Origin of the sequence: Clostridium sp. AF27-5AA (genome assembly GCF_003478415.1) — a bacterium.
Taxonomy (GTDB): Bacteria; Bacillota; Clostridia; order Lachnospirales; family Lachnospiraceae; genus Otoolea; species Otoolea fessa.
In genome coordinates this window covers 230,687-288,357 of sequence record NZ_QUFH01000002.1, presented here as the reverse complement: position 1 = coordinate 288,357, position 57,671 = coordinate 230,687, and the positions used below count along the sequence as shown (strand labels likewise).

The following is a 57,671-nucleotide window of genomic DNA, read 5'->3' as shown; positions in this document are numbered from 1 at the left end:
GCGCCATACTGGATCGCCGGGGTTACCGTCGTCGGGAAACCTGCCGCAACCGTGATGATCTCATCGCCGCGGCGCACCCGGCGTTCTCCCAACAATGGGGAAGTCAGCGCCATAAATGCGATCAGGTTCGCAGAGGATCCGGAGTTTACAAGGGAACAGTATTTGACGCCCAGGTACTTCGCAAGCCCCGCCTCAAACTGATCGGTGTAACGTCCGGAGGTCAGCCAGAACTCCAGCGCACTGTCTACCAGATTGACCATCTCATGGTTATCGTAAACGCGGGACGCATACGGAATCCGCTGTCCCTCGGTAAATTCTTTTTTCTGATTATGATATTTATCGCAATACTCTGCCACCAGATCGAGAATCTGCTGACGCGCAGCCTCTTTTCCGTCCGACAGGGTTACTTTTTCTTCTGACATGTTTCTCCTCCTGCTTTTGCTACTGCTCTCTGCCGCACCCGTTCTGCCTGCTGCCAGACACACCTTTCGTGCAGCCGCCTGCATCTATTTATTTTTCTTCAAACCGAGCCGCATACGCCCGGATCTGCTCATCCGTCACCTCGCGCATATCCGCTCCGGCAAGCCACTTCTTCGACCATTCCACCGTCGCAGCCATCGCTTCTTCTACATGGAAGTGCGGCTTCCAGCCAAATACCTTTTTCACTTTGGAACAATCCAGTTTCAGAAAATTCGCCTCATGCGGACCTCCGTCATAGCGGTTGATCCAATGCATCCCGCCGCCCCATGTTTCACAGAACAGATCCGCCAGACGTCCTGTATTGACGCAGTCACAGTCATCCGGTCCGACGTTGTAGCAGCCCGCCAGCTCCGCATTTTCCCACTGCGCCTTTGCCACCGTCAGATACAAAAACAGCGGCTCTAACACATGCTGGAACGGGCGCGTCGAATGCGGATTCCGCACGATAATCGGCTCTTTCTTTTCCGCTGCACGCACGCAATCCGGCACGATCCGGTCCGCCGCAAAATCACCGCCGCCGATCACATTGCCAGCACGACAGGTTGAGACGGCGCAGCGGCCGTCCGTGAAGAACGACTGCTTATAGCTGTGTGTCACCAGCTCCGAACAGGATTTGCTATTGGAATACGGATCATAGCCGTCCAGCGGGTCATTTTCGCGGTAACCGTACTCCCATTCCTTATTTTCATAAACCTTGTCCGTCGTCACATTGACGAGAGAGCGGACGGATTCACACTGTCTGGCGCATTCCAGCACATGAACCGTACCCATGACATTCGCCGCATACGTGCCGACCGGATCCCGGTACGACTCGCGCACGATCGGCTGCGCTGCCAGGTGGAGTACAATCTCCGGCTTCGTCTCATCAAACACCTGTTTTAAATGGGCAAAATCGCGCACATCCCCATCCACATGGTGAATCGTCTCCCCCAGATGCAGGATCTCAAACATCGACGGCTCGGTCGGCGCTTTCAGCGCATAGCCGGTCACCTCCGCCCCCGCCAGATGGAGAATGCGGACCAGCCAGCTTCCCTTAAAGCCTGTGTCACCGGTCACAAGGACCCGCTTTCCTTTATAAAAATCAAGAAGTTCCATAGTTTTCCTCTTTTTAATTAATTTCGTGATTTCATCACTCCATTATCTTTGCTGAGTGCTCTTATTATATTTCTCACCCGTCCACTCACGAACCCGCGCTATCGCGCTCTACCGCCCTACTTCGCATGGCTGTTCGTTCGTTAATGGCGCAAGAAAAGAATATGTCTGCTTCGCAGCCGCATTCTTTCCTTTTGCGCTCATTATATCACGATTCGCATCTTCGATGCTTACCGCTGCTGACGCAGCTATCGTGATCGCCATTCTCCGTTCGCCATAAATCTGCAAGCAGCTTTCTGGCTCACTTGCGCTCATTATATCATACTTTCTTACAGGATTTGTGTATATTCCTTGAATTTTCCCTTACAGTATATTATTTCCACAGCTTCCAGGGCGCATTGCCTTCCTGCCACATCTGTTCCAGCTGCATCTTGTCACGCTGGGTATCCATACATTTCCAGAAACCGTCGTGGCGGTATACCATCAGCTGTCCGTCCTTGGCAAGCTGCTCCAACGGCGCTTTCTCAAAGACGGTATCATCGCCCTCGATATAGTCAAAGACGCCCGGTTCGAGTACCATGAAGCCGCCGTTGACGATCTTGCCGTCATCATCGTTCTTCTCACGGAACTCGCGGATGTGTCCGTCGCTGTCAACATCCATGACACCGAAACGCTGCCCGATGTTGACGCCGGTCAGGGTCGCGATCTTGCCGTGCTGCTTGTGGAATGCCACCAGCGCGTCCAGATCCACGTTGGAAACGCCGTCGCCGTAGGTCAGCATGAACGTCTCATCCCCAATGTAATCGCGGATACGTTTGATACGACCGCCCGTCATCGTGTGCAGTCCGGTATCGACCAGCGTCACGCGCCACGGCTCGGAATAATTGTTATGCACCTGCATCTCGTTTTTCGCCAGATCGAAGGTCACATCCGACGTATGCAGGAAATAATCGGCAAAATACTCTTTTACTACATACTGTTTGTAGCCCAGGCAGATCACAAAATCATTGAACCCATACTGGGAATAGTGCTTCATGATATGCCAGAGAATCGGCTGTTCTCCGATCTCGATCATTGGCTTTGGTTTTAAATGGCTTTCCTCGCTGATTCGTGTGCCGAATCCACCCGCTAATATTACAACTTTCATTGCACTTCTCCTTCCGTCCATCGTTTTTATCGAAATATGTTCAAATGGTTTTCTTCCAAAATTCTCATCGCATCCCGCACTGCATCCGGGTCGTTATGCAGGTAGGTTTCCAGATCCTCATCGCTCGCCGTCCGGTAATTCCGTCCCAGCTCCCTTGATACCTGTAAATATGCTTTCCGGTACGGCGCTGTCCGGATTTCTGCCCGGGTTGTCCATGCATTTCCAAAGACCGTCAGCACGGTAAATGCCAGCATACAGACCTTTAAAAGTGTGCGGGCTGCCCGTTTCTCCGGCACGCGTGTTTTCGCCTTATCTGCCTCTGTTTCCTGCGCCTTTTCCCGGCACATACTCCAGACGAGTGCAAACGTAAGCAGAATTCCTACAATTCCCATCTGATACTGTATCTCGTACCGCGAGGACATCCCGTACTCGTCCTTCAGGAAAATCCACCGCGCCGCCAGCACCAGCAGATGGTTACAGCCGCCGCTGAGAACCAGCAGAAGCGGAAAAATAGTCTTTTTATAAAGCTGAAACCGCACATTCAGATACAGTGCCAGCAGATACGAAACAAACACTGCCAGCCCCAGCAGATACACCAGATGCAGCCGGACAAACCAGGGGCTTCCTGCCTCCAGCTCCTGAATCTGCGCCACGCCGATCACCGACGATGCCACCGCTTTCAGCAGAAACCGCAGGAAAAAGAGCGGCTGGGCGGCAAATTCCTGAGCGATTGAAACATCCGTCACTGCTCCACGGTGTACGTAAACTGCCTGTGAATTGCTCCAAAGATATAATACCATCGCAAGAACCGTTGTCAATGCCCCGATGCACCAGGTTCTCCGGCACTTTCGGCTCCAGGAGCGGCTGCTTGTTTCAGCACCCCCGCGCCGATCCGCCAGCCACAGTGCGCCGTATGCCAGCACCAGAATCACCGCATAGCCGCCGCTGTACGGTCCTGCCACCAGCACGACCAGCAGGATCGGCAGAATTGCCAGAAGCACCCGGTCAGACATATTCCGGCACCGGGTCGCCGCTGCATGGTCGAGGACTGCAAAATGGAATAAAAATCCGGAGATCGACAGAGTGCAGACCCAGCCGGTCCCGTTCGTCATCATTTCCCATTTATTCAGGCTGAAATATACAAACTGAATCAACAGGAAGGAAAGATAGCCGACCGAGCGGTTCCGCTCTGCGTAGAGCGCCAGCACCGCCGCGCCCGCACCCAGGCTCAAAACACCCAGAATCATGTCAAAATACGCATTATAGCCAAATAGTTTCACATTGATGATGCGCCCCAGATACGTGATCGGAACGCGCGTCAGGATATCCGGTACAAAGAATTTCGCCGGATTTGTCACATCCGGCAGATATGAATTGATCAGCCGGATATAATCCGAATACGCCACATTGTCTGAGGCATGAAATATATACCAGATATAAAATAAAATCCCCAAAATAACCGGAAGCCCTAAAAACACACGGCGTTTCATCCGTCTCTCCTCTTTAAAATGCTCAGCTGGTTCAAGTAAAGTTCAAATAACTGACGGTGTTTCTTCGTGATAACCTCCAGAATCACACCGCTGATCCACAGCAGGAACGAAATCACATAAAGCCCGGAACACGCGATCAGGGTCGGGAACTTCGGCACCATGCCGGTTGCCAGATAGCCGCTGAGCACCGGCGCGAAAAATGCCGTTGCAATCGCAAAACAAATGAGTCCCAGCCATCCAAAGAACGCAAATGGCTTGTAATCCCGGAAGAGTCTCGCGATCGTGCGGAGCACCTTAAATCCATCCGAAAACGTATTTAACTTTGACACACTTCCCTCCGGGCGGTCACGGTATCCAACCGGGATCTCCACCAGCTTAAAGTTCTTGTCCAGCGCATGAATGCTCATCTCCGTCTCAATCTCAAATCCGGTTGAAAGAATCGGGAAGCTCTTGACAAATTCATAGTTAAATGCGCGCGCGCCTGTCATGATATCCTTGATATTGCTCTTGAAAATCAGGTTGATAAGCCCACGCACCAGACGATTTCCCGTATTGTGGAACGGACGCTTATTTTCGGTAAAATACGTCGAAGAAAGGCGGTCGCCGATGACCATATCCGCTTTTCCCTGTAAAATCTGGTCTGCCAGCTTTCTCGCGTCCTCCGCCGGGTAGGTGTCATCGCCGTCCGTCATGACATAGCACTCCGCGTCAATGTCGCGGAACATGCTGCGGATGACATTTCCCTTGCCCTGCTGGTATTCATAGCGCACAACCGCGCCTGCCTCCCTGGCAATCTCATCCGTGTGATCCGATGAATTATTGTCATATACATAGATCGTTGCCTCCGGCAATGCCTCGCGGTAGTCCTTGACCACCTTGGCAATCGTCTGGCCTTCATTATAACACGGAATTAATACCGCTATCTTGTCCATTTTTCTCCTCCCGTTTTCACTCTTCCACCGTTCCGGCGGACCATTCCGGATTGATCACAACAGCCCGTTTTGTCTCAGCTGTACTTACCAATTCCAATTTTATCTCTCTCTGAAGCCCTGTCAGATCAAGCTGTACTTCCATCGGTTCATATTCCTTCTGTCCCGCCTGGATCACAGCAGCCGTCCGGCTGTTTGTCCCATCCGAGGCGATGATTTCCACTTCAAATGGCTGCTTCAGCACCCAGTAGTCCGGATCACACAGAACCGCCCGAATAGTCGGATGATCGTCCCCGCTGGTATTCTCCCAGCGCCATTCTGGTACTTCTTTTTCCGATTCCTGTGCATCCATGAAAATCTCCTGTGTGCGGTACCAGCAGTTTTCGCGTCCATGCGCCATCTCAAGCCCTGCCAGCGTAAAGGACTGGCTGCCCTGCAGGATTGTTTCCTGATACTCCATATCATGCACGTACCATCCCGCCTCATTCATCCATTCCAGATAGCTTTCCAACGTCTCAAGTCCCTGCGGGATCATGTCATAGACGCCCTCGCCTGCCTCCATCGCCGCCTCGATTTCATCGATATAGGCGTCTTTCTGCTCCGAAAGCTCATTGACGATCGAATACCGGTTCCAGACCGGCACATCTTCGCCCGCAAGCCGCGCATAACTTCCCACATCCGACCAGGTCAGGAAAATGCGGTCAATCTTGGAACGTTCTTCCGGTGTAAACAGCTGATGATCGTGAAATACGTAAGGCAGGTTGCTGCGGATACTCTCACGGCTCACCGCCCGCATCGCCCATTCCCCGCCGTTCCAGACACAGGTATAAGCATCGTAAGCGCGCCCGGCGTAAACAACTATAAACATAATCGCAAATACAACGCCGCCTGTCAGCCTGGGAGAAATGGAAGCCATTCCCTGCAGCACCAGGCACCCGCAAAGCATTCCGGCAAATAAGATTCCGCCCATAAAATAGCGGCTGTGTCCCGTCGTTGCCGCCCAGAGAATAAAGGATGCGGCATACAGCAGAAATAGGGTTCCCGTCCTGCTGCTGACCCGCTTCCAAATCCAGCAGAGCCCGGCTCCCGCCGCTCCCAGATACATCAGCGCCAGATCCAGGTTGTATTTCGCCGGGAGCTCACTCAGGCGGTAATCTGGATGCCGGATCATCGAATATGCCCACAAAAGGAACTCTTTTATGTTGCTGGGTCCCCATCTCGGATCCTTAAAGTCCATTTCCCCAAAATATGGCGAATGAAACAGGCTGTTGTAATAAGGATAAACCGGATTTTTCATCGCTATCCCATTGTAAATCAGGTACACACTGACGGGAATCATCCCCGTCACCAGGCATCCCAGAAACAGCTTCGGCGTCAGATACTTCCGGATTTTCCACAGATACAGAAGCACCAGCGGTACCAGATACACGATATTCGTCATCTTGAGGCAGAACAGGATTCCGCCAAACAGGCAGAATAAAACCGCCTCGCGCTCCCACTTCGCCTCATCCAGACCGCGCAGAAGCAGAAATACCATTTCCAGCAGAAACGGCAGTGCCAGAAGCTCGACCATGTAGCTGCCGCTCTCCTGAATCAGCTCCAGACGGCTGACAATCAGAAATGCAAGTACCGGCGCAAGATGCTTCAACCAGCTGCATGTTCTTTCCAGCCGGTCTGCCTCCATGCTCAGGAACACCGTTACCTGACGATAAATCACAAGCATCGCCAGTGCGTTTAACATTGTCCCCATCCGAAGCCCAAAAAGCGCCCTGAATGGATAAAACATCCGGTCGCCCAGCCGGAAACCGAACATCTGGAACCGTCCCGGTATCACATGATAATGAAGGTTGTCCACAAATCCGGGAATCTGCGACAGCAGGTGATAGTTCTGCGTATCATAGCTCTGATCCGGGGCAAATCCCTTGACCGAAAAAAATGCCAGGATGAACAAACTTCCCGCTATAAAAAACGGACTCACTCCCGCATGGTCCCGTTCAAATCTTCCGATTGCCGCCATGACTGCACCGCATAAAACGAGCGCTGCCGCCCGCGACAAAATCGTTCCCTGTGGTACATGTAAAAGCCATGCCAGAAGATCCAGCACTTCCAGCCACCAGATAAAAAGCGTATAGGCAAGCAGCACTGCAAAACTGCGGGTACTGACTCTCCATTTTGCCGTTTTGTCCGCCGGCCTGTTTCCAAATAACATACTTTTCCCTTGTAATCATCCAGTTTTCTTCATGAACCTGCTGAATCATTACTTCCTTTCCATGAAACAAAATATATCTTAAAAGAAATATTCTTCCAGCATCAGGCACAGTGCATGGTACACCGGAAGATGCAGCTCCTGAATCTTAAATGTCTCCTGCTCCGGCACGACAATCGCAGTGTCGCTGTACCCACGGATCCGCCCGCCGTCGCGTCCCAGAAGCCCGATAACCTTAAGCCCCTTTGCCTTTGCCGTCACGGCTGCATACAGGACATTTTTTGAATTGCCCGAGGTTGAGATTCCGAGGAACACATCCCCATCTTTTCCATATCCAAGCACCTGTTCCGCATAAGTCATGCTGCCGTCCACATCATTCATAAATGCGGTGGTCAGTCCTGCATGACCAGTCAGCGCGATCGCCGGAAGTCCCTGCTGCAGCTTTTCAGAAAGTTCCGCTCCCATCTGCGGGTCTACCGTTTTAAGCGCCGCCTCTATCTCCGCCGAAACCAGGCGTTTCTTCACAAACCCCTTCATCAGCTCGCCCACGATGTGCTCCGAATCCGCACAGCTTCCGCCATTTCCGGCAATCAGAAGTTTTCCGCCGCGCTCATAGCACTCTTTCATCGTCTCATACGCAGTGCGAATATCCGCTTTCACCGGTGCAAGAACCGGATAGCGGCTGATCAGCTCGTCTAGGTACTCGTATTCCTTCATGATTTCTATTTCCTCCTGTCAGTTTTTTCGATGTCTATTGAGCTTCTGCATCATAAAATAAATACTCCTGCTCAAACATTTCCAGATTGTTCTGCGCTTCTTCCTCCGGCACCGCTGTGTCGGATACCCGCGCAAGCATATTTCCATTTTCAAAAAACAGATCGGTCAGGCTGCCTCTGCGGATCAGCTCCCGCAGAAGATCCAGACTCCACTCCCAGCTTCCCGGTCCCAGATAGCCTGCTTCCGCGTAGACATAATCTGTCTTCGCATACGCCATATAGGTTTCAAACGCCTCCGGCGAGTTGACGAGTTCGACGTTGCCCCACGGCGATGTAATATCCTTATACGACTCCACATTGCACGGAAACTGCAAACAGTACGGATGCGTTCCAAATGCGATCACCCGGTTTTCCGGATCCTGCGATACTTCCTGCCAGATCAGCGTGTTTCCCTTTTCCTCCATCCGCGCCTGTTCCTGCGCCCGGTGATTGACACGCCCTTTATTCAGAAGATGAATCTCCGAAAATCCAGCCGTCCACGCCCAGCTGCTGATCGCCGTGACAATCAGATTTAATACCAGCAACGGCGTCAGGCACTTCGACGCGAGCGGATAAAAGCCGATTTTCTTAAAATACACCATCGCCCGGCATGCCCCCAGAATCAGCATAGAATACAGAAGCATGAAATAATTTCCGTCGATCTGGTAAAGCATCGACAGGCTGATCAGGCTGACGATCACAAATGGGAAGAAAATCACCAATGCCGCGTTCCAGATATGGGACTGCTCATCTCCCTTTTTGGAGAAAATCCCATAAAGCACCAGCATCACAATCAGCACCGCCATCAGCGAGGTTCCCCACGCCAGAATTACATGCCCCATATCTTCACCCTGCGGCTGCATCAGAATCTGCCAGATGCGCCGCGCCAGCACATGAAGCGTTGATTCCTCCTGATAATTCTGCGGCAGCTCCGAGGTAGCAAATGGGTATTTCATTTTAAAACCAAACAATGCAAAAATCGAAGTAAACACCGAAGTGACCGGCATTCCCGTGATCTTCATCGTCCGCGCCCAGATACCGGCCAATGCCCCAAACGGCAGACATAATGAGACAATCAGGCGGACCATATGGTGAAACAGGTCAGCCGCCGCCCCGCGCTCATGAAACCAGAACCATAGAAGGTACAGCCCCATCATGCCAAATACGGCAGTGGAAAAGACCAGGGAGGTCGGCTTCATCGTGAGGGACAGGAAATAGGAACCGGCTGCCCCGGAGAGGAATATCCAATGATTTTCATACACATGAATATACTGAAAGAAACATCCCAGCATAATAAGCTGCAGCAGCCACGTAATCAAATCCGCCTTGGCTGTGAGCGCCATATTCATGATGCCCGGCACCGAAACCGTCAAAACAGCTGCCATAATTCCCGGCAAGACGCTGTGATACGTTAGTTTCTTTTCTGTCTCCTGCTTTCGATTGCCCGTCAGCAGCACCGCATTCCAGACCATCGCCCCGATTCCCAGAACTGCCAGCCAGAGGTTAAAGAACGTCAGGTAGCTGTGACTCGCCAGATCGCAGAGCGGCAGAGTCAGCACCTCAAAGCCCTTCGAATACACATAGACCATGCCGACCAGCCCCGGATTCTCATACAGCCCGGTTCCGCCTGCCACAATGTACTGGGAGCGAACGCCATACCAAAGTGTATCAAAATCGAGTGCGATATTCAGGCGTCCCACCTGAATCAGGAACATCAGGGCACACCAGCCAGCCGCCAGCGTCCATGCCCGGCGCACCCGGCGCGGTATTTCCCTCGATCCCCCGCTGTCAGCCGGTTTGTTACTGTTCACGCATACGTGCCCAGTAACGGAATTTGCCGTGGCTTCGCATTTAAATACGGCAAATTCCTGCTGCCACCACGTTTTCTTACGGCACTTTCGGTTCCAAAAGTGCCTACCTGTGAACAGTAACGCCTGTTTCCCTGTCTCAATCACCTGAACCGACACCTTGTCCCTGCCATCCAGCATCCAGGAAAGCGTCTGCCATCCCATGATGCACTGGCAGGAAATCGAGGAAAAATCAAAGCCCAGCGCCGCCACACCCAGAGCATAGACGCTCAGACGCATCCAGGCGATTTTTCCAAGGCCAAGGGCAGAAAGTAGGCAATACACAACGATTGCAAAGGAGGCGCCAAAAAGGAAGTCCATATAAAAAGAAAAATAAGGCCGCTCCCAGACCGTTCCCCTGAAAAACACCCGTTTTCTCAAAAACCGCCCGATCGCCAACAGGCTAATCAGATACACCGCCGACACCACCATCGGCAGAAATACCACATGAATCCAGGAAAACACCAGCACAACCGCCGTCAGCCAGTACATCCGGCTGCGTCCGCGCTTCAAAAGCGCCAGCCCCCCAAAGATCAAGACTGCCAGAATCGCAATCTCCACATACATCCGTTTCGATTCCGTAAAATGAATGTAATCTGCAAAAAAACCATTTCCCGTAAACAGCGTTTTCGCCGGAATCAGAACCGCCGCCACACAGAACAGCGCCAGAAAAAGACCAGCCATGCGCACGGCTGCGTCTGGTCGTCCGTTTTGTCTCTGATTCTGCATGTCGATGGTTCCTCTCTTTCTAGTTTATGTACTCCCGGAATCTTTTTGTGAGCCGCATTCTATATACGCCCGCCTAAAATCCCTCGCACCGCATCCAGCAGCGTCTCCGCATACGCATCATAACCGCCCGCCGGACAGCTTCCGTCCTCTTTTATAAGTCCAGCCGCCCTATCTTCCGCGTGTTCTTTTGCCCCATAGCCAGTTCCGACAAGGACTCCGGTCACGCCAAAGTTTTTTCCTGCCTGCGCGTCGATGCGCTTGTCCCCGATCATATAGGAATGCACCTTATCAATGCCCTCCGGCAGATCGCGCTCTGCCATCTCAAACATTCCCGTCTCCGGCTTGCGGCAATGGCATTTTTTCTTATAAAGTCCAATCCCATGCTCCGGGTGGTGCGGGCAATAGTAGAACGCATCTACGTGTGCTCCGTCACGCTCCAGCACCTCATTCATATAATCATGAAGGATTTTTACATCCGCCTCGGTATAGTAACCTCTCGCCACGCCCGCCTGGTTGGTAATGACGATCACCTTATATCCGGCCTCGTTCAGGAGACGGACCGCCTCTGCGGTACCGTCAATCAGCTTCAAATCTTCTTTTCGGTGAAGATAATTGACCTCCACGTTCATCGTGCCATCACGGTCGAGGAATACTACTTTACAGCTATTTTTACACATGGAATGTATACTCCTTATCCGGCATCTGCACCTGAATATCGCGGTAGTCCCAGCGGTCCTCATCGCAGATCCAGCTCTGAGCGCCGCGCAGTTCGAAATTCCAATCCATCAGCTGTCCGCCTGCCGCTTCCAGGCGGCGCGCCACCTGATGTTTGACGTTGTATGGGCAGTACACAAGAAGGAAGCCGCCGCCGCCAGCACCTAAAAGCTTTCCGCCGAGAGCACCCGCTTTTTTCGCCTCGTCATAGAGCATATCAATCTGCGGATTTGTGATCTTACTGCTCATCCGCTTCTTGCTCTCCCAGCCATAATCCAGGAGGCGGCCGAAATTGTGGAGATTTCCCTTTAAAAGCTCATCCTTCATCGCATAGGAAAGTGCCTTTACCTCGCACATCGCCTGAAATGCATCCGGTTTCTTATAGTTGCTTACCTGATCCTTGATAATATTCGCGGATACATGGATATTGCCCGTGTAGCATAACAACAGGTTATACTGCAGCTCATTGATAATATCGCGGCGGATGCGGAGCGGGTTTACCACGACGTTGTTGCGTCCGTGAAATTCGATAAAGTTAAAGCCGCCGAAGGTCGCCGCATACTGATCCTGATAACCGCCGGAAATCCCCAGATCGATCCGCTCCACGCCGTAAGCCAGATCCGCCATCGCATAATTATCCAGCGTGATTCCTTTCCAGCGCGCCATCGCGGTCAGAAGACTTACCATGACGGTCGAGGAGGTTCCAAGTCCCGAACCAGCCGGAGCATCACACTGTAAATAAACCTCGCATCCCTGCTTGATATCCATCGCCCGCAGCGCTGCCGTGACAAGATCCAGCCGTCCATCGCAGACGTAATTTTCCTTCGCATTGTACTTGACTGTCATATCAAAATCCAGGGAATGAACCGTGATCTGGTCATCATCCCTCGGAATGATCGAACAATATGCATATTTATTGATGGTGCTTCCGATAATGGCACCGCCCTGTTCTACACAGAATGGTTCTACATCCGTACCGCCGCCGCCAAAGCTCACGCGCAGCGGCGCTCTTCCTCTGATTACCATGTAATGTCTCCTTTTCTTACGTCCTCCTGAAACCGGAAATAATCCTCCGGCACACCGATATCAATAAAATAGCCGTCATTTACGATGCCGCCGAGACGTCTTCCCTCCTGCATCCACCTGGGGATGCACTCATTTTCCAGCGAAACTTTTCCCTCCGGAATCTCGTCCAGCAGCGCCCGCTTCATCAGGTACACACCGCCGTTGATCGTGCCCGCCCCAGTATTGCCGTTTTTCTCATTAAAAGCGGTCAGCAGCCCGTCGGTCAGGCGCGCCGCCCCATAACGGGAAATATCCGGCACACCGCGCAGAACCAGCGCCATCTCCAGATTTTTTTCCTGCTGGATCCGGCTCAAATCACCGAAATCCATCTGATAAAATGTATCGCCATTCAGGACAAAAAACTGCTCGTCCGTCACATATTTCCCGGCATTCTTGATCGCGCCCGCCGTGCCGAGCAGCTCTTCCTCATACGCATACCGCGCCCGGATGCCAAACCGCGATCCGTCTCCAAAATATTCTTCCACCATGCCGCCCTTATAACCGACGGCAAAAATAATATCATCAATTCCGCTTTTTTTCAGCCCCTGAAGCACATACTCCAGAAACGGCTTACCTTCAACCAGCGCCATCGGTTTCGGACGATCGCTTACCACACTGCGAAGCCGCGTCCCCAGTCCGCCAGCCAGAATGATTGCCTGCATACTGTACTTCCTTTCTGTCTGTTGTTTCCAACTCAATTTTTACTGTTTTGTAACTGTTCAGTTCCTTCACAGTTACGAAAGATCCATTTTTTACTCTTGTCAATCTGTCAAATGCTATTAAGTCCAGTTTAACTTATATATCTTACCACATTTCCCTAGTGATTTCCACTAGATAGGGCGGTTTTATGCTGTTACCACTTTCCCATCGGATTTGCAGCGCTTCCTTGCGGAAATTGCAACAATTTGTTGATTTTTTTGCATGATTCGACAGATTTTTTTATTTGGCAGACACTCTGTTCCGTGTTACAATCTTAGTTATAAATTGGGATTTGGAGGAAATGCGTATGGCTCGTGATATGACAAAAGGGAATATAACCGGGCACCTGATTGCCTACGCGGTTCCGCTGGTGTTCGGCAACCTCTTCCAGCAGCTCTACCACACGGTGGATTCGGTAGTCGTCGGACAGTTTTACGGAAAAGAGGCGCTGGCGGCAGTCGGTGCGGCGGGTCCGATCATGAATATCCTGACTTTTCTGATTGTGGGACTGTCACTCGGCGCATCGATTTTGATGGCAAGCTACTTTGGAGCAAAAGATTACCAGAATTTGAAAGATGAATTTGCGACCTCTGTACTCTCCGGACTGCTTTTGACCATCGTGCTCTCCGGAATCTCACTGGCAGGAAGCCGCCTGTTTATCCGCCTGACGCAGACGCCGGAAGAGATATCGGCGCAGGCGTCCTTGTATTTGCAGATTATCTCGCTGGGTCTTATTTTTACCTTTTTTTACAATATTTTCTCCGCCGCTCTGCGCGCGATCGGAGATTCCAGAGCGCCGCTCTATGTCCTGATCCTGACGACCGTTGTCAATGTATTCCTGGATGTATTCCTGGTTGGCATCTGCCGCCTCGGTGTTTCCGGTGCGGCAATCGCTACGATCATCTCGCAAGCGGTCTCTGCGCTCGCCCTCTTCGTCTATATCTGGGCGAAAGTGCCCCTCTTACGCCTCGGCATCCGGGATCTGAAACTGAAAACCTCGATGCTCAAAAAAACGATCGATTTCAGCTCCATTTCCGCCGTCCAGCAGACGATTCTCTACGTCGGCCGCCTGCTCGTCCAGTCCGGCGTCAATGCACTCGGTGTCGATGCAGTTGCCGCTTTTAATGCCGTCTCCATCATCGACAGCTACGTGCTCGCCCCGGGCGACAGTCTCGCGGCATCTATCACGACGTTCTCCGCACAGAACCTCGGCGCGAAAGAGTATGACCGGATTCCGAAAGGGCTTCGGAAAATGCTGGTGATTGCAGAAATTTATATTATTTTGACAGCGGTGGTCGTGCTGTTCTGCCGTCACCCGCTGCTCGGCATTTTCTTGAAGCCGAATGAAACGGAGGCGCTGCGTCAAGGCATGTCCTATCTGGTGCCGATGGCTGGTTTTTACTTCATCAGTGGTATCACCAATACTTTTCAGGGATATTACCGTGGAATCGGGCACCTGATGATCACCCTGTTCGCGACTCTGGTGCAGATTCCAATCCGCGTTGTGATCAGTTATGCGCTGTTTGGACGGCTGGGAATTCAGGCTGTGGCGATTGGTACGACGATTGGATGGGCTTGTATGGTAATATTTGAGCTTTTAATGTATCGGAGATATGGACGGGTAGAGGCGCTGCGGAAGAACGATCGGTAATATAGAGTGCTCTACCCGGTAGTACAGGAAAGAGCCTGCAGCATACCGGCGTAGCTGGCTCTTTCCTTCCTTGGATAACTTTAAATTACCCTTACGCAAGAAAACGATCAGAAGCACATTCCCCTGATCGTTTTCTTTATTATATATAATTTTCTATCTTTTACTATTTTTTATTCAAAATCTTCCTTAATCACATCCCAAGCCGCATCAATACTGAAATGCTCGCGGATATAAACCTGCGTTTTCTCTGCCAGGTCTTCCAGGCGTTTTTCGTCTTTGTAGAGTTCTACGACTGTCTCGGCAAATTCGTCCGGCTGATCCTTGACGAGGAGAACTTTTTCTACATCCGGGATTCCCTCGCTGCCGACGGAGGTGGTGACGATGGGGGCACCGTTATAGATAGCTTCTACCACCTTGCCCTTAACCCCTGCGCCGTAGCGGAGCGGTACCACTACAATCCGGCAGTTCCGGTACAGGTCTGCCAGTTCTTCTTCACTTACAAAGCCTTTGACGATGATGCCATTTCCAGGCTGTTCCAGCGCTTTGATCTCGTCGGTCACTTTGGAACCGACGATGTAGAAGTTGACCTTGATCTGTTCCCGGATCTTCGGGAATACTTCTTTCGCGAACCAGAGCACCGCGTCTGCGTTCGGCGGATGCGCAAAGCCGCCGACAAACAGAAGTCCTTCCCGTTTGGCGAAGTCTTTGTTCAGATTCTGTAAAAACTCCTCATAGACATATGCCGTGATCGCCTTGACCGGAATCGTCTCATCAACGGCGTGGATCGCCTCTTCCTCAACGTAGGACGGATAGTAGGACACCGCCACTTTGTGGAAGAGTGAAAACTCGATCGATTTCCAATATTCGGATTCCTGACGCTTCTTCACATCGCCGGTCAGCTCATACTCGCGGAACTCACGCATAAAATGAAGGTCGTGACCGTAATAAATCATCTTGATATCCGTGTGTTCTTTGATAAAATCCACATATTTTGTCGCGATATGCGGACGGTTCAGATATGCCACGTGGATATCTTTTCCATTTTTCACCAGCCAGTCCCAGATACCGGTCAGGTATTCCTGTCCGTAGAGGACCTCGATTCCCATCTGCTGCAGCGTAGACGTATACGGTTCCTCATGGAGGTAATTATCTCCGATAAATTTAACAACATACCCCTTTTTCAGGAACATTTTCAGGTACTGGAACGTTGTCTTGGAACCGGCGTCTTTGTCAAAGGTCGGCACATAGTGATCGATCACGACAATGATCTTTTTGCCCATGCTGCGCTCGCGTGCGCGGAATGGATTCGGATTGCCGTTGTTGACGCACTGATTCTTGAACTCTTCTTTCCATTTTTCTTTGAGTTTCTCGCTGTTTTCCACCTGATACCGTTTCAGACCGGTTCCGTTGACATCCGTTCCGTTGGAAATGCCTTCGAAATGGATGACCTTGGATTTTGGCTGGTAAACGACGCGGTAGCCCGCTTTCCGCACCTCAAATGCCAGATCCGAATCTTCGCAGTACGCCGGGGCAAACCGCTCGTCGAAACCGCCGATCTGCTTCCAGAGTGCGGTGGATAAAAGGATCGCTGCGCCGGAAATATAGTCTACATCCTTGACGTAGTTATATTCTGCCTTGTCCGGATCGTCGAGGCGGCCGTAATTCCAGCCGGAACCATCGCTCCAGATGATGCCGCCTGCCTCCTGTAAACGTCCATCCGGATATACCAGCTTAGATCCTACCATACCGATGGTGGAGTCAGATTCAATGAGATTTACCAGGGAGCTGAGCCAGCCTTCTGTTACCTGGGTATCGTTGTTTAAAAACATCACATATTTGCCGCGCGCCGCCTTCGCCGCCTGGTTGCAGTTGCGCAAGAATCCCTGATTGGTCTGATTGCGGCAGATCACCAGGTTATCGGCAAACTCCGCCAGATGCTCGGTGGCATCGGTTGAAACGTCATCTGCGATGATAACCTCATAGCTCACATCCTTCGTATGCTCCAGAATCGACTGCAGGCACAGATAGGTATAGTGAATCTGGTTGTATACCGGAATTACGATGGAAACCGTCGGATTTTCTTCCTTCGGAAGGTGGATTTTTCCGTAGGTCAGATACTCCTCACCGATCTCAAAATCACCTTTGATAAGGTTCTTTCCTTCCTCGGTGGTGTACATCTTCATCATTTTACCCGGATGAAGAATCGTCCGTTTCCAGTAGCCGAGCTTCTTGCGGCGTACCGTGCCCTTTGGATAGCACCGGTTAAATGCCTGTCCGAGCTTGCGGCGCACCTTGAAAATGACCGCCTCATGACCATTTAAGTAGGTCAGCGTCTTGCCAAGCTCTGCATTTTCATGGCGCAGATCAGAAATGATAACGTCCAGATTCGCCACGTGGTTATTCGTCAGGCGCTGTACCTCCTGCACTTTGCGGAGTGCCGTATCTTTTTCCGAATTTTCTGCCCGGAGCGCATCCAGACGTTCGTTTGCCCTTGCAAGTTCTCCGTCCACATGGGAAAGATCGGCTAATGTCTTCGTCTTTACCATGTAATCTTCCTGGTAGGTGCGCTGGTTTTCCCCGTGCACGTACTCCTGGAAGCCACGTTCCATCGCCTCGTAAAGCGAAAGCAGCTTCTCATCCGCCTTCACATACTCCGGGAACTGTCCGATAAATTCCCGCTCGGTCTGACCGCCCAACAGACTCTTATAACGGCGGTAGAAATAAACCAGTGTCCTGTATTTCACAAAGCCAGCCGGAACCGGGAATAAGAAGACCCACTCATAGTCGATCGCATAGGTTCCGTCCGCCGTCACCAGCATATTTTCAAAAAGGGCGTCAATGTTGGAGGCGCTGTAGCTCTCGTCCGCAAGAACTGCCCCTAAAGAAGCCCATCCGCCGCCATTTTCTGTCTCTTTATCCCGATAGGAATCCAGCTCGCCCAGCGCATTAAATACCTTGATAAATTCCGGTGTCACCGCAAATGGTTTGCGTTCCTCCGGGCGGATGCTGTAGATCTCATCCATCGCAGCCCGGATCGCGGAAACCTCCGCATCCACGCCCTGGGCAGTCAGAATTTCTCCCAAAAGTTCCGCCCGCGTTTTTCCCTCTAAATACGGAAAGACCGCTGTCATTCCCTCGTCCTGAAGCTCCGGTTTTACCAGTTTCAGGGACGGATTCTGACGGTCAAGCACCTGATATTTTTCTTCGAAGGACTGGATGTGCGCCTTTCCCTCCGGATAGAGCGCCGTCTTCCAGACCTCGCGGATTCCATTCTTTTCACGGATCTCTGTCCGGATCTGGAAGCAGTCTTCGCGGGTGCGGTTGTATTTCACATAGATAACGTCCTGTGAAGCATTCTCAGCTTCCGGCGCAGCCTGTCTCTGCCAAAAAACCAGAAATGCATTCGCAAATTCCGGGAACCGTCCGTCCTCGCAGGCTGCATCGAGCGCCGCCCCCATATCCATCAGCATATACTGCGGACAGTCATAGACCGGTAACACACCGGTCAGATCGCCTTTTTTCGGCAGATAGGCATCTGAAAAAATCTCTCCCGCCGTCCGGTAATCCGGCATCGGATAGTAAAATTCCCCGCCCGGAAGCAGCTGCTTCATTTCGTTCCAGGAAAGTGCGCCCGTCTCCCGCTCTGCGCCTGCCATGTATTTCACGCCAAACCAGTTGGAAGCCGCCGCAATCAAGGTTCCATGAGCAGAAAGAAGCTGTTTTGCGGCTGTCATCTGCGCCGCGCGTCCAGCCCTATCTGCCGCCGTCAAATCCCCGATCAGCACTACATATCCATATGTCCCGCCGCACTTTTCCGCTTCCCTCGCATACGTCTCCACATCCGCACAGACATAGCGGATCTTCGCCGCCAGCTCCGGCTCTGTCTTGAAACGACGGCGTACTACCTCCAGATTTTCTTCGGAAACATCCAGCACCGTTACCGATGATAAACGTCTGGCAAGCAACCCTGTCAGCGCGCCCGCGTCCGCCCCGATCTGCAGCGCCTGCTGTTCCGGGTCAAATTGACACCAGTCCAACAGGTTTTCCCGCAGATCTGCCAGTGCGTACAGATAGGAAAGCTTCTTATTTTCCCGCAGCGCCCGGCGCCGGTCACTGCCGTATTTATCAAACAGAGCAATCAACTCCTGATTGATTTTTTTCATCTTAATCTCCTTTTATCATGCCTGCAGATCTTCCTGTGCCGCCTCATCCGCGCTGAGCGACTCCGCCTGCTTTGCCGCCTCCCCGGCTGGCGATAACCTGACTGCTACATCCGGCTCCATGTCGTAGACACCGACCGTATTTTTATTGGAAATAACGGTAATATTGGCCACATCATAGAGACGGTGGTACACCACGTGCTCGCCGCCCTCAAATCCGGTACAGCTCATGGACAGCAGGTATTCGCCGCCCTGCAGGGTCATCTTCTGCGTAAACGCGACATCGTAAATATCGCCCTCCTTGACCGGATGGACATCCGTTCCCTCAAACAGGGTGTTCGTGCCGGTCAGGTCGGTTCCTTTCTTATCCTTGATCGTATAAGTAAAGATCGGTGCCTGAATCGGTGCATTGAAACGGATGCGCTCGCGGATGGTAAACTCTTCGCCTTTTAAGAGCAGGTTAGTGATATTGCCGCGCGCGTCCACCAGTCCCAGATCGAAGATCTGCGCCCTGCCGTCGCCGTACTCCTCGCGGTTTGCGTTGATCGTCAGCTTGTCGCGCATTAAGCCCGGCTTTTTCGCCGTTTCTCCGTTCAAAGCAGTCGGATTTCCGGTGCCGTCCGATGCTGAACCAACTCCATTTTCTGCGGTGCCATCCACTGCCTCGGAGCCGTTTACATTTCCGGCATCGTTATTTCCAACCTCATTTTCAGATGCACCGTTCTCCGCACTTCCGGCTCCTGATTTCTCCGCTTTTATTACCTTGTCCCCGGAAAAATCGTTCATTACCTCCAGCTCGGCGCGCAGCGCGTCCATCTGTCCTGCCAGAATCTTTTTGTAGAGATCGACCATCTTGCCCGCCGAACCCTGTGCGATAAATTCGCCCTTATTGAGCAGCACTACCTTATCGCAGTATTTGATGATACTTCCCATATCGTGGGTTACCATGATGATAGTCGTGCCGTTTTTGCGGATCTCCTCCATGCGGCGGTAGCACTTGGACTGGAAAAAGACGTCCCCGACCGAGAGCGCCTCATCAACGATCAGGATCTCCGGCTCGACGTTGATCGCAAGCGCAAATGCCAGACGCACGAACATACCGCTCGAGTACGTCTTGACCGGCTGATAGACGAAATCGCCAATCTCGGCAAAATCGAGAATCTCCGGCAGCTTTGCATCCATCTCTTTTTTGGTATATCCCATCATCGTACCGTTCATATAGATATTTTCGATACCGGTGTAGTCCTGGTTAAATCCGGCTCCCAGCTCCAGCAGCGCCGAAATTTTGCCGCGCACCGTCACCTCGCCGGTCGTCGGCGTGAGAACGCCGGTAATGATCTTAAGGATCGTCGATTTACCCGAACCATTCGTACCGATGATGCCGACCGTCTGACCTTTTTCAACCGTAAAGGAAAGATCGCTCAACGCGTAGAAATCCTTGTGGTATTCTTTATGGCTGACGCTCAGAGATTCTTTCAGCCGATCGATCGGTTTATCATACAGCCTGTATATCTTGGTCACATTTTTCACTTCGACCGCGTACTTCTCTGCGTTCTCCGCCTCTTGTGCCCCTGTGTTTGTTGTATTTTCAGCAGACATATATCTTTTTCGTTCCTCCTGTTCCACTATTCTCGTAGTATAGCATGTTTTCTATGTTTCTTGCAATTCCTGTACGCAGAAAAACACACCTCTTTCTATGTACTCACGAAAAACATTCGTATTTTTTTGTGAAATGTTTTGTATTTTCTTGACAATATCCAGATGCTATGCAAAAATCATGGCAAAGGAGGATGATTCTATGGATTTTTTAACAATGACAATTCGAAAACAAAAAAATATTGCACTCATCGCACACGACAATAAAAAACGTGAACTCATCGACTGGTGTGAGGCGAACAAAGAGATCCTCAAAAAACATTTCTTATGCGGAACCGGCACAACCGCCCGCATGATTACGGAATATACCGGGCTTCCGGTCAAGGGCTATAACAGCGGTCCTCTGGGCGGCGACCAGCAGATCGGTGCAAAAGTCGTCGAGGGACAGGTTGATTTTATCATCTTCTTCTCTGATCCCCTGACCGCCCAGCCGCACGATCCGGATGTCAAGGCGCTTCTTCGAATCGCCCAGGTTTACGATATCCCGATCGCCAACAATAAAGCGACTGCCGATTTTATGATTACCTCGCCGCTGATGGATGAGGAGTATGAGCATGACATCATCAACTTCCACCAGAATATTAAAGAGCGGGCCAAGACGCTGTAAAAAACACATTCTCCCTTGTATTTATTCTCATTCTTCGGTACAATGGTCGTTACCGTTTATGAGAACAGATACAAGGGAGATTTTTTATGTTGCAGAAATTTTTTAAATACATTTTCCAAAGCATGGCGGGCATGCTGGGAATTTCCGTCTACATCCTCGCAGACACCTATTTTATCTCGGTCTACTCCGGTGCAGATGGTCTGGCGGTCTTAAATCTGATTTTACCGGTTTACGGACTGATCTATGCGATTGGAGCAATGATCGGGATCGGATCGGCGACCCGTTATGCCATCGACCGTGCGCAGGGCAAAAGCGCCAGCTTCTATTTTCTCTCCGCCGTAACCTGGGATATTCTCATCAGCATTCCGCTGGTGCTGGCAGGCATTTTCATCCCGGATAAAATCTTGCAGCTTCTCGGCGCAGACGCGGGGCTGACCGCGCTCGGAAAGCAGTATCTCCGCATTATTCTGGCTGCCTCGCCGTTTTTTATGTCCAACTACGCATTCACGGCGTTTGCGCGCAATGACAGCGCTCCGGCGATCGCGATGCTCGGCTCCATCGCCGGAAGTATGTTCAACATCGTGTTTGACTACATCTTCATGTTTCCGGCAGGTCTGGGACTGACCGGCGCGGCGTTAGCGACGGCATTCTGCCCGCTTGTGACGATGAGCATCTGCGGCACGCACTACCTGGGAAAACACAATCAGGTCGGATTCCGTTTTCGCGCTCCATCCCTGCGCCACCTGATCGCCTGCTGCCAGCTCGGCGTATCCGCCTTTGTCGGCGAAATATCCTCCGCCGTGATCGCGATCGTCTTTAATTTCCTGCTTCTGGGACTCGCCGGAAATGTCGGTGTCGCCGCTTACGGCGTCACTGCCAATCTCTCCGTCGTTGCCATGTGCCTGTTCAACGGACTCGCGCAGGGCACGCAGCCGCTCATCAGCGAAAGCTACGGAAAAGGCGATCACACGCAGAGCCGCCAGTTCCTGACCTGGGGCGTCATCGCCTGCCTGATCGTGGAAGCGATCATTCTGGTGCTGACCTGGAGCATGACCGATCCACTGATCCAGATCTTCAACCAGGAGCAGAACGCCGAACTTCTGCATTACGCCCACAGCGGGCTCCGGCTGTATTTCCTGGGCTTTCTCTTTGCTGGCATCAACATCCTGCTGGTTGCCTATTTTTCCGCCGTCGCGCAGCCAAAACCAGCCATCGCCGGTTCTCTGCTGCGCGGGGCCGTCGCTATCATCCCCTGCGCTGTCACACTGGCGCGCCTGTTTGGGCTGAACGGCGTCTGGCTGTCTTTCCTGGCATCGGAAATGATCACTTTCTTCGCTATTTTGCTGCTGGCAAAGCTGGGACATTCTTCCAAAGAATTACATAATTTTAAAATAATTTGATTTTGCCCCAAAAAATATTTGACATTTTATATCATTCGTAGTATATTGATGAAAAATCGAACACACCAAAACCGTTGAAGCGGAGATCAAAGCAGCATATGCGCGCACAGAGAGTCCGGGAGGCTGAGAACCGGGTCGAGATGCAGGTTGCCAAATGGACCGCTGAGGGCGCAGCCAAAAGCCGGATATATTTTCAGCCTAGTACTCTGCGACGTAGGGCATACGTTAGTTGCCGGAGATATGCAGGTATCTCGCAAAGCGCATGGAATCACTCCATGAATCAAGGTGGCACCGCGGGCTTAAAAGCGAACGATGGATCCGAAGGGGATCCAGATTCTTTTGATAGTTACCCGTCCTTGACAGATTCTTAAAAGATCTGTCATGGGCGGGTTTTTTGTTGTTCTGAAATCCATCTTTCATTCAAACAAATTTCCCTGCACCTCCCGCCCGGACAGAAAACAGGGTTGCTGTCCTATCCAGAATTTCCACATTCAGAAATTTATCACTGGAAAACAGCCCCACATTTCAACAACAGGAGGATTTGCTATGTATCCAACACTTGACGAAGTCCGGAAAATCGCTGCATCCGGCGATTACCGGCGCATCCCTGTTTCCCGTGAACTCTACGCAGACGCTTTTACCCCGGTGGAGGTGCTGCGGACGCTGCGCGCTGCCAGCCATCACTGCTATCTGCTTGAAAGCGCCGAGGAAAACCAGAAATGGGGACGCTACTCCTTTTTAGGCTACTCCCCGGCGATGGAGCTGACCTGCCAAAACGGCGTCTTAAAAATCCGCACCGGCGAGGAGGACGAGCTGGCAGCCGAAGAAAACCGCGCCGTCTCCCATCCGGGCGAGACTATCCGTGAGATCCTGGCTGCCTACAAAAGCCCGAAGCTGCCGGATATGCCGCCTTTTACCGGCGGTCTGGTCGGCTATTTCTCTTACGACTACATCCATTACGCTGAGCCGACACTCGACTTTTCCAAACTGAAAAACGATGATTTCTGCGATGTTGACCTGATGCTGTTTGACCGCGTTATCGTATTTGACCATTACCGACAGAAATTGATTCTCATCGCCGGTGTCCGGACGGATTCCTTAGAAAAATCGTATCGGCAGGCAGAAGAGAGCTTAAACGAGATTGTCTCCTTGCTGCAAAGCGGCGCCAAAGCGGTTTTCCGGCCATTAAAGCTCAAAGAAGAGCTGGCTCCTGCTTTTTCGAAAGAGGAATACGGGGCAATGGTTGAGAAAGCCAGACATTACATCCATGAGGGCGATATTTTCCAGGTGGTTCTCTCCAATCCGATGACCGCCGCCGCAGAGGGCAGTCTCTTCGACACATACCGGGTTCTGCGGACACTCAATCCATCCCCGTATATGTTCTATTTTACCAGCGATGATGTGGAAATCGCCGGTGCATCGCCAGAGACACTGACACGCTTAACCGACGGCACTCTCTACACCTTCCCGCTCGCCGGAACCAGACCGCGCGGGAAAGATAAAGAAGAGGACGAGGCGCTGGAACGGGAGCTTCTCGCCGATGAAAAGGAGCTGTCCGAGCACAACATGCTGGTTGACCTCGGTCGAAATGACTTAGGACGCGTCAGCCGCCTCGGTTCCGTCCAGGTAGAAACCTACGCTTCTGTCGTGCGATTCTCCCATGTCATGCACATCGGTTCCACAGTACGCGGCGAAATCCACCCGGATCGCGATGCGGTCGATGCCATCGACTCCATTCTCCCAGCCGGAACACTCTCCGGTGCGCCGAAGGTGCGGGCGTGCGAGATCATCGCAGAGCTGGAGGGAAGAAAACGCGGTATCTACGGAGGCGCCATCGGTTATCTGGATTTCACCGGAAATATGGACACCTGCATCGCCATCCGGCTGGCTTACAAGAAACACGGCCGCATCTGCGTCCAGTCCGGCGCCGGAATCGTCGCGGACAGTGTCCAGGAAAAAGAATTTATAGAATGCTGCAATAAGGCCAAAGCCGTGGTAAACGCCATCCAGACAGCAGAAGGAGGTCTCTTATGATTTTACTGATTGATAATTACGACAGCTTTGTCTACAACCTCTACCAGCTTGTCGGAACGATTCGCCCGGACACGGTTGTCATCCGAAACGACCAGCTGACAATTGCGGATATTGAAAAAATGGCGCCGGATGCTATCATCATTTCCCCGGGTCCCGGAAAACCGGAGGACACCGGTATCTGCCTGGAAGCCATCCGCCATTTTGCCGGAAAAATCCCTATATTCGGCGTCTGCATCGGATTGCAGTCCATCTGTACCGCATTCGGCGGAGTCGTTACTTATGCCTCCCGGCTGATGCACGGAAAAACCTCCCCGGTCACCTATGAAGCGGGCAGCCGCCTCTTTCAGGGTATGCCGAATCCATTTCCGGCAGCCAGATACCACTCCCTGTCCGCCTCCCGTAAGGACCTGCCGCCAGAGCTTCGCGTGACTGCCATCTCCGATGATGGGGAAATCATGGCACTCGAACATACGACGATGCCGGTTTACGGAGTGCAGTTTCACCCGGAATCCATTTTAACGCCGGATGGACGGAAGATTCTGGAAAACTTTTTGGCATCCATCCAATAAATTACACACCTCAGAAAGGAGTCTTCACCATGATAAAAGAAGCCATTATCCGTCTCTCAAAAAAAGAGGACTTATCCTACACCGAAGCCGAGGAAGTCATGAATGAAATTATGGAAGGAAAAGCAAGCCCGATTCAGATTTCCTCTTACTTAACCGCACTCTCCCTAAAAGGCGAGACGATCAGCGAGATCACCGCTTCCGCGGCAGGCATGCGGGCACACTGCATTAAACTGCTGCACGATATGGATGTGCTGGAGATCGTCGGAACCGGCGGTGACGGGGCTAATTCCTTTAATATCTCCACCACTTCCTCCCTTGTGATTGCCGCAGCCGGTGTCCCGGTCGCAAAACACGGAAACCGCGCCGCTTCCTCCAAATCCGGCGCCGCCGATGTTTTAGAGGCGCTGGGCGTCAAGATTGACCTGCCGCCGGAGCGGAGCGCCAAACTGCTTAAAACGATCAACATCTGTTTCCTGTTCGCGCAGAATTACCACATTGCCATGAAATACGTCGCGCCGATCCGGAAAGAGCTCGGCATCCGCACCGTATTCAATATCTTAGGTCCGCTCTCCAACCCGGCGGGTGCCAACATGGAACTGATGGGCGTCTTTGACGATTCCCTTGTCGAACCACTCGCACAGGTTATGGCAAACTTAGGCGTCAAACGCGGCATGGTTGTATACGGACAGGATAAGCTCGATGAGATTTCCATGAGCGCCCCGACCTCCGTCTGTGAAATCCGCGACGGCTGGTTCCAGTCCTACACGCTAACGCCAGAGCAGTTCGGCTATGAACGCTGCAGCAAAGAAGAACTCGTCGGCGGTACCCCGGAAGAAAATGCCGAAATCACCCGCGCCATCGTAGAAGGACGCGAGCGCGGCGCCAAGCGCCAGGCGGTGTGCCTGAATGCGGGGGCTGCGTTGTACATCGTCGGAAAAGCCGAAACCATCGAGGATGGTGTGCGGATGGCAGAGAAGCTGCTCGACAGCGGGGAGGCGGCGAAAAAGCTGCAGCAGTTTATCACAGAGAGCACACGAGAATAGGAGTTTTACACATGAACGCAAGCAACAACATTCTGGATCGGATCTCCGCTAAAACGAGGGAACGGATCTCCGTGGAAATGCGGCAGGTTCCGCTTTCCGAAATCCGCAGGCAGGCGGAACGAGTTTTGCAGGATTCCCGCGATTTTAGCAGCCATGGCGGTTCCTTCCGCCGCGCCCTCGCCAGACCGGGTATTTCTTTCATCTGCGAGGTCAAGAAAGCTTCGCCTTCCAAGGGCGTGATTGCCGAACATTTCCCGTATTTGGATATCGCCAGAGAATACGAGGCGGCAGGCGCGGCGGCAATCTCCTGCCTGACGGAGCCGCACTGGTTCCTGGGTTCAGATCAATATCTGAAGGAAATTGCCTCACAGGTATCGATTCCGGTTCTGCGGAAGGACTTCACCATTAGTCCTTATATGATATATCAGGCAAAGGCTTACGGCGCGTCAGCGATCCTTCTCATCTGCTCCATTCTGGATGATGCCGAGCTTCACGATTATATGCAGCTTGCAGATGAACTACATCTGGACGTGCTGACGGAAACACACTCCGCCGGGGAGATCGAGCGTGCCGTCAATGCTGGGGCGCGGATCATCGGCGTCAACAACCGGAATTTAAAAACCTTCGAGGTGGATGTGGAAAACAGCCGGCGCCTGCGCGAACTGGCGCCGCGCGATGCGCTTTTTGTATCAGAAAGCGGCATCCGCACCGCCGAAGACATCCGGGCGCTGTATGAAAATGGCACTGACGCCGTTCTCATCGGTGAAACCCTGATGCGGGCGAACGATAAGCGCGCCATATTAAATGAATTGACACACCTGCTGCCAAAAGAACCACTTGAGGAAAAGAATCATGAGCAAGATTAAAATCTGCGGCCTGACGCGCCCCTGCGACATTGATTTTGTCAATGAGGCAAAACCGGATTTCTGCGGCTTTATCCTGGGTTTTCCCAAAAGCCGCCGCTGCATCTCCATTTCCACACTCTATACCCTGCGGGAACGGCTGGATGCATCGGTAAAACCCGTCGGTGTGTTCGTCGATGCCCCGATGGAGATGATTCTTCCGCTCGCGGCGGACGGAACGCTTGCAGCCATCCAGCTTCACGGGCATGAAACGGAGGAGTATGTCCGGCAGTTAAAGGAAGGGACTTCTGTTCCCATTTTTCAGGCATTCCGCGTAACTGACCGCAAAAGCCTGCTTCCGGCACTTCAAAGTCCTGCCGATCTCATTTTACTGGATCATGGGGCTGGAGGAACGGGCAAAACCTTTGACTGGTCTGTCTTAGAAGGCATTACCCGCCCCTACATCCTCGCCGGAGGATTGGGACCGGACAATCTGGAATCCGCCATTTCCACGCTGCATCCGTGGGGTGTCGATATGAGCAGCGGAGTGGAGACGGACGGGGTCAAGGATCGGGAAAAAATCTGGAAAGCGGTTCAGATCGCCCACAAATATGCTGCCATTCATGACTAGCAAATACATCTGAGCCTATATCTGCAACCTGAAATTGTCTTAATGAAATTGTCTTAAATAAAATAAACACTTTATAAATAAGGAGAAAATCTATGTCAAAAGGAAGATTTGGCGTTCACGGCGGTCAGTATATACCGGAAACCCTGATGAACGCAGTCATCGAATTAGAAGAAGCTTACAACCTCTACAAGAATGACCCTGAATTTAACCGGGAATTGCAGGAACTTTTAAATGAATATGCCGGACGCCCGTCCCGCCTCTATTTTGCGAAGCGCATGACCGAGGATCTGGGCGGCGCCAAGATTTATCTAAAACGGGAAGATTTAAACCACACCGGCGCGCACAAAATCAACAACGTGCTCGGACAGGTTCTTCTCGCGAAACGGATGGGAAAAACACGTGTCATCGCCGAGACCGGAGCCGGTCAGCACGGCGTCGCAACCGCTACCGCTGCCGCCCTGATGGGGATGGAATGCGAAATTTTCATGGGAAAAGAAGATACCGAGCGCCAGGCGCTCAATGTATACCGGATGCGGCTTCTTGGCGCGAAAGTCCATGCCGTTACTTCTGGAACCGCCACCTTAAAGGATGCCGTTTCAGAAACCATGCGCGAATGGACCAACCGCATCGATGATACGCACTATGTCCTCGGTTCCTGCATGGGACCGCACCCATTCCCGACGATCGTCCGCGATTTCCAGGCAGTCATTTCCAAGGAAATCAAGGAGCAGATCCTCGAAAAAGAGGGACGGCTCCCGGATGCCGTTCTTGCCTGTGTCGGCGGCGGTTCCAACGCGATCGGCACCTTTTACAATTTTATCAGCGATCCGGATGTCAAACTGATCGGCTGCGAGGCAGCTGGACGCGGCATTGATACCGCTGAAACGGCAGCAACCATCGCCACCGGGCGTCTCGGAATTTTCCATGGCATGAAATCGTATTTCTGCCAGGATGAGTACGGACAGATCGCCCCGGTTTACTCCATCTCCGCCGGTCTGGACTATCCGGGCGTCGGACCGGAGCACGCGCACCTCTACGACACCGGGCGCGCACAGTACGTCGCAATCACCGATGACGAGGCGGTCGATGCGTTCGAATACCTGTCGCGCACAGAAGGTATTATTCCGGCGATCGAGAGTGCCCATGCGGTTGCCTACGCAAGAAAGCTGGCACCCGCCATGCGAAAAGACCAGATTATCGTGATCACCCTGTCTGGGCGGGGCGACAAGGACTGCGCTGCCATCGCGCGTTACAGAGGGGAGGATCTTCATGAGTAATATAAAAAAAGCATTTGAACACGGAAAGGCATTTATCGCCTTTGTAACCTGCGGCGATCCGTCGCTTGAGACGACGGAAGAACTGGTTCTTGCCATGGAACATGCAGGCGCCGATCTGATTGAGCTGGGAATCCCGTTTTCCGACCCGACCGCCGAGGGACCGGTCATCCAGGGTGCAAACTTGCGCGCCCTTTCCGGCGGCGTGACCACCGACAAAATTTTCGATATGGTCGCCAGACTGCGCCAGAAAACACAGATTCCAATGGTGTTCATGACCTACGCCAACGTCGTATTTTCCTACGGCACCGAGCGCTTCATCAAACGCGCTGCCGACCTCGGCATGGACGGGCTCATTCTCCCGGATGTTCCATTTGAGGAAAAAGAGGAATTTGACACCGTATGCCAGAAGTACGGGCTGGATCTCGTCTCCCTCATCGCCCCGACCTCCCATGACCGCATCCGCATGATTGCAAAGGAGGCAAACGGCTTCGTCTACTGCGTCTCCTCCCTCGGTGTCACCGGCGTCCGGAGTGAGATCACGACCGATATCGGCGCGATGGTAAATCTGGTAAAAGAAGAAAGCGATATCCCGTGTGCCGTCGGCTTTGGCATCTCCACCCCTGAGCAGGCTGCCAGAATGGCAGAAAAATGCGACGGTGTCATCGTTGGAAGCGCGATTGTGAAGCTCTGTGGGCAGTATGGAAAAGACTGTGTGCCGTATGTGGCAGAATACGTGAAATCCATGAAAGACGCGATTCGGTAAAAAAAGAAAACCGTCTGTAAAAGAATCTTTCATTCTTTCTCAGACGGTTTTCTTTTTCTGGCTTCAGAAGCCTTGTTCTGTCGTAAATGCTTTAGGTTGGTGGTAACTCATCCAGTTCTGCCGGATGGTTATAAGCTTGCGAGCAGATTATCCATTACATTTCGCACAGAAACTCTTTTTCTACTTCTGCCTCAGACTCGGTATAACCTAACTGCGCAGCTAAACGATGTACCAGTACCGGCATTGCTTCCTGCTCTAAGGACTCGGAAACTACATGCTTTTCTGCTGGTGTGTTGTAATATGCCTGATATAAATTCTCCTGATATAAACCGTTATTGAATGTTCTTGTTGCTTTCATCATGATAATTACCTCCATCAAATAAAATTATATTTTTTCATATGATAGGCGGAAATCCATTGCAATATTCTTATGATACTATTACGATATCCGTCTGTGAAAATCTCTTGTTTCTTTCGATGGCAATAATATAACACTGTCAAACAAAAAGTACCATCCCCGGAAGTGGTATAAACTTATAAGTCATTTGCAATTATATAAACATAAGTTAATATATGTAATAAGTACCAATTTTGACGCCCTGACTATGTACAAAAGTTACAAAAACAGCCATACTTGAAATATAAACAAAAACGTCCGGCGGCGATTTGCGGATTTGTGCATCCCGCCTAAAAAAGAATGTACCTTGGCTCATTCAGGCGTCTCGCGCGGTCGCCTGCGAACGGTTCTGGCAGGGCTACGCGGATGGGTGCTGCCTACACAATGCGTGAACGGTGGCTTAACGGGATTCGCGGATTACCTCCTCAATATTTTTGTACGGAACCCGCGTAAAAAGCCCCCGCAGCTCTTCCGCCAAATCCAGTGCCATCGCGATTTTTGTGAGTGACAAAAGGGAAATCTGCCCCGTCGCCTCAAATCGCTTAATTGAGCCATAACTCACCCCACTCATGTCCGCCAGTCTCTGCTGTGAAATAGCGCGGCGTTTCCGGATGTTACGCAGCCGTGATGCCAGTTTCTGATCCAGTTCATCTGCAGTTTCCCAGATAAGTGCTTCCATATTGCTCTCCTGCCTCTCTAAAGATAATGACCTAACATGTCCTGCACACATGTACGAATCTGTTTTATCATTTCCATGCATCTCGTTTTTTTCATTCCGGCTGCAAGCCCAACTGCAAGCAGCTCCTTCTCACCCGGATTTCGTCCATTGCCATCTACGCTGGTCGTATGTTCCCCATAATATGTGTTGCTGTACGTCAGATCATACGCTGGTCCCAGGCGCCATTGCTCTTCCTCCTCCCGATATATATAAGTAAAATTCTTTGAATGATCATCCCGGTTGTGGGCAAACACATTAAAACACATACGGCGGAACATGTTTTCTATATCTTCTGCCTTCCCGTTCGTCAATATTTTCGTTAATTTCATCAATTGATGGTAATCCAGACTTGGCTGTTCAAAATCCAGTTCTAATAACGCCGCTGCCGTCAGCATATGAACCCGCTTTACCATCCCATTTTCTATTTCCCGATCAAATCGTCTGGTTCCAAAATATCCTTTGCATCGCCTTGAGGGAAACAATCTCGATTCACTCATGACAATTCCGCACTGTTTTGCACAGCACGCATAGTCATACTCCATCTTCCCTGCATCTTTTCCATCTATATGTGCCGGAAATTTAATCAGCCAGTCCTCTCCCTGAATCTGCGTCATGATTTTTGGGCGCGCACCTCCGCTTGTACCGCCCAGCCGGTACAGTTCATCCAATTTGTCCGAGTATTCGGTATTTAATATTTTCTGGCAGGCCTCCGCAAGTTCGTCCAGATTATCATTTTTCTCCTCAACCGAAAGTTCCCGCTGCGGACGATAGGTCAACGCCCCCATCCCAGATCTTCCCACAACCGCCAGCCGGTCTAACACTGTCCAATCGTCTGGCTGCTGCTTATGCGCCAGCAAAAGACGCCGCAAAAGCAGGCGCCCCCACGCATCTGGCAGGCTATCCGCAAACACCCCAAACAAACCTTCAAAATAATCCTTATTTGGAATAAACACCTGCTTTTTCAAAGGCAGTGAAAACGGACTGATCGAAAATCCCTCTTCCAGCCATGCATCATCATACTCAAATGCCACCTTGTGATTCGCTGTTAATGCAAGAGTTCCTACCAGTCTGTCTTCATACATAACCTGAAGTTTCTTTCCTGTCTCCATCCGCCCCATCCTTTCTCCTTTATTATCCCATAAACACAAACTTTGGGGAAATTCTATTTTAATTTTTTCCATTTAAATCACGGATAATATATTATCTATTAATGCTATATTTTATTTGTTTTGTATAATATATTATCCATTTATTTTAATCTATCCACCCCTGATTTTCAAGCCTTCTACCTTCGCTTTTCAAAATTTCCCTCTTTACATCCTCTTCCATTTTTTTATAATAACCCTCGCGCAACAAAATATGGAATCAAGAGGCATAAAAAAAGAATCACCCGAACTAGCACTTTACGAGTGATTCTTTTTATTTAGTTTTAAAAAAACTTTGCAGCCCCCTTCCGCCCGGACATTCGGCACCTTACCCGTCCTTCTCCGGCACCTCATCCCGCCAGACAACCGTCTCCACATCCTCAAACAGCTCCTGGTTGCGCTCGACCGTCAGATAGACAAAATCATCCGGCTGGTATTCATCCAGAAGCGCCTCCGTGTACGTGTCAAAGGTCGCAAACACCGTTTTCCGGTACAGCTTCGGCATAAAATATTTAAGGTTCTGGCTAAAGGAATCGCCTACCACCAGAAGTGTTTTATCATTCGGCGAATCCGACTCAAACACTGCAAAGCTGTTGTCCTCGTTCATATCCACCGTCGTAGCCGTCACCTCCGGCAGATAATTCTGAATCATATATTCGGTATCGTCGCTGTACTCTGCTGCCATGTTAAGCATCCGCGCCAGGTCTCCGGACGCCGGTCCTGCCGCCTCAATCGAGACTGCACTGAGCGATGTCGAGGTTCCAAGCAAAGTCTGTGCAATCTGCTGGCTTCCGATAAAAGAGCCGATCTGGTTCCAGTGCGTATCATATTTGTAATAAAGCTGATACGTGTCCGCCTCTTTCAGAAGCTCCGGCTTCATGTCATACACCGGAAGTCCCTGCGCCGCAAGCTCCGGGAGCGCCGCATCCAGACGCGACTCACTTCCGTATACCCGGACCGAATCCGGCATATATTCCGCATAGACACTTTCCTTGTTGGGCGCCTCAAACATCACAAACCGGATGCCGCGCTCTTTCATTTTCTCGTTTACCGAGGTAATCGCGTCCGCCAGCGCTGTTTTCTCATCCGCCGTATAGAGATTTGTCCGCTGATAATCCGCCAGCGCATCCTCGCCGTCCTCCGAAACGGTGTAAAACAGCCAGTTTTCTTTTCCGACCGTCACATCCGAAATCGAGCTTTCATTTAAAAGCTCCAGATCCAGCTTTGTCTTCGCCTTGACAAACAGATTTTTGAACGGAACATGGTCGTTGTAATACGCTTCAAATTCCGTCGGAATATTGTCAAAATTGGCAGCCGACAGTTCCGGAAAGGATGCCAATTCCCTGTTTTCATAATTCTGCTGGTCCAGATGGCTCCTGACCGCCGGATAGGCAAGCGTCGGCAGCACCAGGCTCGCCGCAAAGGAACCAATCAGAAGTATTTTTGTCCCTGTCTCTCGATTCATATCTCTCGTTTTCTTCTCCCTGCATGAATCCATCTTTCTGTACTTTCACGCCCTGCCGCCCATGCTTTCATTTTTATGTTCTCATTGCACAGGCAAGCATGCTTTCTACACCGCTTTTAAAAACGGAAATAAATAAATGGATTGTATGTATTGTTGACAAGCAGCAAAATGGAAAACCACAGGATCGCCATGTAGCCGATCCAGCTTGTGACCGTCACCGAGCCATCCTGCGCCAGCACGCGCCCTTTCCATTTCATCCAGAACCACTGCACCGGACCGCATGCCAGCAGCGCCGCCGCCAGAAACATCCAGAGTTTCCGGTTCATGTAGCGCTCCATCAAAACGACTGCGCTGTGCGGCACAAACATATACCGAATAAAGGAAAATGCCTGCCCGATCGTGTCCGCGCGGAAGAAAATCCAGCCGATCAGCACAACAAACACCGCATAGATATGCGCCAACGGCCGGAATTTCTCCTGCTTCAGCCATTTTCCCAGAAAACAGCGCTCCAGCACGTTGAAAAAGCCATGGTAAATGCCCCAGAAAATGAACGTCCAGCCCGCTCCGTGCCAGATGCCGGTCAACAGAAACACCGTCCAAAGGTTGACATACGTCCGCGCCGTGCCCCTCCTGTTTCCGCCGAGCGGAATGTACACGTACTCTTTAAACCAGCTGGAGAGGGAAATATGCCATTTCCGCCAGAAATCCTGGATCGAAGTCGCTGTATACGGCAGCCGGAAGTTTTCAATAAATGTAAAGCCAAACATTTTTCCAAGCCCAATCGCCATGTCCGAATAGCCGGAAAAATCGAAATAAATCTGCAGCATATAGAGAAGCGCCGTCAGCCAGAGCATCGCCTGGCTCACATCCGCCGCCTGATACGCGTAGACCGCGTCCACCACCTCGGCAAAGGTATTTGCCAGGATGACCTTCTTTCCCAGACCGAAAATAAAGCGTTTCACGCCATAAGAAAAGCCCTCCAGCGTGACGGTCCGGTTTTCGATCTGCTCCTCGATGTCATGGTATTTCACGATCGGTCCCGCTATGAGCTGCGGGAAGAAGGAAATATAAAGCATCATGTTGAGCGGATTTTTCTGCGCCTGATTTTCGCCCCGGTACACATCCACCACGTAGGAAAGCGCCTGGAAGGTATAGAAGGAAATTCCGATCGGCAGCGTCACCTGAATCGCCGGAAGCGCTATATCAAACCCGCGAAGCAGCGGATTCAGCACCTCGGCGAGGAAATTGTAATATTTAAAATAGCCGAGGATCAGAAGATTGAGCGTCACGCAGAGCGCCAAAAGCCATCTCTTTTTCCCGAATTTCTCCACCAGACGCCCGAAACCGTAGTTGAGCAGAACCGAAAAAATCATGAGCACCACATACCGCGGTTCGCCCCAGGCATAGAAAAAGAGGCTGAATACGGTCAGGATGCCGTTTTTGAACGGTTTGGGGCTCACGTAGTAGAGGAGCAGGATGCAGGGGAGAAGAACCCATAGGAAGATGATTGAACTGAAAACCATTTTATGTAAACTCCTATTGATAAGTTGTCGCAGAAGGGAGCTGCCGGAGGCGGCACTGGCAGCTTCTCAGATTATCGTTGTTCGCATCTCGATAATCCAATAGCCGTCAACACCATCTACAGCAGCTCCCTTCCCATCTACAGTACGTCTGAGAAATGGGGACGAAGTTTTTTGAATACCTTCAGTCCTATTATCATCAAAATAAATGTTACCACCCAGAAATAAATCGTCATCGTCGGCCGCTCGAAGAACCAGCTTCCCGTAAGCATGCTGTCGCGGTAGCCTGCGGCGATGTAGTAGAATGGGTTAAGCTTGAATACCCACTCCAGCCAGGATGCGCGGCTGGTGAAGATTGCCTCGTCGTACATGATCGGGGTCAGCCACATGCCGAACTGGAGGCAGATGCCGACGATCTGCGCCATATCTTTAAAGAACACCTGCACGGCGCTGGTAAAATAGGTAAGCGCCAGTCCAAGCATCGACGCCGCAAAGGAATAGTATAACACCTGAATCCAGGTTGCAGACGGCATACGCCCGTCAATCAGGTACAGCCCCGCCATAATGATCAGGAAGCAGGCATGTACCAGGAAACAGGAGATAAGCTTGATAACCGGAAGCATCTCCACCTGGAATACTACCTTTTTAACCAGATAATGGTACTCCTGCAGGCAGTTTGTGCCCGTATTTAAAATCTCGCTGAAATAAAACCACGGGATGATACCCGGCGTCAGCCAGATGACATAGGTCGCCCCCGGAACCGGCGGCGCATTTTTCATGCCATGTTCACCGAAGATGAACGCATAGATCGCGATCGTAACCATCGGCTGAATAAACATCCAGACAATTCCAAAGTACGAGCCGACAAAGCGCTTGCGGAAATCCGCCTTGGCAAGCTCGGTGACCAATTTTCTTTTTCCTATCAGTTCCCGAAACAGGGAAATCAGTTCCCGCATTCTATCCTAACTCCATTCTTAAAATTTGAATGCATCCCGGAAGCCGCCCCATTTCTGGTCTTTCTCCGAAATAATCAACTCCATGCCTTCCTCGATCGGCCACTCAACGCCAATCTCCGGATCGTTCCATGCCATACCGCCCTCATCGCCAGGATGATAAAAATCGGTACATTTGTATGCAAATTCTGCCTCATCGGACAGTACCAGGAAGCCGTGTGCAAATCCTTCCGGAATGTAGAACTGCTTCTTGTTCTCCGCGGAAAGAACCACGCCAAACCATTTTCCGTAGGTCTCAGAACCAGTACGAAGGTCTACCGCCACATCAAATACGGTACCGCGCACTGCACGCACCAGCTTGCCCTGGGGATACTGTTTCTGGTAATGAAGTCCGCGCAGAACGCCCTTGACAGACATAGACTGGTTGTCCTGTACAAATACCATGTCGAGTCCCGCCTCATGGAAATCGTTCTGATTGTATGTCTCCATAAAATAACCGCGCTCGTCCTTGAAAACAGTCGGTTCGATTACATAAAGTCCCTTGATGTCACATGGTGTTACTTTAATCTTTCCCATTTTTCTATCTCCTTCTTATGCAGGTATTTCAATTCATTTTTCAATACGTAACTGGCATCATCCTTTTCGGCTGTGCCATCTTTAACTATATCATTCGTTTTTCTGGCTGACAACCTTTTTTACAGATGTTTGTGCCTCTTTCCCCCGCTCATTTTCATCCAGCGCAATCTTCTGCGCCAGATCCTTGACCTTCGTCTCCAGCTGCGACTGTTTGATCGACATATGGAACATTTTCACAATCAGGAGGAAAATAACCGCCAGATAGATAAAATTGGCAGTCGTGTACGTTCCCGCCAGCTCCGCCAAAAGATCCGGCAACCCCGGAAAGATACTGAACACAATGAGAATGGACGAGAATCCCAGCCAGAAAATCGAATCCTCGATCTGGAGTTTTGACTGCCGGATCTTCCGCATAATCATAAAGGTTGTCAGGATCGACACGACGATCAGGACAACTCTGAGTGTTGGCGTCATGGCGCTACCTCCTCTTTCTGAAATTCTGGATTAACAGAATCGAAATCAGCATTTTAAGCATATACCGCATCGCATTGACCGGTGTCAGGTAACTGACTCCCAGAATCCGTTCATCCATGATGACCGGCACCTCCGCCACCCGCGCGCCCTGGCGGATCAGGTAGGAAACGGTGTCCGGCTCCGGACCGTAGTTAAGCCCCGATGCAAATTCGCGGATCATGCGCTTGCTGAACATCCGCATTCCCGAGGTCGGATCCTTGATATTGACACCAGTTGTGAAGCGGATCGCCATCTCGATCAGATTGCTTCCAAGCATCCGCATCGTAAATGGCTTTTTCTCCCCGACAAACCGGGAACCGATGACGATATCGTAACCTTCTTCCATTTTTTTCATCATGGCTTCCAGATACTCCGGGCGGTGCTGTCCGTCTCCGTCGAGCTGGACTGCATACCGATATCCGTACTTGTCGGCATATTTAAGTCCCGCCTGAAATGCCCCCGCCAATCCCAGATTGACCGGAAGGTTCAACAGATTATATCCATTTCTCTGGCAGATCGCCGCCGTCTCATCGCGCGATCCGTCATTGACGACCACATAATCATACTGCGGAAAATTGGCAGTCAGATGGTTCACAACCCGCTCTATATTTTCGGCTTCGTTGTACGCCGGTATGACTATCAAAAGTTCGGCTTTTTCCGCCCCAGAAGCTTCTTCTGTGGACAATAACGCCTTATCTTCCATCGCCCGCTTCTCCTTCCCAGTATGCCGGATTCATCGTCAGGCTTCGAATCAGCCCCTCCGGCAGCTTTTTATAATGCTTTCCCAGCCAGTATCCGGCATATTTGCTTCCGCTCGCCATCACAAGCTGCGGCAGAAGAAGCACATGACCATTTTCCACCAGCCATTTCGCTGTTTTCTTCACCAGACGGATTCCCTCGCCCTCCGAATGAAGCCGCCCAAACACCTCGGGGTGATCCGCCTGCGATACGCCGAGGTCGAAATTCCGGTGCAGCTGCTGCATCGCCGTATAATTGTGGGAATGGATGACCTGCGCGTCCGCCGCGTAGGCAATCTGATACCCGGCTTCCACCGCGTGTCCGGCAAAAATCATATCCTCGTTGAAAATGGTTTTCTTCGTAAATCCGCCAAGCTTCAGGTAAATATCCCGCCGGTATGCCGCGCAGACATTGGAACAGAAATACGTCTTGATTCCCAGCTCGTCCTCGTCCTCTTTCCCTTTCAGACGGCTCACCGCCGGATAATTAAAGTCCCTCGTATACCGTTCAATCACACCGCAGTCCGCCGCCGGAAGCTGTCTCGCATATGCTGCCGCCACACGTTCCGAAGCATCCAGCGCCTCCAGAAGCTCTTTCACCAGATTCCGGTCATACGGCACGCAGTCGTGCGTCATGCAGATGCAGACATCCGCATCTGATTTCAAAATTCCCTCATGGCGCGTCCTTCCATGGTCAAATTCCGACTGGCGGATATGGCACACGGTCAGCTTCGTATCTTCCCCCTCAAATAAGGACTCAAACCGCTCAGCATCCCAGTACTTTTCTTCCGTATTCATGATGATCACACGGCCCACCGGCACACTCTGTTCCAACAGCCGCCGCAGAAGTTTTTCCAGCTTATCCCCCGGTTTGAACGTAGGTATAATCACATCGGCTTTTCTCATTTTTCGTACTCCTTATAGGCTTTTCTGTAAAAATGCATCAGAATCTTTACCATCCAGTCCGGCCACATTTTCCGGAACATCGCCATCTCATCCGCCGGGCGCCGGTTGTCCTCAATGCAGGCTTTCGTCGTCGCCGCCGCATGGACGCGGTAGGCAATCAGCGGTTTTTCTGAACAGATAAAACGCCCTTTTTTGCCCGCCAGCTCGTAAAGGTTGTCCCAGTCCAGCGCAAAATCATACTCCGAATGGAACATATCGTCCCCAATCTGTTCTTTATTGTACGTGCAGGACGGACAGCAGATCGAATTGCCAAACCAGACACTGCTCCGCTTGATCCAGGTGCGGTCCGCCAGAAAATGGAAACGCAGCGGCAGGCGCAGTATCTTTTTTACCAGCCAGACCATGTTAAATGGCTCCGGAATGGCTTTCATTTCCCCCTCTTTCTCCGTCATGCGGATCGTGAGATAATCGCTCGCAAACAGCAGCAGATCCGGATATTTCTTCCAGGCTTTTAAAAGCTTTTCGGCATAATCGCTGCGGTATCGGTCGTCCTGATGCGCGATCGTGACAAAACGCCCCTGCGCTTTTCCATAGGCAAACATCCAGTCCTCACGGATATTGCTCGCCCCGTCCCGCACATAGAGCGGCACCTGATACCGCGCTGTCAGCTCCCGGACATAGCTGCTCGGCGTCGAGGTACAGCAGATCACCTCCGATTTGACCGTCTGGCTCGTTACCGAACGCAGACATTCTTCCAGATACGGCGAATCCTTGTATGCACAGACCGCAAATGTATGAATGATTTCCTGCTGCATCTCGTTCCCTTTCTCTCTCGCTCTTTCATGCCGCACTTCTGCCTTCTCGTTTTTCAAGAGCGGTACCTGCTTGAATTTATTTTTACCAGACTTATGATCGATTTTAACGTTTCAAACATCTTTGCCTGTTACTGTTCACGCATACGTGCCCAGTAACGGAATTTGCCGTGGCTTCGCATTTAAATACGGCAAATTCCTGCTACCACCACGTTTTCTTACGGCACTTTCGGTTCCAAAAGTGCCTACCCGTATACAGTAACCTTTGCCTTCTTCTAGCTTGCTTATGCTTACCGGCAGAACTTCATCCAGATATCCAGATAAACCGTTGCCGCCAGAATCAGCGCCGCCGCCCCTAACACCAGCGCATGATAGTTTTTATTCTCCATCCGCATCATTACCCGATCCGGGTTTAAAACCAACCAGACAAGCGGCAGAAATGGCAGGTAATAGCGCCCCTGTACGCCGTCGATATAGGTATTACCCGGTCTGGTGAATGCAATGTACATCGAAGTCCAGACCAGCACTGCCGTTCCCGCGCAGAGTATAAATATCCACAGCTTCTGTTTTTTTGACAGACGTTTTCCACAAGATGGCTGCCCGGCTGTGAGGATAACGGCCGCCGAACCGGCGTACAGCGCCCACGGAAATGACATCGTTCCCGTGTGTCCCAGAAGTCCCAGGGAATTTTCGCCCAGCACATAGGACGGAAGCGTCCGGAACAGGTTGCAGATCAGCACCCACGCGTAGGCAAGCGGCTGTCCCAGAATGTACGCCATCTGCCCTTTCTCGCTGGTGCTGTCACCTCTCGTATCCCCGATATCGCGCGGCGCGATCAGAACCGGCAGGATGAAGGATAACATCATCAGACCGCAGATCACGATAAATCCACCCTTCATCAGGTACATTTCCCGTTTAGAACGGAACTTTTCTGCCGGAATCATCAGTCCCAGAAGAATTAGCGGCGCATATACCGCCTTGACGCGGCAGCCCCAGACAAAGGTAAGCACGATAAGCGCATACGCTTTCCAGTCCATTTTCCGCCCGCCAAGCGCCGCTTCCAGAATGCCCGCGAAAGACAGCCACAAAAATGCCGTGACGGTCGGGTCATAGGAATATGCCCCCGCCAGCATCATCGGCTCGGGCATCAGCGCCAGAAATGCCAGGATCGCCTTGCCGACCGGTGTCTTTTTGATGGCAAAATACAAAACTGCCGCATAGACATAGAGATTTCCCAGCCTCCCCAGCTTATACAGGATTCCAAATGGGATATGAAGCAGCCCTCCCGCTTTCAGCGCCAGCGCCGAACCCACATATCCGGTCATCGTCGTTTTGTTGAGATCCGTACTCCAGAGATGTTCACCGTGCCGGTAACCCGCATTCTGATTCAGATACGAAGTGAGCGCCGCCTGCTCGTCCCGACTCTCCGGCTGATTGTACGGCCAGGTATCTACGCCCGTCGTAAACTCCTGTAAAAGCGCCGGTTCCGCCTGCACCGGCGTCCGGTAATTTGCCATCCAGAATGCCTGCGCGAAATGCACTTCCTCATCCCAGCTCACCTTATTTGCCGGGAGCGACAGTGAAAATATTGTTCCAAACGTCAGGGAGATCAGCAGAAATCCAACCTCGATGCGCTTTGCCACGAAATCCCGGAAACAGAGAAGTGCGATCAAAACCGCCGCCGCACACCAGAAAAGTCCCAGCCGGTACCAGTTGATACCTGCCCGCGCCACCGTCGCAAACCCGGTCAGTGCAAGCGGCATCCCGCCAAAATTCATGTAGGAAATCCCTTCTTCGTCTAGATCCTCCCGCGTAATCAGAAGATCCACGTAGTCCAGCTTCCCATTCACCGGAACCGAAGAAAATTTCAGCACCCGGCAGTTGCGGTCCATGACCATCTTTGCGTCGTGCTCCCGCTGCTCGCCGTAGATGTTGCGGTAACCGAGGCGGACGGTGGCATTTAACAGACCATCGTAATCATAGTGGTAGAGAAACTGGCTGACATAGCTACCGTCCAGTGGAATGTGAAGATAACCGCTTGCATCCGAAAGCTGCAGCACCTCTGTATTTTCCACCTGCCGCCTATTCTCTCCAATGATTTGCCCCGGATCTCCGGTGATTTCACCCAAACCGTTCTTTTCTGTCTCTACCCGCTCAAATCCGCTCACCTGCACCTCGTCCAGAGCGATCGTCCGCGTCGCCTGCCGCGTCCATCCATTTGCCCGGAGCGCCGGGAAATTGCAGACAAACTCGCCCAGAACACCGATCACAAAGACTGCCACAAGCGCCAGAAGCAGCCGCAGCACATCTTTTTTCTCTATTCGATTGATAAAATGCCTGTTAAACTGCATCTGTACTTCTCCCTTATTTTTCCCGTTTAAATTCGGCAAATTTCTGCTGCCACCACGTTTTCTTACGGCACTTTCGGTTCCAAAAGCGCCTACCCGTGAACCGTGTTTTGTCTTTCAAATCAAGCGCTCTAGCGCACTATCTTCTCCACACCTCTATGTTCCAGGATGCGCTCATAATCCTCAATATAATCAACCTCCGCCCAGAAATGCCCGCTGACGTCCTCGACATAGACCGGCTGCTGCCCGGTCATGCTGTAAACAACATTTTCCCACCAGACGCCGTGCTCCTGGCGGTCGATCATCTCCTCCATCCGGCAGATAAATTCCGGCATAAATGCCGCTGAAAACCGTCCGATTCCGATGTACTCGCCCGTCACATCATCCCCGGTCAGCTCTTTTCCATATTTTTTCAAAATTCCATCTTCATAGAAGAACTTATAATCCGCTGTCTCCCGTCGGCTCTCGTCCGCAAACATCACCGGGCTCCTGCCCTGCGCGAGGATCCGGTCAAGCAATTTTTCCTCCAGGTATACGTCACCGTTCATGATCAGCAGATCGTCCCCCATCAAGAACTCCTTCGCAAACCATGCAGACGCAATGCTGTTTGTCACATCGTAAAACGGGTTGTAAAAAAAGGATACTCCCTTATCTGCCAAAACCTCGCGGATCACCTGCGCCTCATAGCCCAGCACGATACCGATGTCCTGGATACCCCGGGAATGAAGCAGGTCGATCGTGTACTCGATCAGGCACTGTCCGCCGCCGATATCCACCGTACATTTTGGTTTTCCCGACAGATAACGCGAGATCCGGGTTCCCCGTCCCGCTGCCAGAATCAATACTTTCACAGAAGCCCCCTCCTTTGCATATCTTTCCACGCCGCAATCAGGCTGTCATTGTCTTCTGACGTCAATGCGCCGATATGACCGACGCGGAACACCGTGTCGGCAAGCGCGCCGCCGTTCGGGCAGATCCAGATGCCGTATTCATCCTTCAAAATCTCAAAAATCCGATGCGCCGAGACCGGTTTTCCATCTTTATCCACACCCGTCGGGTGAAGCGGTGTCAATGCAGCCGAGAGAGAATTGGAAACAATCTCAAACGGCAGATCTTTAATTTTGCTTCGGAAATCTTCCGCTTGACAGCGGATCCGCGCCTGTTCTGTCGCAAGCCCTTTTTCCTCGATCATTGTCAGCCGTTTATGAAGCTGTAAAAGCACTCCTACCGCTGGTGTAAACGGTGTCTGCCCCCGCTCGCCATTTTTCAGATAGTCGCGCAGATCAAAATACATCGAGCGGACCGCCGTCTCCTGCACTCTCGCGATCGCACGCGCCCCCAGCACCAGAATCGAGAGTCCCGGCGGAAGTGCCAGCGCTTTCTGAGAACCGGTCAGCACCAGATCAACGCCCCATTTTCCCATCCAAAATGGATCGGCAAGAAACGAGCTGACCGCGTCAACCGCCAGAATCAGCTGGTTTCGTCTGCAAAAGTCCGAAATCAGCTCCATATCATAGAGAACGCCCGTGGAAGTCTCATGGACATTGACTAAAAATCCGGTAAATCCTTTTCCCTCATACGGTGCCAGGTCTTCTGCCCGAAGCGCCCGTCCGCTCTCCAGCTGGATCTCCTCATGAGGAACTTCATGGATCTCACAAATTTTCGCAAACCGCGCGCCAAAACTGCCGCCGTTTACGACCAGCACGCGGTCGCGCTCTGTAAAAAGGTTCATGACTGCCGCTTCCATCGCCGCCGTGCCCGAACCTGTCAGGAAAACCGCCCGCGCATCCTCAGGCGCCCCCGTGAACTGCTTCATCAGGCGCTCATTTTCCTTCATAATTGCAGAAAATTCCGGTGTGCGGAAATATGGTACTTCTTCCGCCCCGATCGCCCGGATTTCCTCGTCCATCTGAACCGGTCCTACCGCAAAATTAATCATACATTTCCTCCAAATCTATCTAATGTACTCTCGAAATCTTTCTGTGCTCGATTTTGTGAGATGATTTTTTGTCAGTTGTGCCCAAATTTCTGAGGCGTACGCGGTGCGTACGTTGATGAAATTCGGGTGCGGCTGGCGGAAAATCAGCCACAAAAGCAAGTGCAGAAAGACTCCGAGAGTACATTCTAAACAAGTTCTATATCCCGCGTACCCGTCTCCGGTACATCACAAGCGACGTCAGTCCAAAGCAGGCAGTCAGTGCCGCCATCAAAAGCAGATACGAAAGCGATCCTCCCAGCAGTCCCGCCGCCCGTACACAGGGCGAAGAAATAAGGAGCGCCGCTGCCGTCACACCGACATAACCCAGAAAAATTCGTTTCTGCTCCTGCATAATGATGAGTGCATAATAAAACAGATTCACATACGCATTGAACGCGCCGCCCAGAATGATAAACGCCAGCGCCAGGCGGCATTCCCGCAGCATATACGCAATCTTCGGATATAACATTGAGAGAACCGGGATTCCGAGAATCCAGGCACCCCCGACTGCCAGCGCCGTAAGCGCCGCGATGATTGCCGCCAGCCGGCCTACCGTCCCGGCAAATTCCGGGAGCGCATTCCGCTCCCACTGATCCGAGAGTTTCGTGATATACGGGCGGATGACGAAGCCTGCCACCAGATTGATGACGCTGGTCGGCATAAAGATCGCACCGAATACCGCCTGATACTTGTCCGCCATATTGCCCTCGATCGCATATTTCGCGGCAGAAAAAATATAAAAATCCAGAATAACCGATAAAAACAGGACTACATTTTCTTTAAACAACAGCCCGACACGCCCGGAGCGGACCTCCCAGTCCACCTGCGGCAGATGACCGATTACCGAAAAATCAAACAGGCACACGCCCGCCAGCTGCGCCAGTACCGCCGCCAGGCAGGAGCCAACCAGGTTGTGGGTCGCATTCAAACTGCCTAAAAAGACACCGACCGATAAAACCGTCCTGAATGCGTTTGATTTGCCCGTCAGATACAGGCGTCCATCACGCTGAAATTCTGCCTCGTAAGCGTCCGCGAAACCGTCGATCACCTTGTACGCGACCATTAAAAACACCGTCGCCGCCTTGACAAAGGCATAGTCCCGGTTGATCACCGTCACATAAAAAAGCCCGGCTACCAGCGCCGCGCCGCAGGTCATCAGGCGCAGCCGCAGATATTCGCCAAACGTAAACCGCCGCCTCGTATCCGTGATCTGGAACGGGCGGATGCCAAAATAGGCCACCATAAACATATGCTGACCAAATGTAGAATACGCAAAGGAGAAGATACCGCCCTCATCCTCGCCGACAATCTGGATGACCGCGATCGTCAGCACCATGGACGCCAGTGCATAGAGAAAGCTCCCTATCATATTCCAGCTCATATTTCGTTTTTCAATCTGCCCGTCTCCACCGATCAGGGCGTTCGCTAAATATTTTACCACTACAGTATCTCTTCCTTTGAAAATTCCAGCCGGCTCGGCGTGTGTGTTTTGCGTTTTTCAACCGGCGGAAGCTGCATGAAATCGCCATACATTTTTGTCAGCATTTCCTCGATATTTCCTGGGAAATTCATGCGTCTGCCCTCAAATTCCAGCTTCCGGAGCGGATAACAGCGCGCCCGATCCACGACATTCCAGTATGGGCTTGTGTCCGGCAGAAATGCCATCCGGCGTGTCCGGTATTTATTGTATTTACGGCAGACCCGCTCACAGCGCATCCGCAGCCACTGAGGCGAGATATGGAGCAGCTTTATCGCCTTGTAGACCATCCCGCAGACCGCCCAGATAAGCTTCGCCTTGATGCCCCGCTGCTGCAGCGTCGGACGCGGAATCGCCCGCAGAATCATCAGCTTACTCCAGAACCAGGCCGTCCACGACTGAATCTGGTATAGAACCGGGTTGTCCGCCACATTGTCAAGCACATAAAGATCCAGAAAGATGCCGAACGGACAGTCCACATCCTTCATAACCTCCTCAACAAACACCGTCCCCTTCTTCACCAGACGGGTTGTCATCAGCGGATAATTGGGATATCGCTCTGCATTGAGAACCAGATACCGGTCGCTCATCTTCTTTTCCACGATCCGGAGCAGGCGCTCAAAATCCCGCCGCGGCATCGCAATATCGATATCGTCGTCCCAGGGAATAAATCCCTTGTGCCGCAGCGCGCCGATTCCCGTTCCGGCTATCCCGAAATATTCCAGATGATAGTCTTCACAGATCCGGATAAAATCATCCAGAATCGACAGAATCTCTCCCTGCAGCTGTTTCAGAACTTCTGGCTCATAAAATTTACTGTCCATATCGATGTCTGTCCCCTCCATCAAGCCCGCAGAACACCCCACGCCTGCCGCAGCTGATCATATTTTCCTTAATAGTATGAGGGTATTCTACTATATTTTAAAAGAAAAGTAAACCGCGGCTACTTTTTACCCTCTTTCTCAGGTTCCCACACCTCTATCTCCCGCTTCCATCCAAACAGGTGTCCCGGAAGCGAATATGCCGCTCCGATCCCCAGCCCGATTGCGACCGCCATCTTGATTGTATCCATGCCATACTGGAGCGCCAGCGCTTCCTGCCCCATAAAAAAGTTGTAGGCGGTATAATAGATCGCCGCTCCGGGCACAAGCGGGAAGATGCCGCATACCAGAAAGAGGATCGTCGGCGCTTTCCGCTGTATCGCCAGACAGCGCGACAGCATCGTCAAGACCGCGCTCGCCGTGAAGGTCCCGATGATCGGCGTCTGATAAGCTGCCATGACCGCCAGATACACGCCCCAGCCGACTGCCCCGCAGATACCACAATCCAGCCAATACTTCTTCGGAACTCCAAACAGCGCCGAAAAGGCGGCAGTTCCGACACAGGCCGTCAGAAGCTGCCCCAGAATTTCCCCTGCCATTTCCATCAGAGCATACCTCCCATCGCAAACATCCAGAACCGCAGTGCCACACCAACTCCGATCGCGATACAGCCCGCCGTCAAAAAGGCGTCTACAAAACGGATCAGACCGGATAAATAATCATTTTCCAAAAAATTCCGGATCGAATTGGTCAGCGGCACACCCGGCGCCAGCGTGAACACAGCTCCGATCATGACATGATCCAGGCTTTCTCCCAGCCCGATCCAGCACAGCAAACAACAACACAATGCAAGCACGCTGCTCGTCATGATCGTCTGCATCATCCGGGACGAAGAAAAGCGCGGAGCTGCGTATAAAAGGAACAGATACAGCAGCACGCCCGTCACAAATGCCGCCGCCGTATCGCGCAGGCTGCCCTGGAACAGGTAACAAAATCCAGCGCTTCCAATTCCTGCCGCCAGAACCTTTCCCCGATTTTCGAGCACTTTCATGTGTTCAATCTGCTCAAGGCGCATCCGCATCTCATAAGGACCGCATTTACCCGCCGCAATCTTTCTCGACAGATCATTTAAGGCATCCACCCGGCATAGAATCGTAGGTGCCAGCGGCACATGACAGATACGGCTGGAATAAAACCGCCCGTCAATCACCACATTTGAAAAAATTCCATTCGCAATCACATACGCATTAAATGCTTCAAGACGCAGCGCCCGCGCCGCATACTCCATCGCCTGCTCCGCCCGGAATACCTCCCCGCCATTGGAAAGGATCGCATTCCCCAGACGGGTCACCAAACGGAAGCGCTCGATCTGGGAACAATCCTCGATCGAAGCGCGTACTATTTCCTTCATTCTGTTTCTCCCCCTGTTTTTATTTTCTGTCCATCCGTTTTCTCTATCCCATTTTCTCCCCCTTCTATCCGCTCACTGGTTCACTTCTCCAAATCCGCCGCCCATTTTGGTCTTTCCCCAAAAAATCGTTCCGTTTTGAATTAAATTTACCCGTCAAAACTCCCCCTTTGGTTGACGTTCCAACAAAAATCCTGTATAGTGGATATGTTATATTAAAGAATGATGCCGCAAGGGGGATATATCTATGGATCATAATGTTACCATCGGTGCCAAGGTGAAAGCCTTCCGTACCGCAAAAAAATACACACTGAAACAGCTCAGCGAAGAGTCCGGTCTGTCCATCGGCTTTCTTTCCCAGTTGGAGCGCGGTCTCTCTTCGATCGCAATCGACTCTCTGGCAAAGCTTGCTACGATCCTCGGAGTTAGTCTGTCTTCGTTCTTTGACTCCTCCGCCGATCAGGAGAAATCCCCGGTCAGCCGGAGTTTTGCCATGCACTGTTCCCAGATCAACCCCCAGATCGTACAGTACCTGGTCAATGGAAATGCACAGGGATTTGCCTGTCTTCCGCGTATTTTCCACCTGATGCCGTCTGCCACCACAAGCTCTGAAAACCAGCTTGAGATGAATCAGCACGACGGTGAAGAATTTATCTACGTTCTGGAGGGTATCCTGACCGTATATCTGGACGGCAGCGAATACTGCCTGAATCCGGGCGACAGCATCCAGATCCACTCCCAGACCCCGCATGACTGGGTCAACAACACAAACCGTGTCGTTAAGATTCTGACCGTACACACGCCGAATCCGTTTGTTCATGGGAATGAAGTCGTATTTTAAATAGTCTGCGCGGTATAGAAACATAATAAAAGCTGTCTCTTTTAGAATTTCAAGATGTTTTTATTTTCTTTTTGGTTTTTCCCATCTCAGGAAACAAAAACTCCTGCATTTCTGAAAAAGACAGCTTTTTCATATCTTTTACACCGTATACACCGTTTTTCCTGCCAGATACACTTCCAGCACATCATCCAGCGCACGAATATTCTTTGAGACATCTCCCTTTACAACCAGCAGATCCCCCGCCAGGCCCTCTTTCAGGCTACCCGTCTCCTTCTCGATTCCAAGCACGCTCGCCGCATTGTAGGTTGCGGTTCTCACTGCCTCCACCGGCGTGATTCCATAGTCTACCATATAGCCGAGTTCCTGATGAATCGGAAGCGGCGGTGCTTTGTAGAGTACCATGTCGCTGCCTGCCAGCACCGTAACTCCCGTGTCATAGAGCTTTTTGAAATTGTCCCGGTACGCCTCAAACGCCGGTTTGAAAAATGCCTGATCGTGAACGGCTCTGGCGGCGATCGGGTTGTCCATGTCCACACCCGCCTCGATCATCTGCTTCGTCTGCTCATACAAATACGTGTACGCCGTGATCGTCGGCGTCCAGGCGATTCCCTTTTCCGCCATCTGGCGCGCCTGCGCCTCTGTTAAAAAGGTTCCGTGCTCGATCGTGTCAAATCCCGCGTCAATACACATCTGAATCGACGGCTGCGTACCCGAATGAACCGCGATCTTCACCCCCTGGCGGTGCGCCTCATCCACCGCTGCATCCAGCTCTTCCTGGGTAAATTCCGGAATATCGCCGCGGTTGCTCGTCAGGATCTTGACCCAGTCAGCTCCCGCGCGCAGCTGTCTTCGGATAGCGGCGCGCACGCCCCACGGGCTGTCCGCCTCCTCGACCCCATCCTGATGTCCGTGGCCGCCGGTCATGCAGATACCTGCATCCGCATGGATGATACGCGGGACCGTCACATATCTCTTCTGGCCTGCCAGGCGCAGCTGCTTCATCAGATTGGGCGGGCAGGACAGATCGCGCACCGTCGTGATGCCGAGCCGCAGCGACTGTTTCGCCTGCTCCAGCGCATAGTATGCCACCATATAATCGTCATAATTATCCAGATCCGGCTGGCTGTAGTAGTAGCCGAAATGCACATGCATATCAAACAGTCCCGGCAGGATCGTCGCCTCGCCGTAATCCTTTACCATCTCTTCCGGGTAGCGCCCCGCCGCTTCCGCAGCGTCTCCTATCCAGCCGATTTTTCCCTCTTTATCCAGATACACCGCCTGATCCTGCAAACAGGTTCTGCCATCTCCGGTAATTAAATACTTCGCCCTTAGAATCATTTTCACGGACTTCCTTTCTCTTTTTCATAAGCATGAAATTTTCAGTCGAATATCGTCATTTCATGCAGTTTTTCAGTTTTCTATATCGTAACACTTGAATTTTGTTCTTGTCAATATTGGAATGCGGAGTATCCGCTAAAACCTGTTTTAAAGAAGATGAGCAGGCAGAAAAAGAGCGGCACACATTTCTGCATACCGCCCAAACCAGCGACTGTCCACACACAAGCAGTCACTCTGAATTGATTCATTTTATTTTTTAGTAGAACAATCTGTTTACCGCACTGAAGATACCGCGGATAGATGCTCTCGTAATGTTGGAGCTGATGCCGACACCGTAGGTTGCCCGGCCGCTCTTTACATCCATCAGATGGATGTAGGACGCTGCCTGTGCGCCGGAACCGGAACGAAGTGCATGCTCGTTGTAGTCCAGAACACGGATCTCGATGCCAAGTGCCTCCTCGATCGCTCTCTGTACCGCATCGATCGGTCCGTTACCTACGCCCTCAACGGTGCGCTCGGTGTCATGAGCGGTAAAGGTAAGAGTTGCAACGGTTGCGAATGCGCCGCCCTCGTACTCCTTGTCTGTGATCTGGCATTTTTTGAAGTGCATCGGCTCTTTTCTGTCCAGGTAGTTTGCACGGAACTCGTCCATGATCTGCTCCGGAGCTACCTCGCCCTGCTTCTCTGCAATCTTCTGGATAATGTCAGCAAACTCTTTGTGCATTCCCTTCGGAAGACGGAATCCGTAGAAGGAATCCATGACGAAGGCTACGCCGCCCTTGCCGGACTGGCTGTTGATGCGGACAACCGGCTCGTACTCGCGTCCGATATCACTCGGATCGATCGGCAGGTACGGAACCTCCCAGATGCCGTCGTTTCTCTTCTGCAGCGCCTGCATACCCTTGCTGATTGCATCCTGATGGGAACCAGAGAATGCGGTAAATACCAGCTTGCCTGCATACGGATGTCTCGGGTCAACGGTCATCTTTGTGCAGCGCTCACAAACCTCGGTGATCTCCTTTACATTTTCCAGATTTAACTCCGGGTTGATACCCTGGGAGAACATATTGTAAGCGATATTTAATACATCGATATTACCAGTACGCTCGCCGTTTCCAAGCAGTGTACCCTCGACACGGTCTGCACCTGCTAAGAGCGCCAGTTCGGTCGCTGCAATGCCGGTACCACGGTCATTGTGCGGATGGATACTTAAAATAATGCTGTCACGGTTCTTAAAATGCCTGTTCATCCACTCGATCTGGTCTGCATATACGTTCGGAGTCGTCATCTCAACCGTTGCCGGAAGGTTGATGATGATCTTATTGTCCGGTGTAGCGCCCCACTCTTCCTGTACAGCGGTGCAGATATCCAATGCGAAATCAAGCTCGGTTCCGGTAAAGCTCTCCGGAGAGTACTCAAGGATTACTTTTCCGTCGTAATCTTTCATATATTTCTTTACCATGCGGGTACCATCGATCGCGATCTGCTTTACTTCCTCGCGGTCTGCATGGAATACAACCTCACGCTGTAAGGTAGAAGTTGAATTGTAAATATGTACGATCGCCTTCGGAATACCCTGGATGGCATCAAAGGTTCTCTTGATCAGGTGCTCGCGGCACTGGGTCAGAACCTGTACAACTACGTCGTCCGGGATAAGCTTGCGCTCTACTAACTGGCGCAGAAAATCGTACTCAATCTGGGAAGCTGCCGGGAAGCCAATCTCGATCTCTTTAAATCCAAGTTTTACCAGGAGGTTGAACATCTCGATCTTCTCCTCTACGACCATCGGCTCAACCAGTGCCTGGTTGCCGTCGCGCAGGTCAACGCTGCACCAGATCGGCGCTTTCTCAATCTCTTTATTCGGCCACTCACGCTCCGGGTAATCTACCACCGGAACTCTCTTATATTTCTTGTAATTTAACATGTCTTTCTCCTCCATCACTCTATAATGTACTCTCGGAGTCTTTTCTGCACCTGCTTTTGTGGCTGATTTTCCGCCAGCCGCACCCGAATTTCATCAACGTACGCACCGCGTACGCCTCAGAAATTTGGGCACAACTGACAAAAAAATCATCTCACAAAATCAAGCACAGAAAGATTCCGAGAGCACATTACCCCTGGTCTCGTTCCAGGTACCTCATCATCAAAAAACGCAGTTCCTATCATCCTAAGCTTTGGAGTCGATAGATCACGCCGTACCTTTTAACAATGAATAAAATTACTGATTCTGGTCTAACCCCATCATAATCATCCCTTTTCTATCATAAAAGAAATTATTTCGATTATAGATTATACCATCGGAAATAAAGGATATCAAGAGAAAAACGGGGCAATTACAGGTGTTCTGGCATTACTGTACACGGGTAGGCACTTTGGAACCGAAAGTGCCGTAAGAAAACGTGGTGGCAGCAGGAATTTGCCGTATTTAAACGCGAAGCCACGACAAATTCCGTTACTGGGCACGTATGCGTGAACAGTAACTTCTGGCATTTCTTACATAAAATTATCTATTTTTTCTGTCCTCTGGTTTTTTCATCTTCTGTCTCCAGGACCGTATCAGATGCGCCGCCAGCCGGTTTCCAAAATACCCCGCCGCGCACCCCACAATCATGCCGCCCAAAACATCGGTCGGATAATGCACATATAAATACATTCTTGAAAACGCCATCAGGATCGCCAGAGGCAGCGTGATTTTCCACCATTTTTTCGCCCCGGCAAAGTACAGAGCCGCAACCGCAGCAAACGAAGCTGCCGTATGTCCCGACGGGAAGGAATAGTCCGCCGGGCGGGCAATGATCAGCTGAACTGTCTGATTCACATCGCACGGACGGATCCGGCAAACCATAGGCTTTAGTAAGATATTACAGATGATCGCATCCAGACAGAGCGCTACCGCCAGCGCAGCTCCCCATCTTCTCGTCCGCGGAATCATAAGCAGCAGGCATGTAAACAGAATCCAAATCATTCCTGCATTTCCAAGCCGCGAAATAAACACCATCCAGACATCGCCCACCGGCGTCCGCATCTGCTGAATCCAATCCAGTATTTGTAACTCCATTTTCATTTTGCTCCCTCTGTTTTTTACACAACTTTATGCGCGAGCCATCTCCGGCCCATAAAGCGGAATGTGAATACGATGCCCCGGATCGTCCAGTCTGTAAACATGCCGATCCACACCGCGATCGGTCCGAAGCCGTGGACGCGGCAGAGATAAATGCACAGCGTCACCCGGAACGCCCACATACTGATGCAGGAGAGAATCATCGAAAACCTCACATCCCCGGCAGCCCGCATTCCATATGCCGGAATAAATGCGAGCGTCCAGACGATCGGCTTTACCACCGTGATCCATCCGACCATGTAGAGACACATCTTCGCACTCTCCGGCTCCATGCCGCCCAGAATCGTGACCGGTTTCGTCGCCAGAAATACGAGCGCACAGCTTGCGATGATGACGACCTCCGCCACTGCCGTCAATTTTTTGATATAATAGATCGCCTCATCCTTACGCCCCGCGCCGAGACACTGTCCGACCACCGTCATCATGCCGATTCCGATACCGATCGCCGCGATGCCGTTTAAGTTTTCCAGAATATTCGTCATCGCCTGGGCTGCGATCGCGATCGTCCCGAGGGTCGAGACGGTTGACTGAATCGCAAGTTTTCCAAACTGGAACATCGCATTTTCGATACCGTTTGGGATTCCCAATGAGAGAATCCGCATAATCCGGCGTCCGTCCGGACGGATATGCAGATAGTCACGCACCGCAATTTCCTGGCTGGGATTGTGCAAAAAGGCGAACACCACCACTGCCGAGATAACGCGGGAACCGAGCGTGGCAATCGCCGCACCGGCAACTCCAAGATGGAAGCCCCAGATAAGCACCGCATTTCCGGCGATATTTAACCCGTTAGAGACGACCGCGATCGTCATCGGAAGCCTTGTATTTCCTTGCGCCCGGTAGATCGAGGAACCGGCATCATAGAGGGCGATAAATGGGAACGAAAGCGCCGTGTAGAAGAAATAGGTCTGCGCTGCCTCCATGACATCCGCCTCGACGCTGCCGAAAATCAGCCGCAGCAGCGGTCCGCGTGTCAGAAGGCAGACTGCCATGACCGCCGACGAGATGCACGCCACCACAAAAGATAACTGTCTCGCGGATTCCTCCGCATTTTTCTTATCTTTCTGTCCGATGTACTGGGAGCAGACGATCGTGCCGCCTGCCGCCAGCGCATAGAATGCCTGTATCACTAAAATATTGATGGAGTCAACCAACGAAACCGCCGAGATCGCCGCCGATCCCACGTTGCTGACCATAATGCTGTCCGCTGTACCCATCAGGGAGTTTAAAATCTGCTCTACGATCAGCGGAACCAGAAGAATCCGCAGATCGCGATTGCTGAAAAGATGATTTGTCTGCTCTTGTCTGCCCATATGCTGTCCTGTAACTTTCTATATTTTATTCTCTGTCCAAATGGTCTGTTTTTCTAACGGTCAGGCATAACATGCACGGACGCCGCCGCATCTGAGACAAAATTACCCCCTTAGCATGATAACGGATACATATAATAATTCCGCACCATTTCCCTATCCTTCGTTCACCAGCGTCAGAATCCAGTACAGCCATGCCCGCACTGAACTCGACCTTCGCACGATCAGATTCTCCCCGCAGACCTGGTATTCCCGCATTTTCTTTGCAACATACTCCTTGTCCGGCACATCTCCGATCTGAAGGGCAGCCTCGAATAGATCGTGGAAAATCGGGTGTTCCAGAATCAGGCGGACATATTCAAGCTGGCGCGCCCTATACGGCAGTTTCAAAAGCCGTCTTCCGCTCGCCGTGATATGCACTTTCACGCCGTCCTCATCCGTCTGCTTCTCCGCCAGCCCCAGATAGCGGCACGCATTGAAATAATAGTCCGACTGTCGCTCCTTAAATCCAAAAAGCTGCGCGATCTCCCCACTCGTCATTGGATTCTCGTTCAGCCGTTCCACCAGTGAAATAACCTTGTAAAAACTGTCCGCCTGGATAAAGGTAACCGGCGGTTCCGGCTTGACCTTCGTCCGTGTCCAGACATCGTATAAATCATCCAGCGTGATCTCAATTTCCTCTAAGCTGTAATTTCGCTCCTGTACCAGCCGCAGCGAATTGTAATAGCGCAGATCCGTAAATTCATATTCCAGCAGACGGAAAATATTATTCGAATACACCATAAACACCGGACGGATCGGCTTGTGTATCTTCCCCGCCCAGAGTCTTATCGGATAATAGAGCTGCCGGATCAGAAAATTGCTGTGGACGACGTTTTTTCCCTCGATCAGCGTAAATACATTCTCATTTTCAAATCCGCCGTCGATCTCGACCTGCGAATTCTGTACCTGGATAAGCGGCTTTTTCTCAATCAGCTCTGATTTTTGATAGTCGCTGACATAAAACTCAAAATTTCCAGACCCCATCCGCCCCGAAACCGTCTGCACCATGCGATCTTCGCCCAGAAAATCATCCAGAATCCCCGTGATGCTCATAACGTTGATCGCGCTGGCTTCCGAACGGATGTCATGAAGGTCGATCGACTCAAAGTAATCGGGTATCTTCGCGCTCGTCACCCGCTTGATACCGGACGGAATCTCCGGAAAATCCTGATATAAGTCAAACTCCCCCAGCACATAGCCGCCGCGCGACACCGGAAGAATCGAAATCTTCTTTCCAAACACCCGCGGCAGGGATTCCCGCGTATCAAATTTCGTCATCAGACGCGGTTCCTTGACTTCACGGATCTGGTCGGCGGTGATGTAAAACCGCCCATGTTTCTCAATTTCCCGCTCAATCCGGTATTTATCAAATAAAATTCGCCATTTATCATCAATCAAGCTCATAATTGTGTACCAGAACTTCCTGAATCTCCCCGCGCTTCTCCGGTTTCACGTTGATCGCGCGCTTGGCATCCACGTGATCGATGATGTAATCTTTATATAAATCCTCGATAAATTCGCAGGACGAATTGGAAAGCAGAAACTTGATGCCCTTTGCATTCAACATGTCACACTGCTCTTTTAATGCGATCTGCTCTTCCTCCCCGAAGCCCCCCGCCGTGTAGCCCGTGAACGACGCCGACGAGCTGATCGGCATATAAGGTGGATCAAAATAGACGAACGCGCCCTTCCGGATGCCCTTTAACGCCTCGCGGTAATCGCCGCATTTGATCGTGATATTCGCTTTATTTAAATACGTATTCAGCGCATGGATAGTCGCCTCGTTCGTGATATTCGGGTTCTTATATCTGCCCCACGGAGAATTGAACTCGCCGGAGCTGTTGACGCGGAAGAGACCGTTGTAGCAGGTCTTGTTCAGATAGATAATCCGCGCTGCCCGCTCGACGTTGGTCCGCGTCTGATACGTCTCCTTGTCACGATCCCACGCCCGCACCGTATAATAATACTCCTCGCAATTCTGTTCCTTATGTGCGTTCAGCGCCGCAATCAGCTCTTCCGGATCTTCCTTGATCGTACGGTATACATTGATCAGCTCTTCGTTGGAGTCATTGATCACCGCCTTGTTCGGCTGTCTCCCAAAGAGCACCGCACCGCCCCCGATAAACGGCTCATAATAGGTCGAACATTCCGGGATCAGCGGATTGATGCTGTCCAGCAGCTGCCGTTTGCCGCCTACCCATTTGAGGATGGGCATGACGAACGGATTTTTTCTTGACATCGGATAGGGTACCTCCTTCTGTTTGTCTTCCGGATACATTGCAATACAAAAACGGGAAATCAGATGTCCGCTTGTGCTCTGATTACCCGTTTATTATAATCGTACAACTGTTCTAGTTCATTATACTTGACTTTGGGGTGGATGTCCAGCATTAGAACCGGAAATTCCTTATGTATTCTCAAGCTATATCATTGACTCGTATACTTCTCTCCTAAACCTAAGTCACATTTTGCATGACCTTTATTACAATTATATGCAATTGAATATCCTTTATCCGTAGTAAAACTAACTGCACAGGTTCCAGCCTTTATCTCAGCCTTATGCCCATCTAAAAAAGTCACCGAATGCCAGTCATAGTTGGGATTTGTATGCCAATCCGTTTTAACTTTCGGATTCTGTTGCTGGGTAGACATATAATCTGCTTGTATTTCCGCATAATATGCCCTGAGATTCGCCCAGTCTGCCGCCACCTCTGCCTTGTGCATCTGTGCCGTAAAAATCGGGATTGAAATTGATACCAGTATTCCAATAATAACAACCACTATCAAGAGTTCAACCAATGTAAAACCTTTCTGTCTCTTCATCACAAATTTCTCCTTCTGTCAGTTTATGTTATTATATTCGTTTTTTCCTCCTAAAGCAATTACATGATGTTGGGGTCAAAAATTTTCCCGCAAGCAAGCTTGCGTCGAACTTCTGACCTTTTGACCCTGGTATCATTACATATTTTTAACAAAATCGATATTCATAAATCAAACAAGACAAACGTATGTATTTCGTTTCAGTACATCCAAATTTATCGAGACGGCTCCACTTTCTCAGCCGGCCAGGATTTTCTCAGTGCCGCATAGGAAACCAGAAAGTTGGCAAGCCATCCTGCCGGCACGGCAAGCCAAACAAAATTAATGCCAAAACGCGGTGCACCGATCAACGCCACGGACAGGCGGATCGCAAGATTTACCATGTTGGCAACGAGGAATGGCCGCATGATTCCGAGTCCGCGAAGGACTCCATCGGTCGCCATTTTAATTCCCATAAAAATAAAGAAGTAACCAAGCCATCTCATATAATCCCCAGACACCTGATAAGCCAGGGCGGTTCCGTCTTTTCCAAGGAACAGTGATGAAATCTGCGTGTGCAGCGTTTCAATGACAAGGAAAGCAAGCGCCGCAAAACACACATCCAGCACCAATGCTGCGTGGTAGCCTTTTTTGATGCGC

At 51.3% G+C, this 57,671-nt stretch carries 50 protein-coding genes (2 of these 50 running past the window's edge); 11 read left to right on the top strand and 39 right to left on the bottom strand.

Features of this window, described 5'->3' with window-relative positions:
- From rfbH to DWY89_RS03730, 11 genes are all read right to left on the bottom strand, one after another.
- Nucleotides 1-422 carry the beginning of a lipopolysaccharide biosynthesis protein RfbH gene (gene rfbH, locus DWY89_RS03785; RefSeq protein ID WP_118471412.1) on the bottom strand. Its footprint begins 934 nt before the window's first position, so only the first 422 of its 1,356 coding nucleotides appear in the window; its start codon is at nt 420-422; its stop codon lies off the left edge, out of view.
- Between the two features lie 88 nt (nt 423-510).
- Nucleotides 511-1,575, bottom strand: a complete 1,065-nt coding sequence (gene rfbG / locus DWY89_RS03780) for a CDP-glucose 4,6-dehydratase (protein ID WP_118471414.1) — start codon at nt 1,573-1,575, stop codon at nt 511-513.
- Between the two features lie 370 nt (nt 1,576-1,945).
- Nucleotides 1,946-2,719 carry a glucose-1-phosphate cytidylyltransferase gene (gene rfbF, locus DWY89_RS03770; protein WP_022360069.1) on the bottom strand — a complete coding sequence of 258 codons (774 nt, stop codon included), beginning with the start codon at nt 2,717-2,719 and terminating at the stop codon, nt 1,946-1,948.
- A gap of 26 nt (nt 2,720-2,745) precedes the next feature.
- Nucleotides 2,746-4,209: a hypothetical protein gene (locus DWY89_RS03765; protein WP_118471416.1), complete on the bottom strand. Its 1,464-nt coding sequence runs from the start codon at nt 4,207-4,209 to the stop codon at nt 2,746-2,748.
- Nucleotides 4,206-5,141: a glycosyltransferase family 2 protein gene (locus DWY89_RS03760; protein WP_117796293.1), complete on the bottom strand. Its 936-nt coding sequence runs from the start codon at nt 5,139-5,141 to the stop codon at nt 4,206-4,208. The genes DWY89_RS03765 and DWY89_RS03760 overlap by 4 nt, the downstream gene beginning before the upstream one ends.
- Before the next feature lie 16 nt (nt 5,142-5,157).
- On the bottom strand, nt 5,158-7,347 hold the full coding sequence (locus DWY89_RS03755) for a hypothetical protein (RefSeq protein WP_118523698.1): 2,190 nt from the start codon (nt 7,345-7,347) through the stop codon (nt 5,158-5,160).
- 78 nt (nt 7,348-7,425) lie between these two features.
- Nucleotides 7,426-8,061, bottom strand: a complete 636-nt coding sequence (locus tag DWY89_RS03750; protein ID WP_118524389.1) for an SIS domain-containing protein — start codon at nt 8,059-8,061, stop codon at nt 7,426-7,428.
- A gap of 34 nt (nt 8,062-8,095) precedes the next feature.
- A complete protein-coding gene (locus DWY89_RS03745; RefSeq protein WP_118524388.1) occupies nt 8,096-10,675 on the bottom strand; it encodes a potassium transporter KefB in 2,580 nt (859 codons plus the stop codon).
- A 59-nt stretch (nt 10,676-10,734) separates the two neighbouring features.
- Nucleotides 10,735-11,352, bottom strand: a complete 618-nt coding sequence (locus DWY89_RS03740) for an HAD family hydrolase (RefSeq protein WP_022360062.1) — start codon at nt 11,350-11,352, stop codon at nt 10,735-10,737.
- Nucleotides 11,345-12,415: a GHMP kinase gene (locus tag DWY89_RS03735; protein WP_118469188.1), complete on the bottom strand. Its 1,071-nt coding sequence runs from the start codon at nt 12,413-12,415 to the stop codon at nt 11,345-11,347. Before DWY89_RS03735 ends, DWY89_RS03740 begins: the two co-directional genes overlap by 8 nt.
- Complete coding sequence (locus tag DWY89_RS03730; protein WP_107000699.1) at nt 12,409-13,116, bottom strand: nucleotidyltransferase family protein; 708 nt, start codon at nt 13,114-13,116, stop codon at nt 12,409-12,411. Before DWY89_RS03730 ends, DWY89_RS03735 begins: the two co-directional genes overlap by 7 nt.
- 344 nt (nt 13,117-13,460) lie before the next feature.
- Between DWY89_RS03730 and DWY89_RS03725 the strand changes: the two genes are divergently transcribed.
- The gene (locus tag DWY89_RS03725) at nt 13,461-14,804 is read left to right on the top strand and encodes an MATE family efflux transporter (RefSeq protein WP_118523701.1); all 1,344 of its coding nucleotides are present in this window, start codon (nt 13,461-13,463) and stop codon (nt 14,802-14,804) included.
- Nucleotides 14,805-14,974: 170 nt separating this feature from the next.
- On the opposite strand, the gene DWY89_RS03720 is transcribed toward DWY89_RS03725, so the two are convergent.
- On the bottom strand, nt 14,975-18,967 hold the full coding sequence (locus tag DWY89_RS03720; protein ID WP_118523702.1) for a glycosyltransferase: 3,993 nt from the start codon (nt 18,965-18,967) through the stop codon (nt 14,975-14,977).
- Nucleotides 18,968-18,982: 15 nt separating this feature from the next.
- Nucleotides 18,983-20,563, bottom strand: a complete 1,581-nt coding sequence (locus DWY89_RS03715; RefSeq protein WP_118471429.1) for an ABC transporter ATP-binding protein — start codon at nt 20,561-20,563, stop codon at nt 18,983-18,985.
- 199 nt (nt 20,564-20,762) lie between these two features.
- Here DWY89_RS03715 and DWY89_RS03710 point away from each other — a divergent pair, with 199 nt between their 5' ends.
- The 9 genes from DWY89_RS03710 (at nt 20,763) to trpA (ending at nt 29,786) form a co-directional block, all read left to right on the top strand.
- The gene (locus tag DWY89_RS03710; protein ID WP_022360055.1) at nt 20,763-21,227 is read left to right on the top strand and encodes a methylglyoxal synthase; all 465 of its coding nucleotides are present in this window, start codon (nt 20,763-20,765) and stop codon (nt 21,225-21,227) included.
- A gap of 86 nt (nt 21,228-21,313) precedes the next feature.
- Entirely contained in the window at nt 21,314-22,627 is a 1,314-nt protein-coding gene (locus DWY89_RS03705; RefSeq protein WP_118471431.1) for an MATE family efflux transporter, read from the top strand.
- 546 nt (nt 22,628-23,173) lie between these two features.
- Nucleotides 23,174-24,661, top strand: coding sequence for an anthranilate synthase component I (gene trpE, locus DWY89_RS03695; protein ID WP_118471433.1), 1,488 nt, complete (start codon nt 23,174-23,176; stop codon nt 24,659-24,661).
- Nucleotides 24,658-25,230, top strand: a complete 573-nt coding sequence (locus DWY89_RS03690; RefSeq protein WP_118471435.1) for an aminodeoxychorismate/anthranilate synthase component II — start codon at nt 24,658-24,660, stop codon at nt 25,228-25,230. Before trpE ends, DWY89_RS03690 begins: the two co-directional genes overlap by 4 nt.
- Before the next feature lie 29 nt (nt 25,231-25,259).
- Nucleotides 25,260-26,273, top strand: a complete 1,014-nt coding sequence (gene trpD / locus DWY89_RS03685) for an anthranilate phosphoribosyltransferase (protein WP_118471437.1) — start codon at nt 25,260-25,262, stop codon at nt 26,271-26,273.
- Nucleotides 26,274-26,284: 11 nt separating this feature from the next.
- Nucleotides 26,285-27,139: an indole-3-glycerol phosphate synthase TrpC gene (gene trpC / locus DWY89_RS03680; RefSeq protein WP_118471439.1), complete on the top strand. Its 855-nt coding sequence runs from the start codon at nt 26,285-26,287 to the stop codon at nt 27,137-27,139.
- Entirely contained in the window at nt 27,126-27,746 is a 621-nt protein-coding gene (locus DWY89_RS03675; protein WP_118471440.1) for a phosphoribosylanthranilate isomerase, read from the top strand. The genes trpC and DWY89_RS03675 overlap by 14 nt, the downstream gene beginning before the upstream one ends.
- A gap of 92 nt (nt 27,747-27,838) precedes the next feature.
- A complete protein-coding gene (gene trpB / locus DWY89_RS03670) occupies nt 27,839-29,023 on the top strand; it encodes a tryptophan synthase subunit beta (protein ID WP_118293635.1) in 1,185 nt (394 codons plus the stop codon).
- Complete coding sequence (gene trpA / locus DWY89_RS03665; RefSeq protein ID WP_182426202.1) at nt 29,016-29,786, top strand: tryptophan synthase subunit alpha; 771 nt, start codon at nt 29,016-29,018, stop codon at nt 29,784-29,786. The genes trpB and trpA overlap by 8 nt, the downstream gene beginning before the upstream one ends.
- Before the next feature lie 154 nt (nt 29,787-29,940).
- Here the strand turns inward: trpA and DWY89_RS03660 are convergent, their stop codons facing one another.
- From DWY89_RS03660 to DWY89_RS03575, 18 genes are all read right to left on the bottom strand, one after another.
- Nucleotides 29,941-30,147: a hypothetical protein gene (locus DWY89_RS03660; protein WP_107000704.1), complete on the bottom strand. Its 207-nt coding sequence runs from the start codon at nt 30,145-30,147 to the stop codon at nt 29,941-29,943.
- Between the two features lie 436 nt (nt 30,148-30,583).
- Complete coding sequence (locus DWY89_RS03655; RefSeq protein WP_107000705.1) at nt 30,584-30,862, bottom strand: helix-turn-helix transcriptional regulator; 279 nt, start codon at nt 30,860-30,862, stop codon at nt 30,584-30,586.
- Between the two features lie 17 nt (nt 30,863-30,879).
- Complete coding sequence (locus DWY89_RS03650; RefSeq protein ID WP_107000706.1) at nt 30,880-32,010, bottom strand: type II toxin-antitoxin system HipA family toxin; 1,131 nt, start codon at nt 32,008-32,010, stop codon at nt 30,880-30,882.
- A 364-nt stretch (nt 32,011-32,374) separates the two neighbouring features.
- Complete coding sequence (locus DWY89_RS03645) at nt 32,375-33,511, bottom strand: hypothetical protein (protein WP_182434484.1); 1,137 nt, start codon at nt 33,509-33,511, stop codon at nt 32,375-32,377.
- A gap of 116 nt (nt 33,512-33,627) precedes the next feature.
- Entirely contained in the window at nt 33,628-35,034 is a 1,407-nt protein-coding gene (locus DWY89_RS03640; protein ID WP_118469204.1) for an MBOAT family O-acyltransferase, read from the bottom strand.
- Between the two features lie 137 nt (nt 35,035-35,171).
- A complete protein-coding gene (locus DWY89_RS03635) occupies nt 35,172-35,987 on the bottom strand; it encodes an ABC transporter permease (protein ID WP_022360049.1) in 816 nt (271 codons plus the stop codon).
- A gap of 18 nt (nt 35,988-36,005) precedes the next feature.
- A complete protein-coding gene (gene rfbC, locus DWY89_RS03630) occupies nt 36,006-36,560 on the bottom strand; it encodes a dTDP-4-dehydrorhamnose 3,5-epimerase (protein WP_022360048.1) in 555 nt (184 codons plus the stop codon).
- 90 nt (nt 36,561-36,650) lie between these two features.
- The gene (locus tag DWY89_RS03625) at nt 36,651-37,034 is read right to left on the bottom strand and encodes a DUF2304 domain-containing protein (protein WP_107000709.1); all 384 of its coding nucleotides are present in this window, start codon (nt 37,032-37,034) and stop codon (nt 36,651-36,653) included.
- 4 nt (nt 37,035-37,038) lie between these two features.
- Nucleotides 37,039-37,776 carry a glycosyltransferase family 2 protein gene (locus tag DWY89_RS03620; protein WP_118523705.1) on the bottom strand — a complete coding sequence of 246 codons (738 nt, stop codon included), beginning with the start codon at nt 37,774-37,776 and terminating at the stop codon, nt 37,039-37,041.
- The gene (locus DWY89_RS03615) at nt 37,766-38,716 is read right to left on the bottom strand and encodes a glycosyltransferase (RefSeq protein WP_118523706.1); all 951 of its coding nucleotides are present in this window, start codon (nt 38,714-38,716) and stop codon (nt 37,766-37,768) included. Before DWY89_RS03615 ends, DWY89_RS03620 begins: the two co-directional genes overlap by 11 nt.
- A complete protein-coding gene (locus DWY89_RS03610; RefSeq protein WP_333491421.1) occupies nt 38,713-39,588 on the bottom strand; it encodes a glycosyltransferase family A protein in 876 nt (291 codons plus the stop codon). The genes DWY89_RS03615 and DWY89_RS03610 overlap by 4 nt, the downstream gene beginning before the upstream one ends.
- A gap of 230 nt (nt 39,589-39,818) precedes the next feature.
- Nucleotides 39,819-41,879 (bottom strand): DUF2142 domain-containing protein, encoded by a 2,061-nt coding sequence (locus DWY89_RS03605; protein ID WP_118293640.1) that lies wholly within the window; start codon nt 41,877-41,879, stop codon nt 39,819-39,821.
- A 128-nt stretch (nt 41,880-42,007) separates the two neighbouring features.
- On the bottom strand, nt 42,008-42,727 hold the full coding sequence (locus DWY89_RS03600; protein WP_118469213.1) for a phosphocholine cytidylyltransferase family protein: 720 nt from the start codon (nt 42,725-42,727) through the stop codon (nt 42,008-42,010).
- Nucleotides 42,724-43,815: an aminotransferase class V-fold PLP-dependent enzyme gene (locus DWY89_RS03595; RefSeq protein WP_118471450.1), complete on the bottom strand. Its 1,092-nt coding sequence runs from the start codon at nt 43,813-43,815 to the stop codon at nt 42,724-42,726. The genes DWY89_RS03600 and DWY89_RS03595 overlap by 4 nt, the downstream gene beginning before the upstream one ends.
- 196 nt (nt 43,816-44,011) lie before the next feature.
- Nucleotides 44,012-45,295 carry a lipopolysaccharide biosynthesis protein gene (locus DWY89_RS03590; RefSeq protein WP_333490965.1) on the bottom strand — a complete coding sequence of 428 codons (1,284 nt, stop codon included), beginning with the start codon at nt 45,293-45,295 and terminating at the stop codon, nt 44,012-44,014.
- Nucleotides 45,295-46,155, bottom strand: a complete 861-nt coding sequence (locus DWY89_RS03585; protein ID WP_243017741.1) for a LicD family protein — start codon at nt 46,153-46,155, stop codon at nt 45,295-45,297. Before DWY89_RS03585 ends, DWY89_RS03590 begins: the two co-directional genes overlap by 1 nt.
- 119 nt (nt 46,156-46,274) lie before the next feature.
- Entirely contained in the window at nt 46,275-46,757 is a 483-nt protein-coding gene (locus DWY89_RS03580; RefSeq protein ID WP_243022691.1) for a threonine/serine exporter family protein, read from the bottom strand.
- Nucleotides 46,757-47,563, bottom strand: a complete 807-nt coding sequence (locus DWY89_RS03575) for a threonine/serine exporter family protein (protein WP_118293643.1) — start codon at nt 47,561-47,563, stop codon at nt 46,757-46,759. The genes DWY89_RS03580 and DWY89_RS03575 overlap by 1 nt, the downstream gene beginning before the upstream one ends.
- A gap of 244 nt (nt 47,564-47,807) precedes the next feature.
- On the opposite strand from DWY89_RS03575, the gene DWY89_RS03570 reads away from it, so the two are divergent.
- Complete coding sequence (locus tag DWY89_RS03570; RefSeq protein ID WP_022360036.1) at nt 47,808-48,401, top strand: cupin domain-containing protein; 594 nt, start codon at nt 47,808-47,810, stop codon at nt 48,399-48,401.
- A gap of 138 nt (nt 48,402-48,539) precedes the next feature.
- Here DWY89_RS03570 and DWY89_RS03565 read toward each other — a convergent pair whose 3' ends face one another.
- From DWY89_RS03565 to DWY89_RS03530, 8 genes are all read right to left on the bottom strand, one after another.
- Complete coding sequence (locus DWY89_RS03565; protein ID WP_118523482.1) at nt 48,540-49,739, bottom strand: amidohydrolase family protein; 1,200 nt, start codon at nt 49,737-49,739, stop codon at nt 48,540-48,542.
- 256 nt (nt 49,740-49,995) lie between these two features.
- On the bottom strand, nt 49,996-51,663 hold the full coding sequence (leuA, locus tag DWY89_RS03560; RefSeq protein WP_118524403.1) for a 2-isopropylmalate synthase: 1,668 nt from the start codon (nt 51,661-51,663) through the stop codon (nt 49,996-49,998).
- A 579-nt stretch (nt 51,664-52,242) separates the two neighbouring features.
- A complete protein-coding gene (locus DWY89_RS03555) occupies nt 52,243-52,797 on the bottom strand; it encodes a phosphatase PAP2 family protein (protein WP_333491420.1) in 555 nt (184 codons plus the stop codon).
- A 23-nt stretch (nt 52,798-52,820) separates the two neighbouring features.
- A complete protein-coding gene (locus tag DWY89_RS03550; RefSeq protein WP_107000719.1) occupies nt 52,821-54,173 on the bottom strand; it encodes an MATE family efflux transporter in 1,353 nt (450 codons plus the stop codon).
- 153 nt (nt 54,174-54,326) lie between these two features.
- A complete protein-coding gene (locus DWY89_RS03545; RefSeq protein ID WP_118523481.1) occupies nt 54,327-55,616 on the bottom strand; it encodes a hypothetical protein in 1,290 nt (429 codons plus the stop codon).
- The gene (locus DWY89_RS03540; protein WP_118523480.1) at nt 55,603-56,451 is read right to left on the bottom strand and encodes a DNA adenine methylase; all 849 of its coding nucleotides are present in this window, start codon (nt 56,449-56,451) and stop codon (nt 55,603-55,605) included. The genes DWY89_RS03545 and DWY89_RS03540 overlap by 14 nt, the downstream gene beginning before the upstream one ends.
- A 188-nt stretch (nt 56,452-56,639) precedes the next feature.
- Nucleotides 56,640-57,035 carry a prepilin-type N-terminal cleavage/methylation domain-containing protein gene (locus DWY89_RS03535; protein ID WP_118481832.1) on the bottom strand — a complete coding sequence of 132 codons (396 nt, stop codon included), beginning with the start codon at nt 57,033-57,035 and terminating at the stop codon, nt 56,640-56,642.
- Nucleotides 57,036-57,247: 212 nt separating this feature from the next.
- A protein-coding gene (locus DWY89_RS03530) for an MATE family efflux transporter (RefSeq protein ID WP_118524387.1) crosses the window boundary here: on the bottom strand, nt 57,248-57,671 show its 3' portion. It continues 920 nt past the right edge of the window; the window shows 424 of its 1,344 coding nt (coding positions 921-1,344); its start codon lies beyond the right edge, outside the window — the gene reads right to left on this strand; the stop codon is at nt 57,248-57,250.

Bases quoted from the DNA above. Each gene is read 5' to 3' on its own strand.
- DWY89_RS03750 (WP_118524389.1), bottom strand. From the start codon at position 8,061: ATGAAGGAATACGAGTACCTAGACGAGCTGATCAGCCGCTATCCGGTT.
- DWY89_RS03660 (WP_107000704.1), bottom strand. From the start codon at position 30,147: ATGATGAAAGCAACAAGAACATTCAATAACGGTTTATATCAGGAGAAT.
- trpC (WP_118471439.1), top strand. From the start codon at position 26,285: ATGAACGCAAGCAACAACATTCTGGATCGGATCTCCGCTAAAACGAGG.
- DWY89_RS03720 (WP_118523702.1), bottom strand. From the start codon at position 18,967: ATGAAAAAAATCAATCAGGAGTTGATTGCTCTGTTTGATAAATACGGC.
- DWY89_RS03550 (WP_107000719.1), bottom strand. From the start codon at position 54,173: ATGGGCAGACAAGAGCAGACAAATCATCTTTTCAGCAATCGCGATCTG.
- DWY89_RS03595 (WP_118471450.1), bottom strand. From the start codon at position 43,815: ATGATTAATTTTGCGGTAGGACCGGTTCAGATGGACGAGGAAATCCGG.
- rfbF (WP_022360069.1), bottom strand. From the start codon at position 2,719: ATGAAAGTTGTAATATTAGCGGGTGGATTCGGCACACGAATCAGCGAG.
- trpD (WP_118471437.1), top strand. From the start codon at position 25,260: ATGATAAAAGAAGCCATTATCCGTCTCTCAAAAAAAGAGGACTTATCC.
- DWY89_RS03715 (WP_118471429.1), bottom strand. From the start codon at position 20,563: ATGTCTGCTGAAAATACAACAAACACAGGGGCACAAGAGGCGGAGAAC.
- DWY89_RS03735 (WP_118469188.1), bottom strand. From the start codon at position 12,415: ATGGTAATCAGAGGAAGAGCGCCGCTGCGCGTGAGCTTTGGCGGCGGC.
- DWY89_RS03585 (WP_243017741.1), bottom strand. From the start codon at position 46,155: ATGGACAGTAAATTTTATGAGCCAGAAGTTCTGAAACAGCTGCAGGGA.
- DWY89_RS03555 (WP_333491420.1), bottom strand. From the start codon at position 52,797: ATGGAGTTACAAATACTGGATTGGATTCAGCAGATGCGGACGCCGGTG.
- DWY89_RS03650 (WP_107000706.1), bottom strand. From the start codon at position 32,010: ATGGAGACAGGAAAGAAACTTCAGGTTATGTATGAAGACAGACTGGTA.
- DWY89_RS03755 (WP_118523698.1), bottom strand. From the start codon at position 7,347: ATGTTATTTGGAAACAGGCCGGCGGACAAAACGGCAAAATGGAGAGTC.
- DWY89_RS03705 (WP_118471431.1), top strand. From the start codon at position 21,314: ATGTTGCAGAAATTTTTTAAATACATTTTCCAAAGCATGGCGGGCATG.
- DWY89_RS03625 (WP_107000709.1), bottom strand. From the start codon at position 37,034: ATGACGCCAACACTCAGAGTTGTCCTGATCGTCGTGTCGATCCTGACA.
- DWY89_RS03635 (WP_022360049.1), bottom strand. From the start codon at position 35,987: ATGCGGGAACTGATTTCCCTGTTTCGGGAACTGATAGGAAAAAGAAAA.
- DWY89_RS03740 (WP_022360062.1), bottom strand. From the start codon at position 11,352: ATGTGTAAAAATAGCTGTAAAGTAGTATTCCTCGACCGTGATGGCACG.
- DWY89_RS03545 (WP_118523481.1), bottom strand. From the start codon at position 55,616: ATGAGCTTGATTGATGATAAATGGCGAATTTTATTTGATAAATACCGG.
- DWY89_RS03615 (WP_118523706.1), bottom strand. From the start codon at position 38,716: ATGAGAAAAGCCGATGTGATTATACCTACGTTCAAACCGGGGGATAAG.
- trpA (WP_182426202.1), top strand. From the start codon at position 29,016: ATGAGTAATATAAAAAAAGCATTTGAACACGGAAAGGCATTTATCGCC.
- DWY89_RS03725 (WP_118523701.1), top strand. From the start codon at position 13,461: ATGGCTCGTGATATGACAAAAGGGAATATAACCGGGCACCTGATTGCC.
- DWY89_RS03730 (WP_107000699.1), bottom strand. From the start codon at position 13,116: ATGCAGGCAATCATTCTGGCTGGCGGACTGGGGACGCGGCTTCGCAGT.
- rfbG (WP_118471414.1), bottom strand. From the start codon at position 1,575: ATGGAACTTCTTGATTTTTATAAAGGAAAGCGGGTCCTTGTGACCGGT.
- DWY89_RS03690 (WP_118471435.1), top strand. From the start codon at position 24,658: ATGATTTTACTGATTGATAATTACGACAGCTTTGTCTACAACCTCTAC.
- DWY89_RS03745 (WP_118524388.1), bottom strand. From the start codon at position 10,675: ATGCAGAATCAGAGACAAAACGGACGACCAGACGCAGCCGTGCGCATG.
- DWY89_RS03675 (WP_118471440.1), top strand. From the start codon at position 27,126: ATGAGCAAGATTAAAATCTGCGGCCTGACGCGCCCCTGCGACATTGAT.
- DWY89_RS03570 (WP_022360036.1), top strand. From the start codon at position 47,808: ATGGATCATAATGTTACCATCGGTGCCAAGGTGAAAGCCTTCCGTACC.
- DWY89_RS03565 (WP_118523482.1), bottom strand. From the start codon at position 49,739: ATGATTCTAAGGGCGAAGTATTTAATTACCGGAGATGGCAGAACCTGT.
- DWY89_RS03620 (WP_118523705.1), bottom strand. From the start codon at position 37,776: ATGGAAGATAAGGCGTTATTGTCCACAGAAGAAGCTTCTGGGGCGGAA.
- DWY89_RS03640 (WP_118469204.1), bottom strand. From the start codon at position 35,034: ATGGTTTTCAGTTCAATCATCTTCCTATGGGTTCTTCTCCCCTGCATC.
- DWY89_RS03710 (WP_022360055.1), top strand. From the start codon at position 20,763: ATGGATTTTTTAACAATGACAATTCGAAAACAAAAAAATATTGCACTC.
- DWY89_RS03580 (WP_243022691.1), bottom strand. From the start codon at position 46,757: ATGGAAATGGCAGGGGAAATTCTGGGGCAGCTTCTGACGGCCTGTGTC.
- DWY89_RS03575 (WP_118293643.1), bottom strand. From the start codon at position 47,563: ATGAAGGAAATAGTACGCGCTTCGATCGAGGATTGTTCCCAGATCGAG.
- DWY89_RS03540 (WP_118523480.1), bottom strand. From the start codon at position 56,451: ATGTCAAGAAAAAATCCGTTCGTCATGCCCATCCTCAAATGGGTAGGC.
- trpE (WP_118471433.1), top strand. From the start codon at position 23,174: ATGTATCCAACACTTGACGAAGTCCGGAAAATCGCTGCATCCGGCGAT.
- DWY89_RS03645 (WP_182434484.1), bottom strand. From the start codon at position 33,511: ATGAATCGAGAGACAGGGACAAAAATACTTCTGATTGGTTCCTTTGCG.
- trpB (WP_118293635.1), top strand. From the start codon at position 27,839: ATGTCAAAAGGAAGATTTGGCGTTCACGGCGGTCAGTATATACCGGAA.
- DWY89_RS03765 (WP_118471416.1), bottom strand. From the start codon at position 4,209: ATGAAACGCCGTGTGTTTTTAGGGCTTCCGGTTATTTTGGGGATTTTA.
- DWY89_RS03535 (WP_118481832.1), bottom strand. From the start codon at position 57,035: ATGAAGAGACAGAAAGGTTTTACATTGGTTGAACTCTTGATAGTGGTT.
- DWY89_RS03655 (WP_107000705.1), bottom strand. From the start codon at position 30,862: ATGGAAGCACTTATCTGGGAAACTGCAGATGAACTGGATCAGAAACTG.
- leuA (WP_118524403.1), bottom strand. From the start codon at position 51,663: ATGTTAAATTACAAGAAATATAAGAGAGTTCCGGTGGTAGATTACCCG.
- DWY89_RS03760 (WP_117796293.1), bottom strand. From the start codon at position 5,141: ATGGACAAGATAGCGGTATTAATTCCGTGTTATAATGAAGGCCAGACG.
- DWY89_RS03605 (WP_118293640.1), bottom strand. From the start codon at position 41,879: ATGCAGTTTAACAGGCATTTTATCAATCGAATAGAGAAAAAAGATGTG.
- rfbC (WP_022360048.1), bottom strand. From the start codon at position 36,560: ATGGGAAAGATTAAAGTAACACCATGTGACATCAAGGGACTTTATGTA.